Source organism: Amycolatopsis sp. NPDC047767 (genome assembly GCF_040704195.1).
Classification (GTDB): domain Bacteria; phylum Actinomycetota; class Actinomycetes; order Mycobacteriales; family Pseudonocardiaceae; genus Amycolatopsis.
In genome coordinates, this window is the sequence record NZ_JBEYSJ010000033.1 from 1 (window position 1) to 56,981 (window position 56,981).

Consider the following 56,981-nt stretch of genomic DNA (forward strand, 5'->3'; position numbering starts at 1 on the left):
GCTTCCGGATGGGGCGGTCGGATCGGCCGGGGGCCGATCGCACCGCCCCATCCGGAAGCCGGCGCGATCTCGCGGTGGGTCGCCTCGGCAGGGTGGGGTTGGGTGGGAATGTGCAGTTGGTCGTGGGTGGGCAGGGAGTGAGCGGGCAAGAATAAGTGGGCAAGGTTGGGCGGTAAGGGGTAAGCCGGCAAGGGCGGCCGAAGTGGCGGGGTGGTTGGTTATCCACCGCCGCGGTGGGTCCAGGCGGCGATCTCGGTGCGGTTGGCCAGGGCGAGTTTGGCCAGGATGCTGCGGACGTGGCTTTCCACCGTGCGTTCCGACAGCACGAGCTGCTCGGCGATCGCGCGGTTCGCCAGGCCGTCGGCGACGAGGCCGGCGATCTCGCGTTCGCGCGGAGTCAGCGGGCCGGTCGTGCTCAACCGGGCCAGCAGTGCCTGGGCCGTGACCACCGGGCCCGGCATCACGAGCCGGCGCGCTTCGTCGAGGGCCTGGCGCGCCAGGGAGCGAGCCTTGCCGGTCTCGCCGAGGGTGGCGAGCACCGTGGCCAGCCGCAGGCGGTTCTGCGCGACGAAGGGGCGGGCGCCGACCCGGACGTTCGCGGCGATCGTGGTCTCGAACAGCCGCGCGGCTTCCTCGGGCCGGCCGAGCACCACGGCGAGACGGGCCGCCCAGCTCGTGCCGCAGTCGCTGCAGTACACGCCCGCGCCGGATGAGAGCACGTGCTCGTCGGCCCGCAGCACGGGCTCGAGGAAGCGAGCCGTCTCGACGTCGCCGAACGCCTCCACCAGCACCACCAGGTTGGGCCCCACTCCGCTGGACCGCAGGTCGAAGCCGTCCTGGCGCGCGAGGTGGCGCACGGCCTCGTACCCCGCGAGCGCCGCCTCGCGCTCGCCGAGGACGACGTGCACAAGCGGCCGCGACACCACCGCGATGGGCAGGGTCGGCACGGTGGCGAGCACGTCGTCGTAGTGCTCGTCGATCTCGGAGATGTCACCGGTCACGAGCGCGAGCTGCAGGCTGAACGCGGACGACATGCCGAGCGCCGAGCGATCGTCCGCCAGCTCGGCCTGGGCCAGTTCCCTGGCCTGCCGGTTCAGCTCACGCGCCTCGGCGAACGCGCCGCGGAACGCGAGCAGCGACGTGCGCAGCCGCAGGTCGTGCCAGCGGACCAAGGGCAGCCGGGTCGTCGCCGCGAGCGCCGTAACGGCCGTGATCTCGTGGTCGACGACGGCCATCGCCCCGGTCTCGAGCGCGGCGTCGATGCGCCACTTGTGGCCCCACAGCGCGGAAAGCGGCTGCCGGTCCCCGAAGCGCACGGCCAGGGAGCCGAGCCGCAGCCGGGCGTCGAGCGGCAGCTCGATCGGGAGGACCTTGAACCGCGCGCGCACGGCGTCGAGCAGCGCCTCGTCGTCGGTACCGCGTTCGGCGAGCGCGAGCGCTTCGTCGGCCAGCCTGCGGGCCTCGTCGGTGTGCCCGACGTCGGCGGCGACCGACGCGGCTTGCGCGAGCAGCCGGGCGCGAAGGGCGTCGGGCAGTTGTGCGCCGAGGGCCGTGTCGGCGAGTTTTCCCAGCCGCGGCAACAGTTCCGGCGCCGAGAGGTCCCGCACGACGAGGGCCGCGGCGGCGAACGTCTCCGGAGTTTCCGCGCGCTCGGCCGCCTGCTCCGCGTGGTCGAGGGCCGGGCCGAAGCGGCCCGAGCGATACTCCGCAGTGGCGAGGTCGACGAGCAGCTCGGCGAACCCGTCGGTCCGGCCCGCTCGCCGTCGCGCATCCACGGCGAAGGTCAGAAACCTTGCCGCCTCGGCGAAAGCCAGCGCGCGCGTCGCCTCGCGCGCGGCGACCACGGCCCAGTCTGCGGCGCGGCCCAGAGTCACCGGGTCGGCGGCCGACCGCAGCCAGTGCACCGCGACCACCCCGGCGTGGGCGGGATCGGCTTCGGCTCGCGGCGTCAGCGCCCGCGCCGCCTGGGCGTGCAGGGCCTCGCGAACGCCCTGGTCGAGGTCCTCGTAGACGCCGTCGCGCACCACGGCGTGGGCGAACCGGCGCCGCCCGGCCGCGACGGGCACGAGCACCCCGGCGCGCACGACGTCGTCCAGCAGCGGCACGACCTCGGCGACCGGCCGGCCCGCGACGTCGGCGACCACGCCGCAGTCCACCTCCTCCCCCAGCACCGCCGCCACCGCGACCAGCTCCCGGACCTCCGGCGCGAGCCCGGCCACCGACGTCCGCACGAGGTGGCGCAGCTCGGCGCGTCCGCCGCCGGACCCGGCCGACCGCGCGACCGCGCGCAGGTACAGGGGATTGCCGCCGGAGCGGCGCAGCGCGTCGCGCACCTCGGCGTCGCCGACGGCCGCGCCGGCCACCTCGGTGAGGTACCTGCGCACATCCGGCTCGGCCAGCGGCGCGACCGTCACGGCGTGCGTGGCGGGGCCGCCGAGGAGTTCGGGCAACGTCTCGTCGAGCGTGGGGCCGGTGTCGCGGTAGGTCGCGAGCACGACCAGCCGGGAGCGGCGCAGCTCCCCCGCGAGGTGGCGCAGCAGCCGCAACGACGCCTCGTCGGCCCAGTGCAGGTCCTCCAGCACCACCACGAGACCACCGGGCTCGGCCGCGGCGACGAGGGCGTCGGCCGCCGTGGCGACGAGCCGGAACCGCGCCGCGACGAGGTCCGTACCAGCGGGTCCGTCCAGGTCGGCGACGGCGCGGGCGACCTCGGCGCCCGCCGTGGGCAGGGCCGAGAGCACGCGCCGCCACGGCCACAGCGGTGGCGCCCCAGGATCGTCCACGCAGCGGCCCCACACGGTGGCGAGGCCCTCGGTGGCGGCCTCGGCGAGCGTGGTCTTGCCGATGCCGGCGGGCCCGCCGAGCAGCACCAGGGCACCCGTGCCCGCCGCACCGGCCGCGAACCGGCCGCGCAGGTCGGCGAGCACCCCGGCCCGGCCGACGAACGGCACGGAGCCTGTCACGCAGGCCAGTATGCGCCCGGTTTCAGTGGTCCGTCTGCGTACTGGCACTGATGTCCGCAACGCCCGCGCCGCCGAAGGTGGACCTCGTCGAACTTCCCATCCCAGGCCGAAGGAGCAGCATGTACGCCACCGTCCACCAATTCCGGCGCGCCGCCGCCGACGAGAGCGGCGACTGGGGCCGGGCCCTCGCCGCGGACCTGCACCCCGGCCCGGCGCCCCTCGGCGGGTGCGTGCTCGGCCAGGTCGCCGGCGTACTCGGCGCGGCCGTCGCGTTCTGGCCCGACGCCGCGTCGGCGAACGAAGCCGCCGCGCACACCGGCCCCGGCACCACGTGGCTCGACACCGACGTCTACGAAGTCGTCTCCGCCGAGTTCGCCCCCGGCTCGCCGCGCTACGCCCAGGCCAGCCGGTTCGCCGGTCCGCGCGACGAGGCGCAGGTCCGCGCCGAGGACTTCGCGGGCCGCGAGCGCATCTGGCCCGCCGCCCGGCAGGTGCCGGGCATCGGCCCCGTGTTCGTGCTGCGGGCCGAAGACGGCGCGGGGCTCGTGCTCGGGTTCGCCGAATCCGTCGCCGCGATCGAAGCCGTCCAGAAAGCCGTCCTGAACACCGAGCTGCTGCCGGGCGAGGACCCGGCGCTGCTCACCGGTCCCGAGCGGATCGACCTGCACCGCGTTTTCCACCACACCCTGCCCGCATCCGTCACCACCGGAGGTACCCGATGAGCACCCCCACCACCACCCGTCTGCGTCCCGGCACCTGGACCGTCCACACCGGACGGACGTCGGCCACGTTCACCGTGCGCAAGCTCGGTTTCCACCTCGTGCACGGCGCGATCCCCGTGCGGTCCGCGACGGTGCACGTGAACACCGCCGGCACGCCGACCGCCCTGCGCGCGGAGCTCGACCTGTCCGCGATCGACACGGGCAACCGCCGCCGCGACCGCGACCTGCAGAAGGCCCAGTGGCTCGACTGCGCCGCGGAACCGACGATGACCTTCGCGTCCGGCGACATCAGCACCGGCCCGGAAGGCTGGACGGCGCAAGGGTTCCTGAGCCTGCGCGGCACCACGTGCCCGCTCACGCTCACCGTGGAACCGCCCGCCGACACCGGCCGCGGCTCGGTGCGCGTCCAGGCCCGCGCGACGCTCGACCGGGCACCGCTCGGCATGGGCGCGCCGCGCGCGATCGTCGGGCGCTACCTGGAAATCGGCATCGACGCGGTGCTCGTGGCACCGCACTGAGCGCTCAGCCGGTCGCTTCGATCACGCGACCCAACGCGGCGTGGAGGGCCTCCAGCTCGGAGACCTCCATGCCGAGCGTCTCGACCACGCGGTACGGGATCTTCTCGGCCTCGGCCCGCAGCGCGCGGCCCTTCTCCGTGAGCTCGACGGTGAGCTGCCGCTCGTCGGAGGCCTTGCGGCCACGGGTGACGTAACCCATCGCTTCGAGGCGCTTCAGCAGCGGAGACAGCGTCGCGGGTTCGTGGCGCAGCGCGGCCCCGAGGTCCTTCACCGACCTCGGGGCTTTCTCCCACAGCGCGAGCATCACGAGGTACTGCGGGTGTGTCAGCCCGTACGGCTCCAGCAGGGGCCGGTAGACCGCGATGACGCTGCGCGAGGCAACCGACAGCGCGAAGCACACCTGGCGGTCGAGCTTCAGCGGGTCGTCGCCCAAGTCGATCTCTGCCACGGGGTCCTCCTCCTGGTCCGGGCCACCCTAACCGCTCCGGGTGTGTCCTCGGCTACCTCATCGATTAGCGCACTAATGATTAGTGTACTCTACTGGTAGCCGACAAGGAGGCGTGATGAACCGTCCAGGAGTCTTCCGCTGGTTCTGGTACGCAGTGGGCGGGCGGCTGCCCGAACGCTACCGGGACTGGATCCTGCACGACACGACGTCGAAGCACTGGAAGGCGCGGCACGTGCTGCGCAGTTCCGTGGGCCTCATCCCGCTGTGCCTCGTGTGGCTGCTGCTGCCGGGCCCGCTGGCGCTGCGGCTCGCGATCGTGCTCATGGCCGCGCTGGTCGCGTACTTCTACTCGTCGGTGTACATGGAGGAGAGCATCGAGCACCGCCTCACGCGCAACGGCTTCCCTCCCGGCACGGGCAAGCGCATCCGCCGCGAGGCCGCCGAAGCCGCCGACGCCGAGGCGAAGGCGCGCTACATCGCGATCTACCGCCAGAACACGGGCGAGTGACCGCTCCCGGCAGCGGTGCCGCGGGCCCACGACCGGAGCACGACTAGAGTCGGCGTCCGATGAGACGCAAGCTTCGCGGCCCGCTGCCGCCGCGCCACGGGCTCGACCCGGCGCGGCTGAGGATGCCCGACGAAGGCCCGTGGGCCACGTTGCTGGAGCACCTCGTGGAGCGGCTGCCGCGGCTGGACCCGGTGCGGATCGAGCAGATGCTGCGCGAGGAACGCATCTTCGGCCTCGACGGGCCGCTCGGGGTCGACGCGGCGTTCGTGCCCGGCTCGTTCATCTGGTTCCACCGCGACCTGCCCGACGAGGTGCCGGTGCCGTTCGACATCACCGTGGTGTACCGCGACGAACACCTGCTGGTGGTCGACAAACCCCACTTCCTCGCCACGATCCCCCGCGGCAAGCACATCCTCGAAACCGCGCTGGTGCGGCTGCGGCGCGACCTGGATCTGCCGGCGTTGTCGCCCGCGCACCGGCTCGACCGCGTGACCGCGGGGCTGGTGATGTTCGTGATCACACCGGAAGTGCGCGGAAAGTACCAAACGATGTTCCGCGACCGACGCGTGCGGAAAGAATACGAAGCGATCGCACCGTACGATCCCACGCTGGAGCTGCCGCGCACGGTCCGCAGCCACATCGTCAAGGAACGCGGAGTGCTTGCGGCGCAGGAGATCGAGGGGCCGGTGAACGCCGAAACCCGCGTGGAACTTCTCGAACACCGCGACGGGCTCGGCCGCTACCGCCTGCTGCCCGCCACCGGCCGCACGCACCAGCTGCGGGTGCACCTGGCGGGCCTCGGCATCCCGATCCTCGGTGACGACTTCTACCCCGTGCTGACGGAAAAGCCGCTCGACGACTTCACGAAACCGTTGCAGCTGCTGGCCAAAGTGCTCGAGTTCGACGACCCCGTGACCGGCGAGCACCGCCGGTTCACCAGTTCCCTGCGGCTGACGGCGTGGGACTCGCCGGACGAGTGGGCGGCGCCCCCGGCTCGCTGAGGCCGAGGACGCCGCGCCGAACTCACTTCGTCCAGAACTTCACACCGCTCCACTGCACGGTGATCGGTCCCGCACCGCTGCTGGTGCGATACGAACCGAATTTGTCGTAATAACTACCACTCGGGCTGTCGATCGTCTGCTTGAGCGAGCCGTTGATGTACACCTTGTGCGTGCTGCCCACCTGGTTGATGGTGTTGACCCGCACGGACGTGCCCACGGTGGCGCCGCCGGCGAGCGTCTGACCGCCCTCCACCGCGTATATCCGGCCGCCCTTTTCCACCGCCAGCAGGAAGTACGGGCCGGCGTTCGACCCGTCGCGGAAGGTCTGCTTCACGCTGATGCGCGTGCCGCTCATGCTGGTGACCTTGAAGGAACCCTCGAACTGGTGCGTGCCGCCGGTGTAGGTGTCGTAGCGGCGCTCGGCGCGCTGGTCGCCGCTGCCCGTGGAGCAGGTGAGCTGGAACGTGAGCCCGTTGATCTGCCCGCACCCGCGCTCCTACTCGGAGAACCCGGGCGACCACGAGTTCCACGGACCGGTGCCGACCTGCGCACTGGCCACCGGAGCCACCACCGCGAGCCCGCACACGACCCCCGCGAGCACCCCACCGAGGCGTAGTCTTCCTCGCACTTGCCAACCTCCGTACAACTCAGGGCGGCGGTAGTGGGAAAGGTCCAGACCACTGCGTCGAACCTGGGTGATCACTGTACGAGCACGGGCGAAAACAGACAAGAGCCGGATTCGCGACTCTTGACAGCTTTGTTTGTCAATGCTTGGCTCGGCGCATGCAGGACGTCGAGGTGATCGAGGACCCGGCCGCGGCGGCGGCCGCGCTGGACCCGGTCCGCGCACGCCTGCTGGCGGCGCTGGCCGAACCCGCGTCGGCGGCCTCGCTCGCCACGCGCGTCGGGCTCACACGCCAGAAGGTGAACTACCACCTGCGCGCACTGGAGTCCCACGGCCTCATCGAGCCCGCGGGCGAGCGGCAGTGGGGCGGGCTGACCGAACGCCTCTTCGCCGCCACGGCCGCGTCGTACCAGGTCTCCCCCGCCGCGCTCGGCGACGCCGGCACGTCGGCGATGGAACCCGACCGGCTCTCCTCGGCCTACCTGCTGGCCGTCGCGGGCCGGACCGTGCGCGAGGTCGCGGGGCTCGTGCGCCGCGCCGCGCGCGCCGGCAAACCGCTGCCGACTTTGGCGCTGGACACGGAAATCGCGTTCCGCTCGGCGCGCGAGCGGGCGGCGTTCACCGACGAGCTGACCACGCTCGTGGCGGGGCTCGTCTCGCGTTATCACGACGAATCGGCTCCGGGTGCGCGGACGCACCGCCTGGTGGTCACCGCGCACCCGAAGCCGGCCGATCCGCCTACGCCGGCTGGATGATCACCTTCAGCGCCTGGTGGTCGGCGGCGTTGCCGAACACGTCGTAGGCCTGGTCGAGCTGGTCGAAGGTGAACGTGTGCGTGCCCATCTTCTCCGCGGGGATGCGGCCGCTCGCGACCATCTTCAGCAGCGTCGGGATGGACACGGTGTCGACGAGCCCCATGGTGAGCGTGATGTTGCGGATCCACAGGTCCTGCATGGGAAGTTCGACACCCACGCCGTGCACGCCGATGTTCGCGACGTGCCCGCCGGGCCGCACGAGCGCGGCCGCGGTCTGCAGGGTCTCGGGGTAGCCGACGGCTTCGATGGCGACGTCGACTCCGAGCCCGTCGGTGTGCGCGAGGACCTCCGCGACGGTGTCGGGTCCGACGGCGACGGTGTCCGTCGCGCCGAACTCGAGGGCCTTCTCGAGACGGAACTTGTTGGCGTCGATGGCGATCACCTTCGACGCGCCCCACAGGCCCGTGGTCAGGATCGCCGCGAGCCCGACCGCGCCGGAACCGACGACGGCCACCGTGTCACCCGGGCGCACCTCGCCCGCGAGCACGCCGACCTCGTAACCGGTGGGCAGGGAGTCGGCGAGGAAGATGGCCTGCTCGTCCGTGACCTCGGCGGGCACGTGGTAGAGCGAGGTGTCCGCGAAGGGCACGCGGACGTACTCGGCCTGGGTGCCGTCGATGAGGTGCCCGAAGATCCAGCCGACGCCGCCGACCGTGCGGCAGTGCGAGGGCATGCCCCGCTGGCAGTAGTCGCAGCGGCCGCAGCGCGTGACGGCCGGCACGAGCACCCGGTCGCCGACTTTGAAGCTGCCCACCGCGTCGCCGACGGCCGTGACCGTGCCGACGGCTTCGTGGCCGAGGATGCGGCCGTCGGTGACCGCGGCGACGTCGCCGTGGAGGATGTGGAGGTCGGTGCCGCAGATCGTGGTGGTGTCCACCTTCACCACTACGTCGGTCACCTCTTGGATCGTCGCGTCGGGAACGTCTTCCCACGCCTTGTTTCCGGGTCCGTGGTACACCAGTGCCTTCATCGCCACCTCCGGGTCGGGACCGACCTTCGACGCTACGACGGGTCCGCGGCGCCGCCGGTCTCAAATTCAGACACCCGAACAGGTGTTCGATCGTCGTGTACGGTGGGGGCATGAGTCACGCACTTCAGGGATCGCTCTTCGGGTCCGGCTTCGAAGGCGCTGCTTTGGGCCCCCTCACCGGAATCCGGCGCACCGACCTCGGCCGCGGCGCGTGGGTGGACGTGCTGCCGGGCTGGCTGTCGGGGTCCGACGAGATTTTCACGCACCTGGCCGAGGACGTCCCGTGGCACGCGGAACAGCGGCAGATGTACGACCGCGTCGTCGCCGTGCCGCGCCTGCTCTGCTTCTACCGCGAAGGCGAAACACTGCCGCACCCCCTGCTCAGCGCTGCGCGCGACGCGCTCTCCGCGCACTACGCCGCCGAACTCGGCGAACCCTTCCGCACCGCCGGTCTGTGCTACTACCGCGACGGCCGCGACAGCGTCGCCTGGCACGGCGACACCATCGGCCGCGGCAGCTCCGAAGACACCATGGTCGCGATCCTGTCGGTGGGCACCGCCCGCCACCTGGCCCTCCGCCCCCGCGGCGGCGGCGAATCCCACCGCTACCCCCTGGGCCACGGCGACCTCATCGTCATGGGCGGCTCCTGCCAGCGCACCTGGGAACACGCGATCCCGAAGACCGGCAAGGGCGTGGGGCCGCGGATCAGCATCCAGTTCAGGCCGAAGGGGGTGCGTTAGTCGGTTGGCCGGCCGGGTGGGAGAAGTCCCGTGCGCGCCACGGGGTTCCCGGCGAGGGCGACGGCCGCGAACGGTCGGCCGACGGCACCGCCCCTGCCCTACGTGAACGGTCCGCCTACGAGACCGGCCGTCGGCGAACGGACGACCGCGCCACCCGACCTCCCCATAGGCTCGGCGAAGCCGGCCGCGAGAAGCACCGGAGACATCAGTTCTCGCAGGTGTCCCCGTAGCGCTGCTGTAGTCCGACAACCGCGCGCGTGAACCGTTCGCCGGTCAGCCGAAGCGGCGGAAAGCGCCGCCTGAAGCCGTTCTTCGTCGAAGCACACCGAGGGACCGCCCCTCGGCGCGGCCTGGCGTCAGCGGACCAGAACCGGCAGTGAGTCGAGGCCGTAGACGATCGAGACCTTGCGGAAGGCCAGTTCGTCCGGGGAGACGGCGAGGCGCAGGTCCGGGAATCGCTTCACCAGGGCCGGGTAGGCCGTGCGCAGTTCCATGCGGGCGAGTTCCGCGCCGATGCAACGGTGGATGCCGTAGCCGAAGGCCAGGTGGGAGGACGGGTCGCGTTTGGGGTCGAAGCGTTCCATGTCGGTGCCGAGGGTGGCGTCGCGGTTGGCGACGGACAGGGAGACGAGCACGATGTCGCCCTTGCCGATGTGGACGCCCGCGACGTCCATGTCTGCCTTGGCGAAGCGCGGGAAGGCCATCTGCACCACGGTGAGGTAGCGCAGCAGCTCCTCCACGAACCGGTGCACGGAGTCGTCGTCGCCGCGGACGGCGTCGAACGCGGCGGGGTCGCGCAGCAGCACCAGGGCGCCGAGGGCGAGCATGCTGGCGGTGGTTTCGAGGCCGCCCGTCAGCACGCCGTCGGCGAGGCCCGCGAGCTCGAGGTCGTCGATCTCGTCGCCGTGTTCCTTGATGAGCATGCCGAGCAGGCCGTCGCCCGGCTGTTCGCGCTGCTTCTTGACGATGTCGAGCAGGTACGTCAGCGACTCCGAGATCGCGCCGAGCGACGCGCCCGCGCCGCCGAAGAGGTCGAAGCGCGCCGTGCTCAGGCGCTGGAAGTCAGCGCGGTCCTCATAGGACACCCCGAGCAGCTCGCAGATCGTGAGCGAAGGGATCGGGAGAGCGAACGCCTCCCACAGGTCCACGGGCCCCTCGGCGGCGGCCATCGCGTCGAGCTGTTCGTTCACGATCTCGTCGATGCGCGGCGTGAGGCGGTTGAGCCGGCGCATGGTGAACTCCGGCGTCAGCAGCTTGCGCAGCCGCGAGTGCACCGGCGGGTCGGCGAAGCCCAGCCCGCCCGGGTTCTGATCCTCGGTCACGCCCGCGTTACCGACGAGGTTCGTGAAGTCGTTGCTGAACTCCGAGACCTTGCCGAGGACGGCCTTCGACTCCTCGTAGCCGGTCACGAGCCAAGCGTTCATGCCGAACGGCAGGTCGAGCTTGCTGATGGGCGCCTCTTCCCGGCGCTGTCCCAGCGACGGCACGGGGTCGAGCCCGACGCGCCGCAGCGGTTCCAGCGCAGAGTCGGGCAGAAATGCCATCTTCTCGAGGTCGAAACCCTTTTTCTGCTGCCGGGCGATGTACCGGCGACCGGCCCAGGCGAGGACACGCGAGCGGAGACTCCCCATGGCGGCGACACTACCCCACCCGCCGTTCGGGTGATCCGGGCGGAGACAGCTGTCACCTGCGGTTCACCCGGAGATTGTCGGTGCCGCCGTCCAGAATGGGCGCGACGAACGACGCCGGGCCGTGAGAAGCTCGGCTCAAGAACCCGGAGGAAACGGACATGACTGCGGCGCTCATCGGACGGGAGCACCCCGCCTCGGTGTTGCGCGCGGAGCTGGCGCGTGCGACCGCGAGCCACGGCGGCCTGGTGCTGGTCACGGGCGAGGCCGGCATCGGCAAGACCACGCTCGTCACCGGCTTGGCCGACGAGGCCCGCGAACGCGGCGCGCTCGTGCTCGCCGGCACGTGCTGGGAGTCGGGCAGCGCGCCCGGTTACTGGCCGTGGGTGCAGGTCGTGCGCGCGCTGCGCCGGGCCGCGGAGCCGCACGAGTGGGCCGCCGCCGATTCCGCGACGCTCTCGGCGCTGCTCGGCGAATCCCCCGAACCCGGCGACGCGTTCCGGCTGCACGACGCCGTCACGAGCGCGCTCATCACGCTCTCGCACGACCGGCCCGTGGTCGTGGTCCTCGACGACCTGCACTGGGCCGACCCCGCTTCGCTGCGCCTGCTCGACTTCGCCGCGCGCCACACGTGGTTCGAGCGGCTGCTGCTGATCGGCACTTACCGGGACGTCGAGGTCGAGGCGCCCGGCCACCCGTTGCACCAGCTCGTGCTGCCGCTCGTCGCGAAGGCCACCACGGTCACGCTCACCGGCCTCGACCCCGCGCAGGTCGCCGAGCTGATGGGCCGCACCGCGGGCACGGACCCGGGCGCCGAGCTGGCCGCCGACGTGCACCGCCGCACCGGCGGCAACCCGTTTTTCGTCGAGCAGACCGCCCGGCTCTGGCGCAGTGGCAGCCCGGTCTCGGCCGTCGCGCCGGGCGTGGCCGACGCGTTGCAGCGGCGGCTGTCGCTGCTGCCGGCCCAGGTGGCGGACTTGCTGAGCGACGTCGCCGTGCTCGGCCGGGAGTTCTCGCTGCACTTGCTGGCCGCGGTCGCCGGCGCGCCCGCGCCGCAGGTCGACCACCTGCTCGGCCAGGCCGTCGCGGCGCGGCTCGTGGTCGCGCTCGGCGAAGGCCGCTTCGCGTTCGCCCACGACCTCGTCCGCGAATCGCGCTACGCCGGCCTCGGTGCCGAGGGCGCGGCCCGCCGCCACGCGGCCGTCGCCGGCTCCGACCTGGTCGGCCCCGCCGAACGCGCCCGGCACGCCTACCTGGCGGGCGCCCTCGTCGAGCCGGCCCGCACCGTCGAGCTGCTGCTGGCGGCGGCCCGGGACGCGAGCGCGCGCCTCGCCATCGAGGAGTCGATCGGTCACCTGCGGCGCGCGCTGGACCGCGCGCCGACCGTGCGGACGCGCGCGGTCGTGGAGCTGGAACTGGGCACGCTGCTGTGGCGCGTCGACGACAAGGACGAGGCTTGGGAGCACTTCGAAGGCGCCGTCGCGGCCGTCCGCGAACTCGACGACGCCGAGCTGCTCGCGCGCGCAGGCCTCACCCTCGCCCGCGTCGACCCGGGCGGCGCCCGCCACGAGCTCGTGTCGGGTCTGCTGCTGGAAGCCCACCGCCGTCTCTGTGCGGGAACGCCGACCGAACAGCTGTCCCTCGACCGCGTCACACTCGAGCTGACGGCCCGCGCCGCCATGCTCGCCCGCGACGACGAAGACGACCACGCACTCGCGTTCTCCCTGTGGGCCCGCCACGACGCCATCTGGGGCCCCGGCAGCGGCGCCGAACGCGAACGCTTGACCGACGAGCTCGCGGCCGTCGCCCGCCGCACCGGTGACCGCGAAAACGAATACTTCGCGTCGTCGCTGAAATGAGTCGCCCTGCTCGAACAGGGCGACCCGCGTTACCTGGAGCAGTTCCGCTCCTTCCAGGCCCTGACGGAAAACAGCGGCCTGCGCGGCGCCGAACTCGCCGCGAAAATCGACCGCAGCATCATCTGCGCCCTGCACGGCCGCTTCGCCGAGTCGGACGCCGCGCTGCAGCAAGCGCTCGACGCCCACCTCGGCCTGAGCGAACGCGAGTTCGGCTTCATGGGCGACCAGCTGCGCTGGAGCACCTTGCTGCTGCAAGGCCGTTTCGCCGAGCTGGCCGACCTGCCCGCCCGCATGAGCGACGCCGGCCACTCCCACCCCGGCCTCCTGCGCGCCCTCGCCGCCGCCCACGCCGGCGACGAGGCCGCCACGCGCGCGCTACTCGCCGAGGCCACCGCGGAAGCCCCGTACTCCCGCGAGTTCACCCCGCTCTGGCTGCGCTGCCAGGCCCAGGCCGCCGCCGTCCTGGGCGACCGCCCCGCCGCCGAACGCCTGCTGGCCGAGCTCGCCCCGTACTCCGGCGAATGGCTGGTTTCCTTGTACGGCTGCGATCTGAGCGGTCCCGTCGACCTCTGGACCGGCCTCCTCGCCGCCACCCTGGGCGACCACGACCTCGCCGTCGACCTGTTCACGGCCGCCGCCCGCTCCGCCGACCGCCTTCGCGCCCGCCCGTGGTCGATCGAAGCCCGCAGCCACCTCGCCACCGCCTACCAGAACCTCGGCGACCCGACTCGTGCGGCGGAACTCTTCGACACCGTCACCGCCGAGGCGACGTCACTCGGCCTGCACCACATCCCCGCCCGCGTGCGCTCAGCGCGAACGGAACCGTTACCCCCCAACGAGTTCCGCCGCACCGATTCCGTCTGGTGCCTCCGCTACGCCGGCCAAGAAACCCGTGTCCCCGATTCCAAAGGCCTGCGCGACCTTCACTTCCTCCTCGGCCGCCCCGGCACCGACGTCCCCGCCGTCCGCCTCCTCTCCCCCGAGGCTCCGGTCGTTCCCTCCTACACCGGCGACCCCCTCCTCGACGACACCGCCAAAGCCGCCTACCGCCACCGCCTCACCGAACTCGACGCCGCCATCGACCACGCCACCACCCTCGGCGACGACACCCGCGCCGCCACCCTCGACACCGAACGCGCCGCCCTCCTCACGGAACTCCGCACCTCCTCCGGCCTCGCCGGCCGCACCCGCCGCCTGGGCGACGAATCCGAACGCGCGCGCAAAGCCGTCACCGCCCGCATCCGCGACGCCATCCGCAAACTGGCCGACCTCCACCCCACCCTCGCCGACCACCTCCACGCCACGATCACCACCGGCTCGAGCTGCTCCTACCACCCGACGGCCCCGACCCCCTGGCGCCTGTAACCCCGCACAGCGCACCCACACCGCCGGCCGCCCGCACAACCCCCCCCCCGGTGTTCTCTTGCCCCTCACCAACCACCACCCGGCAACGCGGGTGAAACTCCCCCAACCCCTCCCCGCACCCTTCCCCCGGCCGGCCCCCGATTCTTTTGCCCCACACGGTCTGGACCGGTTGTCAAGGTACGCTTTCCCGCCTTGACAACCGGTCCAGACCGTAGTGACACTCGAAAATCGGGGTGCCCCACCACACTTCCTCGAATGCAATGGTGCGCTCCGCGCGCCGAGCACTTCACTTCCGGTTGTACAACCGCATAGTCCACGTCCCGAACACCACCGTCAGGGCCCCGGCCGCGATCAACGTCCACATGATCGCCCCGAAGTCCCACGCCCCGGCCATCATCGACCGGACCCCGCTCACCAGCTGCGTGATGGGATTCAGCTCCACAAAAACCTGCAACCACCCCGGCATGGTCGACGGATCCACATACACGTTGGACAGAAAAGTCAGCGGCATGATCACCATCATGCTCACCCCCATCACCGACTTCTCCGACCTCAGCAACAACCCGAACATCGTCCACACCCACGACAGCCCGAACGAAAACACCAGCAGCAGCACAACCCCGGCGACCACACCCCCGAACCCGCCAGGCGGCCGGAACCCCAGAATCAACCCCACCACCATGATCACCACGGACGCGATCACATACCGCAATGCGTCCCCCAGTAAATACCCCACCATCGCCGACGGTCGCCAAATCGGCAACGTCCGAAACCGGTCGAACACCCCCTTCTCGATATCCGTGTTGACAGCCAACCCGGTATACATCGTGATCATCACAACACTCGACGCCAAAATCCCCGGCAGGAAAAACTGCAGATACTGCGAAGGCGACCCCGCCAACGCCCCACCGAACAAATACGTGAACATCAACGTCATCATGATCGGAAACGCCGTCACGTCGAACAGCTGCTCCGGCACGTGCTTGATCTTCAGCACCGCCCGCCGTCCGAACGTGATGGACGTGGACAACGCGCTGGGCCGCGGCGGCCGCTCCACCGCCACCAGCAACGCCGCCAAATCCTCGACCTTCGGCGCCGCCAACTCGACATCAGCCTCACGTACAGTCGTCACACCGCCACCTCCTCAGCCGGACGATCGGTCAAAGCCAAGAACACCTCGTCAAGACTCGGCTGCCCCAGGGAAAACGTGTCCACCGTGATCCCCGCCCGAGCCAGCTCCGCCAACGCGCGCGACGCCCGGTCCGCCGCACCGAGATGCGCATCGGCCGACAGCCGCGCCGTCAACGCCACCGGATCCGGTTCCAACTGCACAGCCGCGTCGAGCGTGCGCCCCAGTACTTCAGCGGCAGCCGCACGCTGGTCGGAATCACGCAACCGAAGGTGCACAGCCCCCACCCCCACGGAGGCCTTCAGCTCCCCCTTGGTCCCCTCCGCGATCACCTTCCCGTGATCGATCACCGCGATCCGCGACGCCAGCTGATCGGCCTCGTCGAGGTACTGCGTGGTCAGCAGCACCGTCGTCCCCTGCGCGACGATCGCCCGCACGATGTCCCACACCTGGTTGCGGCTACGGGGATCCAGCCCGGTCGTCGGCTCGTCGAGGAACAGCAGATCGGGCGTGTTGAGAATGCTCGCCGCGATGTCCAGCCGGCGCCGCATCCCACCCGAGTAGTTCTTCACCTGACGCGCCGCCGCGTCGGTCAACCCGAACGCCTCCAGCAGCTGCGCCGCCCGCGACCGCGCCGCGGGTTTGCGATGCCCCAGCAACCGAGCCAGCATCACGAGGTTCTCGGTCCCGGTGAGATCCTCGTCGACCGACGCGTACTGCCCCGTGAGGCTCACCCGGCTGCGCACGGCATCGGCGTCCCGCACGACGTCCTTGCCGAACACCCGTGCCTCGCCCCCGTCGGGTCTGGTCAGCGTCGCCAGCATCCGCACGGCCGTCGTCTTGCCCGCGCCGTTGGGGCCGAGGACGCCGTACACGGTGCCGGCGGGCACCACGAGGTCGATGCCGTCGACTGCCCGGGTCTCCCCGAACACCTTCACGAGCCCGGCGGTCTCGATCGCCGGCTCGGCGGTGGCACTGCTCATGTCTGTCCTTTCCCCGTCACAGTCGGTTCACGCGCAATACGGCCGCGCCCGCCGCCCGTCGCGCAGGGCGAGCCCCCACCAGACGAGCTCGTCGAGCAACGTCGTCACGGCGTGCGCGTAGCGCTCCGGATCGGGCCGGAACCCGCCGTCGGCGACGCGACCTTCGAGCAGGTCGAGGCACACCGCGTCGCGCAACGTCGCCGTGTGCAGCTCGGTGAACACCCCGCGAAGCTGCTCCACCGCGTACCGGCCGGCGGCGCGGTAGCCGTAGGAGACGAACCCGACCGGCTTCGCCCGCCACTCGTCGTACGCGCAGTCGATGGCCTGCTTCAGCGACGCCGGGAAGCTGCGGTTGTACTCCGGCGTGACGACCACGTACGCCTCCGCCGCCGCGATCCGCCGCGCGAACCCGGCCATCGCCGGCGTCGGCCGCGCGGGGTAGCACGCCGGGATCGCGAAGTCGGCGAGGTCGACCACGTCGAGGTCCAGCCCGGTGCGCGCACCGGCCCGCTCGACGAACCACCGGCCGACGCCGCCGCCCACCCGGCCCTCCCGGGTGCTGGCGACGACCACGGCCACCCGCAGCTTCTCCTGCACACAGTGAAGGCGCCAGATCCGCGCGAGCCGCCGCCAGATCGAATCTGGCAGACGTCAGGCGAGGAACGGGTGCAGCCCGTAGATCGGGATCACCGACCCCACGAGCCACGCGGCACCCGCGCACCGTTGAAACGTTTCATCATCGTGTTAGGCTGGCCGTCCCAAGGGGCGAGGGAGGGCCGTGGTCGGCATCAAGGACGTCGCGAAGCGCGCGGGCGTTTCGATCGGCACAGTGTCCAATGTGGTCAATCGGCCGCACGTCGTCGCGACGGCCACGCGCAACCGGGTGCTGTCGGTCATCCAGGAGCTGGGGTACGTGCGCGACGAGTCCGCGCGGCAGCTGCGGGCGGGGCGTTCGCGGATCATGGCGCTGCTCGTGCTCGACCTCGGGAACCCGTTTTTCGTCGACGTCGCGCGCGGCGCCGAGGAAGCCGCCCACGCGCAGGGGATCAACATCATCACGTGCAACAGCGGGCAGCGGGTGGAGACCGAGGCGTCGTACCTCGCGATGCTCGCCGAGCAGCGGGTGCGCGGCGTGCTGCTGAGCCCGGTCGACACCGCGGGCGACGCGATGCAGGCGTTCCGGCGCAGCGGGATCCCGTACGTGTTCGTGGACCGCAAAGTGCCCGCCGACGAGGCCAGCTCTGTGTCCGTCGACGACGTCGCCGGTGGCGCGCTGGCCGCGCGGCACCTGCTGGAGACCGGGCACCGGCACATCGGGTTCGTGAACGGTCCCACCATCCTCACGCAGTGCCGTGACCGCGACGCCGGCGTGCGTTCCGTGCTCACCGGCTCGGGCGCGCAGTTGTCGGTGGTCGAAGCGATCGGCCTCGACGTCGCGTCGGGCCGCGACGCGGGCGCGCGCCTGCTCGGCATGAGCCCCCGGCCGACGGCTGTGTTCTGCGCCAACGACCTGCTCGCCCTCGGTGTGCTGCAGGCGATGGTCGGCGCCGGCGTGCGCGTGCCGGACGAGATGGCCATCGTCGGCTACGACGACATCGAGTTCGCGGGCGCGGCGGCCGTCCCGCTCACGTCCGTGCGCCAGCCCGCGTTCCGGCTCGGGCGCACGGCCGCCGAGCAGCTGCTCGCGGAGACGGACGAGAACCCGCCGCCGCACCGCGAAGAGGTCTTCACGCCGGAGCTGGTGGTGCGGGAGTCGACGCGCGTTCGGCGATAACTGTTTACACCGGAGTGTACAGAGAGCTATAAACACTCTCGTGGACACCGGTCGCAAGCTGCTGCCCCGCGCCGAACGCCGCGCGCAGATCCTCGCCGCGGCGCGCACGGCCTTCGCTCGCGACGGCTACGCGGCTACCACGATCGAGCTGGTCGCCCGCGAGTCCGGCGTGACGGCGACGATCATCTACCGCCACTTCGCCGGCAAGCCCGACCTGTACCGCGCCGTCCTCGACGACGTCCGCGACCGCCTGCGCGCGGCCACGTCGGACCGTCCCGACCCGGTGCGCGCGGCGGTCTCCGCGGCGGCCGCCGACCCGGACGGCTTCCGCCTGCTGTTCCGCCACGTCGCACGCGAGCCGGAGTTCAGCGAATGGGCGGCCGACTTCCGCTCGCGCAGCTCCCTGGTCGCGGAATCGGCGCTGCCGGCGGAAATCCCCGACCCGGCACGCCGTGCCTGGGCCGCGACCTTGTTGACCACGCTCTCGGTGGAAACGATCCTCACCTGGCTCGACGCCGGCCGCCCCGCTTCCGGGGAGACGGTCGCCGCCGCCATCGACGCCGCCTCCGCCGCCTTGATCACCACGATCGGAGCACCATGACCTACCACGACGTCGGCCGCTTCGACGCCCGCGCCGACACCTACGACAAGCCGGCCCTGCAGGGCTTCTTCGGCGCCGTCCACCGCGCGACGCTTTCCTTCGCCACCCCTGACGCGCCGGGTTCGGTCCTGGACGTGGGCGCCGGCACCGGCGAACTGCTCGCGCTGGTCCACGCCCGTTTCCCGGACGCCGCTTTGTCCGGTGTGGACCCCGCGGCCCGGATGCTCGCACGGGCACGGGAAAAGCCTTTCCCGGCCGAACTTTCCATCGGCACCGCGGAGGCTCTCCCCTTCCCGGCCGAGCACTTCGACCTGGTGCTGTCGACGATGTCGTTCCACCACTGGGCCGACCCCGCCCGGGGCCTCGCGGAAATCCACCGCGTCCTCACTCCCGGCGGCACGGCGGTCGTGGCGGAACACTTCACGCGAGGCTGGCTACGCGTTGCCGCCCGCCTCCTGCCGCGCCGCAACCGCACGGAAAGTGTCGAGGACGTCGTCTCACTGGCCCACAACGCCGGCCTCGACTTCGCCGGCCAAGCGACCGTCTTCCGCTTGGCGGGACTGCCTTTCGTCACCGCTCTCCGGTTGCGCAAGCCCGGAAACGCCTGAGGGGCGGCACCGAAACGGCACCGCCCCTCCGGACGTGGGTACCCGAAGCTGCGCCGGGTCGGGGCACCGGCACACCTTCGGGCAGCTATCCCCCGGTACTCAGCCGCATGGCCAGAGCCACCGCGCCGAGCAGCGACGCGTCCTGGTCGAACCGCGCCGCCACCAGTTCCGGCGGGAACGGCACCGCCCCAGCCAAGCGGTCACGCAGAGCCGGCAGCAGCACGTCGGCCGAGCGGACCAGCCCGCCGCCCACGGCGATCCGCGAAGGATCGAACGCGATGGCCAGATTGGCGACGTGCATGGACAACTCGTCCAACGCCGAGGTGACCAGTTCCTTCGCCTGCGTGTTCTCCCGAGCCAGCTCGAACAACGAAGCCGCCGTCACCGGACGGCCCAGCAGCTCCGCGGCCCGGCGGCCCAGCCCGCGCCCGCCGACGGCCTCCTCCAGCGGCGCCGAGCCGCTGGCGAAGCCGTCGGTGTCCTGGGGCGCGAGCAGGTTGTAGCCGATCTCGCCCGCGGCCCCGTTGGCGCCGGTCAGCACGACACCGCCGACCAGGACCGCGGCGGCGATGCCGGTGCCCAGCGAGAGGAACACCGCCGGATCGGCGCCCGCGAGGGTGCCGAACTCCCATTCCGCCAGGGCGGCCGCCTTGGCGTCCGTGCCGGTGGCGATGGGGACGCCGCCGAACTCGGCCGCGACCAGCGAACGCAGGTGCAGCTGTTCCCACCCGGGCACGTTGGGCGCGAGCAGGATCCGGTCCTCCAGGACGATCCCGGGGCTGACGACACCGACCGAGTCGACGCACGCGCCCTCGTCGGCCACCAGAGCCCTGGCCCCGGCGAGCGCGCGCGTCACCACCTGCTCGGCCCCCGCCTCGGCGTCGGTGTCCAGCCGGCGCGTCGCCAGCAGGGTTCCGGCGTCGTCAGCAAGCCCCAGCGCCACTTTCGTGCCGCCGAAGTCGATACCCAGGATCACTCGCGAGTCCCCTCGATCGCCGGCGGGCGGACGGCGTAGCCGCCGTGGTGACCGCGCGAAGCGGGCACCACCACGTTGCCGGTGTTGAAACCGTCGACCGTGATCACGGCAGGTGCGCCGTGCAGGTCCGCGGCCTTGTAGGTCACCGTCAGCGTCTGCGACTCGCCGGGCCACAGCGTGATGTCGTTGTCGTCCCACGTCGCCGCGGCGAGCTGGCTGTCGCCGGACGCGACACCACCGGAAGCGGTGCCCCGGCGGACGTCGGCGCGGAGGAAGAACCCGACGGCCGGCGTCTTCGACGTGTTGGTCACCGTCACCGTGGTCGCCGTGTCGGCCCCGTCCGGACCCGCCACGCGCTTGGTCGAGCTCTCGACACCGATCTGCGCCTTCGGCAGCTCACGCAGCGCGGACATGTCGCTGTACTGGCTGAGCGTGGCCTGCGGCTCGCCCAGGGTCTTGTTCCAGTCGACGACGTCCTTCTGCGTGGAGAGCCAGTAGACGTTGCGGTCCACGACCTTCGCGCCCTGCTTCACCTGCAGCTCCACGAAGTCCACCTGCGCCTTGGCCGGCGGCTTCGTCTCGGCCGGCACCTTCGGCTTGAGCAGCCCGGTGACGACACCCTGCGAGTTCAGCGACACGTTCTTCGCCGTCTGGTCGTCGAGCACCTTGCCCGCGGTGTCGTACACCCTGGCCTGCACCGAAACACCGGACTGCGTACCGCCGCCGAGGTTGGCCAGGGTCACGGAACCGTTGTCGTAGCCGTAGATCGCGTGCAGCGGCTCGTTGGCCTTCTTCGCGCCGAAGAACGCGCCCGGCTGGTCACCGTCGTCGTTGTAGAGCGACCACAGCAGCGTCGGCCAGCCCTTGTTCAGCTGCCAGTACACGACCCCGGTCGACGGGTTGTCCTTGTCCGTCGAGTGCGCGATGAACGACTCGAACTGCGACCGGGTGTTCTCGTAGTTCGCGACCTGCGCGGACTCCACATAGGACTCCAGCGAGTTCCACTTGCCGTAGCGCTGGGTGATGGAGTTGTCCAACGTGTACAGCGTGCCGAAGGCGTAACCGCCGTGGTCGGGCTCGAAGTTGGCGTGGTACTGGTTGTACGCCGGGTCCTGCCACAGCTTCGCCTGCTCCTCGGGCGAGAGGAACCGCTTGATGGAGTCCAAAGTGGGCACGGTGTGCCCGGCGCTCTGCTCGCTCGCGAAGCCCCACGAACCACCGGCGTTGGTCCGGCTGGAGTCACCGGAGTCGAAGTGCGACGTGTCGTACCAGTAGGCCGGCGGGACCCAGTCGTACGGGCCTTCCTTCTCACCGGAGACACCGAGCGTCGGGGTGCTCTTGTACTCCGCCGAAGCGATCACCGGCACCTGGAAATCGGCTTCGGAGAACGCGGCGAGCGTCTCGGACTCCTGCCGAGCGACGGGTTCGTTGTCGCTCCAGCCGTAGTTGAAGACGCTCGGGTGGTTGCGCTCGCGCTGCGCGATCGAGTACGCGGAGTCGTGCATGATCCGGTAGTCGCGATCGGTGAGCTTCGAGGCGTCCTCGGGCTGCCAGGCGTCGCAGCACAGGAAGCCGCCGATCACCAGCAGGCCCGCGCGGTCGGCCTGATCGTAGAAGTCCTGCGGCATGTCGTGGCCCTCGAGCCGCACGCCGGACAGGCCCATGTTCTTGATCAGCGCGATCTGGTGCGCGGTGTCGGCCTTGTCGTAGCGCAGGAACAGGTCCGGCGCGAAACCGCCGCCGCGGAACACGAAGTCCTTGCCGTTCACGGCGAACAGCCGCGAGCCCTGCGGCAGCGGCGCCGACTTGCCGACGAGCTTCGAGGTCACCGTGCGGATGCCGAAAGTGTCCGAAGAGGACGTGGACACGACGCCGCCCTGGCTCACCGAGGTGTCCAAAGTGTACAGCGGCTGCGCGCCCATCGAGTACGGCCACCACACCTGCGGCTTGCGGATCTTCAGCGCCGCGAACTTCGCCGGCGTGAACGTCACCGTCTGCTTGGCGTGCGCCGCCACCTTCACGCTCTGCTTCACCACGATGGGCGCGCCCGACGGCGGGTTCACCGTGGCCGTGACGTCACCGGTCTGCGCCGAGCCGGCGTTGTTGGTGACGTCGACCTTCACCGTCAGCGAGGAGGTGGACAGGTCGGGAGCGTTGTCCTGCACCACGTGGGCGTTGTCGCCGGTGAGCGCGTCGGACAGCTGCAGGGTCGGCGGGTACTGGATGCCGGTGTTGTTGTCCGGCGGGATCTGGCCCCAGTCGACCTGGTCGAGCGTGTACATCGTGAGCGGGTTGTTCGGGTAGACCTTGATCGCCAGCGTGTTCTTGCCCGGCTTCAGCAGCTTGGTCACGTCGAAGGTGTGGCCGGCGAACGCGCCGCTCACCACGTCCTTGCCTGCCACCAGCGTGCCGTTGACCCACACGTCGCCCTCGCCGACGATGCCCGGGATCGTGAGCTTGCCGTTCTTGCCCTTGGCGAAACCGGGGTCGAAGTCCGTGCGGTACCACCACGGGTCGGAGAACGGCTTCGTGGTCACGGGGCCGAGCTTGTCGACGTACCCGAAGCACTTGCGCATGTTGTCGGAGTAGAAGACGTCCGGGCACTTGCCGTTCTGCACCAGCGCGTTGATCTCGGTGCCCGGCGCGCCCGCGTCATCGGCCTTGACCGGCAGCCAGCCCTTCGTCGAGTACCCGGGCTGCGAGACGCGGTCACCGCCGTCCTTCACGCTCGCGGTGGTGAGCACCTGCCAGCCCGACGTGCCGATCGTGGACAGCCCCTGCTCACGCGGAGCGTGGTGCTGGGGCGACGCGGCGGGCGCCTGGGCCGACGCCGTCGCGCTCACCACCCCCGGGACCAGGATCAGCGCGGCGGCCGCCGCGATCCCGGCGACGAGCGGTTTCCTCATGCCTCAAGCCCCTCTTCGGTCGGCTGCTGCTGCGCGAGGACGAACTCCTCGCGGATCTCCTTCGGCCCGAACGGCCACGTCTTCTCCGCCGCTGCGTAAATCAGGAACGCGACGACGCCGAGCACGATCCACGCCACGGAAAGGACGATCGAGAGCAACGTGGCGGAGATGTAGATGTACACCCAGCCGGCGAGCGCGATGATCGTCGGGATCGGGTAGAGGAACTGGCGGTACGGCCGCTTCAACGTCGGCTGGCGGCGGCGCAGCACCCAGATCGCGGCGACCTGCGCCAGCGACTGGATGATCACGAGCACGGTCACGGCCGCGTTGATCACGTCGGTCAGGGTGAACAGCGAGCCGATCGCGGTGATCACGCCCATCGTCAGCACGCCGGCGGTGGGCAGGTTCAGCTTCGGGTGCAGCTTGGCGAACACCGGCAGGAACACCTTGTCGCGCGCGGCTTCGAACGGCACGCGCGAGCCGCCGAGCAGGCCGGCGAAGACGGAGCCGATGGCGGCGATGACGATGAAGACGGTGATCACCTTCGCGGTGACCGTGCCCCACGCCTGCTCCAGCACGGTGGAGGCGACCGACGTCGCGTTCTTCAGCTCGTCGAGCGGGATCGAGCCGAGCACGCCGACCTGCAGCAGGAAGTAGAGCGCCATGATGCCGAGGATCGAGAAGATGATCGACCGCGGGATCGTGCGGCCCGGGTTGCGGACCTCACCGCCGAGGTAGGCGCTGGTGTTGTAGCCGAGGTAGTCGTAGATGGCGATGACGAGGCCGGCGCCGAGGCCGCCCCAGAAGGCGCCGCCCGAGCCGAACGCGCCGGGGGTGAAGGCGAACGCCTGGCCGCCGCTGAAGTGCGAGAAGGCCGCGACGATCACGGTCAGCACGGCGAACAGCATGATCACGAACAGGACGGTGGTGAGCTTGCTGATCTGGCCGATGCGCCGGAACAGCGCCAGCACGATCACCACGACGATCGCGATGCCGATGATCTTGCCCAGCGGCGTCACGCCGCCGTCGTCGACCACGCCCGGGATGAGGTAGCCGAGGTACTGGACGAGGCCGATGATGCCCGTGGACATGATCAGCGGGATGAACAGCACGGCGCTCCAGGCGAACAGGAACGGCATCAGCCGCCCGGTGCGGTACTGGAAGGCTTCGCGGAGGTAGATGTAGGTGCCGCCGGCGCCGGGCAGCGCGGCGCCGAGCTCGGCCCAGACCAGGCCGTCGGCCAGGGCGATGATCGCGCCGATGATCCAGCCGAACATCGCCTGCGGGCCGCCCATCGTGGCGACCATCGCCGGGATGGTCACGAACGGGCCGATCCCGCACATCTGCGTCATGTTGATCGCGGTCGCCTGCAGCGGCCCGATCTTGCGTTCGAGACCGGTCCGTGGAAGATCCGCCGTTCCGGAAGCCCCCGAACGGGTGGGTGAGCTCACGTCGCGCCTCCGTCCAATAGTTAGTAAAGCTTCTTAACATAAGATTTGCGGGGTCGGAAGGGCCGCGTTCGTAAAGTTGTGGAAACGGCGAGGGGTGAGCATGGCGGGACCGCGGGTGGGCACACCGGCGAACATGCGCGAGCTGAACCAGCGGCTGGTGCTGGACCGGTTGCGCGCCGGTGGTGCGGCCACGCGGCCCGGGATCGCCGCCGACACCGGGCTTTCGAAGCCGACGGTGGGCCAGGCGCTGCTCGATCTGGAGCAGTGCGGATTGGTCCGGGCCACCGGCCACAGCCCGTCGGGGCCGGGGCGCGCCGCCGTCGTGTACCGGGTGGCGCCCGAGGCCGGGCACGTCGTGGGCGTGGACATCGGCCGGCGTTCGATCCGCGTGGCCGTGGCCGATCTGGACGGGAGCATCGTCGCGCGGCTCGACGAGCCGAACCGGTGCCGGTCGGGCAGCGCGCTGGTCCGGACGGTCGGCGACGCCGTGGGCCGCGCGGTCGCGTCGGCCGGGCTGGCACCGGCCGACGTCGTGGCCACCGTGGTCGGCACGCCGGGCATTCCGGACGCGCGCACCGGAACCGTTCACCGGGCGCCGAACCTGCCGGGGTGGGAGCGCAAGGGGCTGCTGCACTCGCTGGCCGAACGGCTGTGCGCACACGGTTCGGACCTCGTCGTGGAGAACGATGCGAACCTGTGCGCGGTCGGCGAGCACGCGCTGGGCGCGGCACTGGGGGTGGACGTGCTGGTGTGCCTCACGGTGGGCACCGGCATCGGGATGGGCGTGCTGGTCGGCGGGAAGCTGTTCCGGGGCGCGCACGGCGCGGCGGGCGAGATCGCGGACCTGCCGGCGGGCGCCCGTGCCTCCGGGGCGCGCGCTCACCGGCCCGGGCCGATGGAGGACGTCGCTTCGGCGCACGCGATCGTCGCGCGGGCCCGCGCGCTGGGGTCGACCGCGCGGAGTGCTCGGGAGGTATTCCGGTCTGCCGCGGACGGGGATCCGGTGACGCTGCGAGTGGTCGAGGAGGAGGCCGAGCACCTGGCGCACGTGGTGGCCGCGGTGACGGCGGTGCTCGACCCCGGGCTCATCGTGCTGGGCGGTGGCATCGGGAGCAACGCGGCGCTGCTCGCCGGGCCGATGCGGCGTGCCTTGGCCGCGACGACGCCGTTCGCGCCGGAGATCGTCGCCGGGCAGCTGGGGCCGGAGGCTGTGCTGGCGGGCGCGGTGACGACGGCGCTCGGCACGGCGCGGGAGCTGGTCTTCGAACGGCGCGAGCCGCGGCGGACGGCCGCGCAAGCCTGAGCGTCACCGCGCGGCGGCTTCGACGATCGTCAGCAGGTCTTCGAGGTCCTTCACGAACTCGGCGTCGCAGTCGACGCGGTGCGGCAGCGAGCCGAGCCGGTGGTGGGCGGGCAGGTCCGCGGGGCCGAGCTCGACGCGGCGCGAGCGGGCGAGGCGGGTGCTCGCGGCGAAGCGGCCTTCGACCTCCGAGAGGACGTGGCCGAAGACGAACGTGGACAGCAGGCGTTCCAGGCGTGGGACTTCGTTTTCGGGCACGCCCGCGTCCAGCAGCGCCTGGTACACGCGTTCGGCCGGGAGCAGCGACTGCTCGCTCGCCGCCGGACGGGTGAACAGAAGGCCGGCCACGGCGGGGTGCTCGCGCGCGACCGCCCGCGCGCCCGTGGCCAGTTCACGCAGCCGGGTGAAGGGGGCGAGGTCCGCGGCGGGGGTGGGCAGCAGGGTGAGCAGGTGGGCGGCGATGCCGTCGAGGAGGTCGTCCTTGCTGCGGAAGTAGCCGTACAGCGCCATGGGCGTGAGGCCGAGCCGGGCGGCGACGCCGCGCATCGACAGGGCGGGCAGGCCGCGTTCGGCCGCCAGCTCCAGTGCCGCGCCCACGATCTCGGACCGCCGGGCGGTCTTGAGTCTGCGCACCCCGCGCAGTCTGCACCGTGGACCCGCGAGTCTACGGCGTAGATCACGCACCGGAACCCGATCGAGCGACAGTGCGCAGCCAGCACGGGGTCCGCACTGTCCACTGTGGTCACCGGCGCCGGACGATGAACGGGGTTCACCCCGGCGCGCCGCGGAGGCGGTTGCCGATCGCGATCACCGACCCCATATCGTTGCGCGGCAGCCATTCGGAGGTGGAACGCGAACGTGCCCGAAGTCGACTACTACGCGGTGCTCGGCGTGGGGAAGACGGCGTCGCCCACGGAGGTCAAGGCTGCCTACCGCAGGCTGGCGAAGACGCTGCACCCCGACGCGGGCGGCACCGTCGGCACGTTCCAGCTGCTGCGCGAGGCCTACGACACGCTGAGTGATCCCCGCGCTCGCGCTGCGTACGACGCCGGCATCCCGACCGTGCACGCGCGCCCGCCCGCGAAGCCGAAGCGCCGCCGATTCAGCGAAGAGCCCGGGTTCGTGCCCGAGCCGCTGGACCTGGAGCCGGACGAGCTCGAGTGGTGGGAGTTCGCGGCGCAGGACCCGCGCGTGCGCCACGGGCGGCGACGCGGACCCGGGCACACGCCGGTGGTCGCGGCCGTCACCGGAATGGTGCTGGTGCTGGCGCCACTGGTGCTGGGCGTGGACTTCACGCCGCCGGTGCTCATCGTGTGGCTCGCGCTCACGGCCGCCACGGCGCTGCTGGTGCAGCGCCTGGCCCGCGGCTACCTCGCCGCGCGGCGCGCCCGCAGCGAGTTCGCCGCGGAGTTCGGCGGCGGCTCGGTGTTCGGCAGCCCCGGCGTGGAAGCCGACGAGCTCGCCGAACGCCTCACCGCCGACCTCCTCGAGCGCTACCTGACGCGGCTGCCCGCCGCCCGCATCTTCCACGGTCTCGCCTGGCCGGGCTCCGTCTTCGCCGACGTCGACCACGCCGTGCTGTGCGGCAAACGCCTCGTGCTCATCGAGTCGAAACAGTGGCTCCCCGGCCACTACGAAACCGCCGACGACGGCCGCCTCCTGCGCAACGGCCGCCCCTTCCGCGGCGGCGGCTCCCGCCTGGCCGAAAGTCTCGACTCCTACCGCGACCTCCTCCCCGGCATCGCCCTGCGCGGCGCCATGATCGTCTACCCCAGCCGCGCCGGCGCCATCACCACGGCCGACTCCGACCCCGCCCTGGACCCTGCCGCGCCCATGACGCCGGAACAGTTCCTGCACGAAATCGGCGGCTGGCTCTCGGCGGAACCGTCTACTGTGGACCACAACGCACTGCGAACGGTGCGGGGCCAGGTCGTGGGGAGCGGGCGGGCCGCGTAGGCGAGCGAGGACGCCGAGAGATCCTGCCTACGCCTCGCGCCGGCGCGGTGGTTGCACCGCTGCGGCCTCGCCACTCGGCTCGCACGGGCGAAGCGGCAAAGCTCGACCTGACTCCGAGCCGACCGCGGGAGTGAAACCGCGCGGCACCGCCGCTCCTCGCCGGTGCCGGAAGGCACGAGCCGAGCAGCCCACGCGGCACCGTGTTCCCGGCCGTCCCCGCCCGTCGTCCGGCGGCCCGCGCCCACGCGGGAGGATGACCACGTGAACACCGCGGCCACCCTGGGCACCGTCCTGCTCGTCTACGCGCCCGCGGCGGTGACGCCGGGGCCGAACTTCGTGCTCATCGCGCACACCGCCGCGGCCGGGTCGCGCCGGGCGGCGGTGGCCGTGGCGGCCGGGGTCGTGGTGGCGGGTGGGCTGTTGGCGACGGTGGCCGTGTTCGGGTTGGGCGCGCTGCTCGCCGCGACGCCGTGGCTGGCGACCGCGTTGCGGATCGTGTGCGGGCTTTACCTGGCGTGGCTGGGGATCAGGCTGTGGTGGAAAGCGCGGGCACCCGACCAGGAGCCGCTGCCGGAGCGCAAGAACGCGTTCGGGCAGGGGATGCTGAGCAACGTCACCAACCCCAAGGCCGCGGTGTTCTTCGGGAGCGTGCTGACGGCCACGCTGCCGCCGACCGAGCCCACGGCGACGAAGGCGGCGGCGATCGGGCTCATCGTCCTGGCGTCGGCGACGTGGCACCTGTCGGTGGCGCTGCTGTTCTCCTCCCCCGTCACGCAACGCTGGTACGACCGGGCGCGGCCGGTGCTCAACCGGGTCGTCGGGGTGGTGCTCGTGGTGCTCGGGGTCGCGTTGGCCGTCACCGGCTGAGAAAGCCCGTGAAGGGCCCCGAGACGGAGCCCTCCACGGACCGGAAAACTCAGCCGTGCGAGCGGTTCTTCGCCGCGCGCGCCGAGTTGGTGCAGATCTCGCCGACGTCGATGGTCTGGCCGCGGTCGAGGTACACGTCCGCGATGCCCGCCAGCTTGCCCTTCGCATTGGCACAGGTCAGCTGGTAGGCCTCCTTCGGCCCGTACGTCGGCGGCACCGGCGACGCGAACGACACGCCACCGGTCCAGTCGTCCACCTGGGCCGGGTCGGCCTGGGCGTAGTTCACCAGCACCGCGCGGTAGTCACCGGCGGGCGGGTCGAACAGCACGGCGTGCTCCGAGGTGGTGCCGCCGTTGGCCGACGACGTCACGGCGTTGCCGGCGGCGTCGTACACGTACAGGTCCCAGTCGGTGTCCGGGTTCGCCCAGTTCACGTCCACGCTGAACTTCCCGTTGTCCACCTTGGGCAACCCGTCGACGTGGAACGTGAAGCTCTCCGACGCCGGGTTGTCCGGGTACGACTCGTTGATCGGCGGCACGCCCGCCGGGTTCGCCACGGCGTACCCGGCCTGCGCCGGGCCCTGCGGGTCACGCCCGTAGCGGCCCGCGACGTACGGCCGCGTCGACGGGTTCACCGACCACGCGAAGCGGCCGCCGGTCGAGGTGTAGGTGGAGTTGAGGTCGTCGGTCACGTACACGGGCGGCTTGGTGGAGCCGTCCGGCTGCAGCACGGGCGACGTCGGGGTCTGGAACGTCTTGTGCAGCTTGAGCTGGTAGCCCTTCGGCGCCGTGCCGATGAGCGTCGAATGCGCGGCCGGGTCGGCGGTGTTGCGCAGCATTTCCAGCAGCGCACCGCTGTTGCCACCCTTGCCGGCACCGGTCGACGGGGCCAGGCCCGCGTACTCGGCGACGACCCCGACCTCGTACGGCGTGTGGAACCCGGCGCCGCCGATCTCGATCGTGAAGCCCCAGCCGCCGGTGGCCCAGTACGACCAGTCCTCCGTGGTGCCGGTGGTGTCGTACAGCGCCCAGCTCGGTTCGCTCGTGTAACCGTTGTGGGAGGCCAGCTTGTCGCCCAGCGCCTTGTACACCGGGTCCTCGAGCGGCGGCCGCACGTCGGCGACGCCCGGCGGACGCAGCACGAGCGCCGCGTTGGTGTGGAAGGTGATCAGGTTCGTCACCTGCCGCGACGACACGACCGAACGGATGTTGCGCGACTCCGGCTCGCTGAACGGCGCCGAACCGCGGAACGTCTCACTGCTCCACGACAGGCCCGCTCCCCCGCCGCCCCAGAAGCCGGCGTAGTTGCGGTTCGGGTCGGTGCCGCGCTGCGCGCCGCCCGGGTTCGCCTTGCAGACGCCGGTGGCGAACTGCGGCGGCGAATCGGCGGCGTTGCAATTCTTTCGCTTCATCTCGTAGTCGAATCGCGAGAAATCACCACGGGGTTCGGCTTCGCGGGAGATCGAGAAGCCGTCCGGGTTCACGATCGGCACGATGATGTTGCGCGTCTTGCCGACCAGCCCGCGGATCGTGGTGTCGTGGGTGTAGCCGTTGATCAGCTGGTACGCCCACTCCATCGTGGTCTCACCGGCCGGCCATTCGCGCGCGTGGTGGACGCCCATGGTGAAGTCGACGGGCTTGCCGTCGGCGGTGTTCGCGACGTCCGTGGCGATCTCGAGCCCGACGACGTCACGGCCCTCCCACGTCGGCTCCGGCAGCGTGAACGCCTTGACCAGCTTGGGGTTCTTGCGCGCGAGCTCCTTCATCTCGTATTCGTAGTCGTACAGGTGGCGGTAGCTCGTGCGGCCGGACGGCAGCACCGAGGACGCCGTCTTCGCGGCGTACTCGCGGTCGGTTTTCGCGTCGCGGATCGACTTCGCCGACAGGTCCGGCTCGACGACGGTGGACTTCAGCCCGCTCGCGGCGAGCGTGCGGCGGTCGGCGTCGCCGGCGAGCACGACCTCGACGCCCGTGGCGTCACCCTTTTCGGTGACGTCGAGGCCGAGTCCGAGGAGCTTGTTCTTGTCCGCGCGCGAAGGCGTGTGCACGCGGACGAGCTCGGCGCGCTGGGCCGGCGCGGCGGATCCGGTAGGGGTGCCCTGCGGGGTCAGCGCGAGGAAGTCGACGCCGAGTTTCGCCTCCTTGGCGTTGCCCGCGTACCGGCAGCTCTGGATCACGAGCTGCTGGCCCTTCTTCACGAAGCTCTCGGCGAGCTCGTGGCTGCGCAAGGCCGCCGAGGCCGCGACGAGCGCCCCGGTGGCCTTGTCGAATACGGCGAGGTCCCAGTCGCCCTCGGCGCCGGCACCCGGCGCCAGACGGGCCTGGACCAGGCCGTCGACCGTCGAGGCGACCTCGCGGCGGTCGGTGCCGGCCGCGCCGGGCGGCTGGAGCGCGGCGAAACACGACCGCACGACCGAGCGGTCGGCGTGCACCACGTTCTGCGCGGCCGTGGCCGACGTCGGCAGGGCGACGAACGTCCCCGCCAGGACGCCGGCCGTGGCCAGCAGGACCCACGGTCTGGATCTTCTGAGTGAGAGTCTGGATGAAAGCGGTGAATTCCCCACGTTCGCGGACCTCCCAGGGCCGAGCCGGGAGCAGGGACGCTCCGGCAGCGAACGACCATATCGACGCAAAACGCCCCGGGTAACCTTCGGAAGTACGGGATCATCCACTCACAGCGGGCACATACCCGTCCTGGCTAATCTCGAAGGATGACCGCCCTCGCCGAGGACCGCCGCCCCGCTCTGCTGTCGATCGCCGGCATCGCCGCGTTCGCGATCGGCGCCGCGCTGGTCCTGCTCCTGCAACTGGTGCCGCCCACCGACGAGATCAGCGTGACCAGCCGGACCATCAGCGAGTACGGGCTGTCGGACAACAAGTGGGTGTTCGACCTCGCAGTGGTGCTGGTGGCCGTGGGCTCCGCCGTGACGCTCGCCGTGCTGCGGCTGCAACGGCGGTTGCCCGTGGTCTCGGCTGTGTTCGGTGCACTGTGGACGATCGGCTTGCTCGTGATCGTGGCGTTCCCGAAGACCAACTGGGCCACGGCCACCGGCGGCGCCGCGGGCGGCACGCTGCACCGGGTGGCCAGCGTGGTCGCGTTCGTCTGCCTGCCGCTGGCCATCCTCGTGGCCGCGCGCACGACGTTCCCCCATTCGCCACGCCGCCGGTTCGCCGCGCGGCTGCTCGCCGTGCTGTCGCTGGGCTGGCTGGCGATCATCCTCGGCGCCGTGGCGGTCGCCGCGGTCAACGACGAACGCTGGTGGCTGCTCATCCCGCTCGGCCTGGTCGAACGCGGGATGGCGCTCACGGAGCTGGTCGCGCTGGCGGTGCTGGCGGCGCCGGTGCGCGCGAAGAAACCGGCCGGCGTCCCGAGCTGAGGCCCGGGCCGACGATCAGAACTCGTCGCCCTGCCCGAGCTCGTGTTCGAGCTGGTCGGCGCGGGCCACCAGGGCACGCAACGGCCGGTCCAGCTCGTCCTCGATGTCCAGCGAGGCGAGCGGCACGGCGTGCTTGATCAGCGCCACGCCGTCGACCACGGCCGCCCCGCCGACCCCGGACTCGCCGACGAGCTCCAGCAGCCGGCGCAGGTCCACGCGGTCGGCCCAGCCGACGGGCGAGGACAGCTCGGCCCACGCCACCCCACCGTGGTCGGGCAGCAGGTGAACGGTCGCCTGCTGGCTCCGGCCGTCCTCGGTGGGCAGGCGGAAGCGCAGCCAGCCGTCGTGGTCCTCGAGCACCTCGTACCGCAGGCGCACGAAACTGATCACGTCGTTCCAGATCGTCACGGTCGACACCTCTCGCCCCTCGGCCACGGCGCCAGCTTATCGGTCAGCCGCGCCGCCCCGCCCGGCGCACGCTCCGGCGAACCGGACGCGCCGCCGGTTGCCGCGGCCGTCGCCAGGAGAGCTTGATCGGCCGACGCCGCCGCAGCGCACGGCCCCGGGCTGCCACCGGCGGGTCGCGCTTCTTCCCCCGGCGATCGGCCGCGCGCCGATCGGGGCCGCGAAGGTGGCCCGCAGGTAGGAGTGGACCCCGCTTCAACCGGCCGGACGGCCGCCCTCGGTCAGTCGCGCCACCCCGCCGGGCGCACGCTCCGGGCGAACCGGACGCGCCGCCGGGACGGGGTGGCGGCTTCGCGGGGCGGGAGGGTCAGCGGGCGGCGGACACCGCCGTCAGCACTGCGTCCAGGGCGCCCGGGTCTTCCATCGCGCTGGTGTCGCCGCGCGGGGCGCCCTCGACGAGGACGTCGCGCAGGAGGCGGCGCATGGTTTTGCCCGTGCGGGTCTTGGGCAGGGCCGTGACGGGGTAGACCTTGGCCAGCCGCGCGTAGCCGCCGAGTTCGTCGCCGACGCGGCGGATCAGCTCGGCCGACACGGAGTCGGCGTCGGCGCCGGCCAGGAGGGTGACGAAGGCGATGGGGACGGTGCCCTTGGTCGGGTCGGGCACGCCGACCACGGCGGCCTCGGCGACGCGCTCGTGGGCGGTCACGACGCCCTCGATCTCCATCGTGGAGATGCGGTGCGCGGCGACGTTGATGACGTCGTCGGCGCGGCCGAGCACCCACAGGTGGCCGTCGTCGTCGAGGACGGCTTCGTCCTTGGTGTTGTACTTGCCGGGGTACTGGGTGAAGTACGCCGACAGGTACCGCTCGTGGTCGCCCCACACCGTGCGCGCCAGCGTCGGGAACGGGCGGGTGATCACCAGGTTTCCCTTGGTACCGGGGGGAACCGGCTCGCCGTCGTCGTCCACGATCTCGCAGTGGTGGCCGGGCAGCGGCCGCCCGGCGGAGCCCGCCTTCAGCGCGTCGACGCCGGTCACCGGGTAGGTCCAGGTGGAGCCCGTCTCGGTCTGGCCGTAGGCGTTCACGATCGGCACGTCGAGGTGCGCGGTGCCCCAGGTGAACGTCTCGGCGTCGAGCGGCTCGCCCTGCACGGTGATCAGCTTGAGGTGCGGCAACGGGTGCGCGGCGCACAGGTCCTCGCCGAACGAGCGCAGCATCCGCACCACGGTCGGCGCGGCCAGCACCTGCGTGACCTCGTGGCGTTCGCAGAACTCGTAGAACCGTTCCTTCGTCGGGGTGTCGAGCGCGCCTTCGTAACACGCGATCGTGGTCCCGCACGCCAGCCCGCCGATCACGGCCTGGATCGGGAAGGTCAGCCAGCCGACGTCGGCGGCCACCCAGTACACGTCGCCTTGTTCGAGGCCGGCCTGCCAGTAGGCGTTGGCCCACGTGCCGACCAGGAACCCGGCGACCGAGTGCACCACGCCCTTCGGCGTCGACTCCGTGCCGCTGGTGAAGATCAGGAACGCCGGGTCGTTCGCCTCCAGCGGCACGGCCGGCGTGCCTTCGGGGTGCCGGGCGACGAGGTCGGCGTAGGAGACCTCACCGGCTTCGAGCGGCAGGTCGCGGCCGGTGCGGTCGAGCACCACGACGTGGCCGAGGTCGGGCAGGCCCGGCCGGGCCGTGCGCAGGGTCTCCAGCAGCGGCACGAGCTTCCCGCGCCGGTAGGACGCGTCGGCGACCACCACGGCCTTCGCGCCGGAGACCTTGAGCCGCGCGGCCACGGCGTCCTTGCCGAAGCCGGAGAACAGCACCGTGTAGATCGCGCCGATCCGGTTGCACGCGTGGATGGCCGTGAAGGCCTCGACAAGGTTCGGCAGGTAGATCGCGACCACGTCGCCTTTGCCGACGCCCAGCTCCAGCAGCCCCGCCGCCAGCGCCGAGGTCTCGCGGGCGAGCTCGGCGTAGGTCACCGTGCGGGTGTCCCCCGGCTCGCCCTCCCACACCACGGCGGCGCGGTCGGCCGTCGCGGGGTCCTCGGCCCAGCGGTCGACGCAGTTGTCGGCGACGTTGAGCAGCCCGCCCGTGAAATAGCGGAACTCGGGCAGGTCACCGCTGCGGACCTCGTCCCACGGCCGCATCCACCGCTGCTTGCCCGCGGCCCAGGCCCAGTACTCGTCCGGGTCGCGGTCGTGCAGCGCCCGTGCCTGCGCGATCTCCTCGGCCCGGCTCGCCGAGCGCCACCGGTCCGGAAGTTCCTGCAACGGAACGGAGATCAGCTGTTCCACACTGTCGGCCACGGCACACTCCCTTGTGTGTTCGATCGATCGGCACCTGCTCAGACGGCCAGCCCCAGTGAACGCGCGATCAGCATCCGCTGCACTTCGGACGTGCCCTCGCCGATGGTGAGGATGCGGGCGTCCTGGTGGTGGCGGGTCGCGGCCGTCTCTTCGATGAAGCCGTAGCCTCCCTGCAGCTGGGTCGCCAGGTAGGCGGCCTTGTTCGCGGCTTCCGACGCGACCAGCTTCGCCGTGGCGGCGGCCTCCCTGATCGACAAGCCGTGATCGTACTTCCACGCGCCGTCGTACGTGAGGGTGCGGGCGGTGGCGGCGAGCGCGGCGATGTCCGCGGTCTGGAACGCCACGGCCTGGTGGTGGCCCAGCTGCTTGCCGAACGACGTGCGCTCGGTGACGAAGCGCAGGGTGTCGGCCAGGCAGCCGCGGGCGAGCCCGGCGCTCATCGCGGCGATCGGCAGCCGCGCCCAGGTGAGGAACTCCAGCGCGTCGCGGTAACCGCGGCCCGGTTCGGACAGCAGCGCGTCGCCCGGCACGCGGACGTCGTCGAAGAACAGCGGGTGCGTGTCGGAGGAGCGCCAGCCCAGCTTCGGGTACCCCTTGCCGACGGTGACGCCCGGCGCGTCGAGCGGCACGAGGAACGCCGAGACCGGCGGCCGGCCGCGCTCGTCCTCGCCGACCGCGGCGAGCAGGATCACGTAGCGCGAGAACGGGGTGCCGGAGTTCGTGATGAACTGCTTGGCGCCGTTGATGATCCAGCCGTCGCCGTCCTGGCGCGCGACGGTGCTGATGTTGCCGGCGTCCGACCCGCCCGACGGCTCGGTGAGGCCGATGGAGATGAACGTCTCGCCGGTGGCGGCCGAGGGCAAGATCTCGCGGCACAGCTCGGGCCGGTCCTGGGCCAAATGAGCCAGCAGCGCGGCACAGATCGCCTGGACGTGCACGGTGACCGCCAGCGAAGAGTCCACTGTGGCCAGTTCCTCGATCGTCAGGCAGAGCGTGCGCAGGTCGGCGCCGGCGCCGCCGAACTCGGCCGGCACCATCAGGCCGAAGACCCCGAGCCGCCCCGCCGCGCGGACCAGGTCCGCGTCGAACTTCGACTCGATGCTGCGCCGGGAAGCCTCGGGCGCCACCACTTCGGCGGTGAACTCCCGCACGGTGTCGCGCCACTGCAGGTGCTCGGGGGTGAAGGCCCAGGGCAGCTCGTACCCGTGGTCGGCGAGCTGGCCACCCCGCACGGAGTTCGTGGTGGTCGCGGTCATTCGGCATCACCTGTTCTCGGGGGTCCCGCCTCGGGGTGGCGGGAGCACGGGATCGTCGGGCCCAGCCGGGGACTGGGCCATCCGGACCAACGGTAGGTGCGGCGCGGTCGCGCGGATACCCACGAGTGGGGGTGGTCAGCCGCCCGTGCCGAGGAACGGCGCGACGAGCAGTTCGGCCAGCTCGTCCGCCAGCTCCGCGGGACCCACCTCACCGGCCGGGTCGTACCAATCGGGCAGGTAGGCCAGCGTGCCGTACGCGATTTCCAGGCACAGCCGCGCTTTCCGCGGGTCCGTGCCGAGCTCCAGCGCCGTTTCCTCGAACACCGTCGCGTGCTCGCGCCGCAGACTCAGGACGGCTTCCTGAAGCGCGGGGACGCTCACGCGCGCTTTGAAGAACAGCGGGACGTACTCGGGGTAGTCGCGGACCTCGATCAGCACCTGTTCGCGGAACAGCCGCCGCAGCCGTTCCCGCGGCTCGGGTTCGGCCTCGACGATCGCGCGCAGCCGGGCGGACACGTCGGCCGCCGACTGGCGCAGGCAGCGCAGGAAGAGCTCTTCCTTCGACGAGACGTAGTAGTAGAGGCTGGCGCCGCGCAGGTCCAGCTCGGCCGCGATGAGGTCGAAGTTCGCGCCTTCGTAGCCGTGGAGGGCGAACACCCGCGCCGCGGCGCGTTCGAGCCGCGCCACCCGTTCGGCCCGCTTGCGCTCGGCCCGGGTCACCGGTGCTTCTCCGGCCCCGCCGGCCGTCAGGCTCCCCACCGCGGTCACGGTAGCAAGCCGGCCATCCGCGCGCGGTAGACGGCTTCGCCGCGGGTGTGACTGTCCAATTTGGCCATCGCGCTCTTCAGGTACGACTTCACGGTCTGCACGGTGAGGCCGAGCCGCCGGGCGACGTCCACGTTGGCGTGGCCCATCGCGACGGCCGTGAGCACGTCCAGCTCACGCGGCGAGAGCCGGATCGGCAGGTCGTCCTCCGCCGGTTTCCCGGACAGGCTCGCGCCCAGCTCACGGAGCCGCCGACGCACCTCGGGGTCGGTGACGGCGGCCGCGATGTCCTCGAGCTCGGCGGCGATGTCGCCGGCCGAACGCCGCGGCGGGCTCGTCGGTTCTTCCACGGCAGAGCGCTTCACGAGGTCGACCGCCCGGTCGATCAGGCCCTCACCGAACTCCACCGACGTGCGCGCCGCGCCGTACACGACGTCGCGCACCACCCCGTCGGTCTTCACGGGCACGGCGAACATCGCGCTCAGGCCCTCCCCCGCCACAGCGCCGTCGAACCGGTGCGTGATGCCCTTGGCCGCCACGTAGTCCCGGACGAACACCGGCCGCTCCAGCGCGATGCACCGGCCGCCGACCCCCTCGCCCCGGGGAATGACCAGGTTGCGCAGCAAATCGGTGCGCGCCCCGTCGAACCGGTCGAGCACGAACGTGCCCGTGCCCCGGTCCACCCGCGCGGCGAACGCGACGTCCACGGGCTCGAGCGCCCGGACGGCGCGAAGCACCCCGTCGACGCGGGCTCGCGGTGTCGCCGTCGACATCCGCGCCTCCTTCCGCCACGTGCTGAGACCCAGGTCACTTTACGCAGGGGGTCCTGGAATTTCTAGTCGAGCCTTGAAATCCGGAGGCCGGGAACCCCGCCCCGACCGGGCGAAAATGAGGCCGGTCACAGTGGCCTGCCGAAGGGCCCCCGGGTATCTTCGCCTAAGCAATCGCTTAGCCGGGCAGAGTGCGTGCCCGATCGCTGTTTCTCAACGATGAGGAGGGTCCTCGTGACCGATTCCCCCGCCCGGGTTGCCATCGTGACGGGAGCCGGCCGCGGCATCGGTGCCGCCGTCGCTCGGCGCCTCGCCGCCGACGGGTTCGCCGTCGGCCTGCTGGACCTCGACGAGTCCGCGGTGAAGGCCGGGGCCGAGGCGATCGTGGCCGAGGGTGGCCGGGCCGTCGGCGTCTCGCTGGACGTCAGCGACGCCGACCAGGTCGAGGCCGCCGTCACCCGTGTCGCCGAGGAGCTCGGCGCGCCGACCGTGCTGGTCAACAACGCCGGCATCACGCGCGACAACCTGCTGTTCAAGATGACCGAGAACGACTGGGACTCGGTGCTCGGCGTGCACCTCAAGGGCTCGTTCCTCATGACGCGTGCCGTGCAGAAGTACCAGACGCAGGAGAAGTGGGGCCGGATCGTGAACCTGTCCAGCACTTCGGCGCTGGGCAACCGCGGCCAGGTCAACTACTCCGCTGCCAAGGCCGGCATGCAGGGCTTCACGAAGACCCTCGCCATCGAGCTGGGCAAGTTCGGCGTCACCGCGAACGCGATCGCGCCGGGCTTCATCGCCACGGACATGACCGCGGCCACGGCCGAGCGTCTCGGCATGGACTTCGAGGACTTCAAGAAGGCGGCGGCGTCGCAGATCCCCGTGCAGCGCGTGGGCACGCCGGACGACATCGCGAACGTGACCTCGTTCCTGGTGAGCGAGGGCGCGGGCTTCGTCTCGGGCCAGGTCATCTACGTCGCCGGCGGACCGAAGGACTGATGGCCATGCGCGTGTTCACGAACGTCGACGAGTTCGCCGCCGCGGCGGGCGAGCACCTCGGCGAGAGCGAGTGGCTCACCGTCACGCAGGAGCGGGTGCAGCAGTTCGCCGACGCCACCGACGACCACCAGTGGATCCACCTCGACACCGAGAAGGCCGCGGCTGGACCGTTCGGCACCACGATCGCCCACGGGTTCCTCACGCTTTCGCTGCTGCCGCACTTCGGCTCGCAGGTCTACCGCGTCGACGGCCTGAAGATGGGCATCAACTACGGCCTCAACAAGGTGCGGTTCCCGCAGCCGGTGAAGGTCGGGGCGAAGGTGCGGGGCAGCGCGGACCTGCTCGAGGTGACCGACGTGCCCGGTGGCAAGCAGGCTGTGGTGCGGTGGACCGTCGAGATCGACGGCGAGGCCAAGCCGGCCTGCGTCGCCGAGTTCGTCGCCCGCATGATCGCCTGAACCACCCACGACACCGCCCGACAACCCGCCTGACCACGCGAAAGGCACCCGGCCCGGGGACACCCGGGCCGGTGACTGTACGACATACCGACTAGTCGGTAGCGTGGCCCGGTGACCCCCGAGGAGGCCCGATGACCCCGTCCGACCCGCCAGGACTCGACCTGGCCCGCCTGCGCGCCTACCTCGACGAGCAGCGGCCCGGCCTGGTCACCGGCGAGCTGACCGCCGAGGTGGTGCAGGGCGGCCGCTCGAACCTCACCTACATCGTGGGCGACGGCACGCACCGCTGGGTCGTCCGCCGGCCGCCGCTCGGGCACGTGCTGCCGACGGCGCACGACATGGCGCGCGAGTTCAAGGTGATCTCCGGCCTGGCCGGCACGGCGGTCCCGGTGCCGGGCACCGTCGTGCTGTGCCAGGACGCCGACGTGCTCGGCGCGCAGTTCTACGTGATGGAGTTCGTGGCCGGCACGCCGTACCGCACCGATTCCGAGCTCGAGAAGCTGGGCGCCGAGCGCACGCGCGAGATCGGGTTCCGGCTCGTGGACACGCTCGTCGACCTGCACGCCGTGGACCCGCAAGCGGTGGGGCTCGGCGACTTCGGCCGGCCCGACGGCTTCCTCGAACGCCAGCTGCGGCGCTGGAAGAAGCAGCTCGACGGCTCCCGCAGCCGCGAGCTGCCCGGCGCCGACGAGCTGCACGACAGCCTCGCCGCGAAGCTGCCGACGTCGGGCCCGGCCACGATCGTGCACGGCGACTACCGGCTCGACAACGTGCTCGTGGACGGCGACGACCGCATCACCGCGGTGCTCGACTGGGAGATGTCCACCCTCGGCGACCCGCTCACCGACCTCGCGCTGATGGTGGCCTACGCCGAGCGCGACAAGGTGTCGCTGCAGATGGTGTCCAACGCGAGCTCGGCGCCGGGCTACCCGAGCCCCGACGAGGTCGTCGCCCGCTACGCCGAGCGCTCCGGCCGCGACGTGTCGGCGCTCAACTGGTACGTGAGCTTCGCGTTCTTCAAGCTCGCAGTGATCCTGGAAGGCATCTACTTCCGCTACAGCAAGGGCCAGACCGTCGGGTCCGGGTTCGAGGGCATCGGCGACGCCGTGGCCCCGCTCGTCTCGCACGGCTACGAGACGCTCAAAGAGGAGAAGTAGTCATGGATTTCGCGTTCGACGCGCGCACCGAGGAGCTGCGCGGGCAGCTGCTCGAGTTCATGGATTCGCACGTCTACCCCGCTGAACCGGTCTTCGAGGAGCAGCTCGCCGAGCGCGAGAACCCCTGGTCGTCGGTGCCGGTGGTGGAGGAGCTCAAGGCCGAGGCGCGCAAGCGCGGCCTGTGGAACTTCTTCCTGCCCGGTGCGGACGGCGCGGGCCTGACCAACCTGCAGTACGCGCCGCTGGCCGAGATCACCGGCCGCAGCCCCCGGCTCGCGCCGACCGCGGTCAACTGCGCCGCGCCGGACACCGGGAACATGGAAGTGCTGCACATGTTCGGCAGCGAGCAGCAGAAGAAGCAGTGGCTGCAGCCGCTGCTCGACGGCGAGATCCGCTCCGCGTTCGCGATGACCGAGCCCGACGTGGCCTCGTCCGACGCGCGCAACATCGCCACCAGCATCCGCCGCGACGGCGACGAGTACGTGGTCAACGGCCGCAAGTGGTTCATCTCCGGCGCGATGAACCCGAACTGCAAGATCATGATCGTGATGGGCAAGACCGATCCGGACGCCCAGCCGCACCAGCAGCAGAGCATGATCCTGGTGCCGCGCGACGCCGCGGGCGTGACCATCAAGCGCGGCATGCACGTGTTCGGCTACACCGACGGCGACCACGGCGGTCACGCCGAGGTCCTGTTCGAGGACGTGCGCGTGCCGGCCGAGAACCTGATCGCCAACGAGGGCGCCGGGTTCGCGATCGCCCAGGCCCGCCTGGGCCCCGGCCGCATCCACCACTGCATGCGCGCGATCGGCATGGCCGAGCGGGCGCTGGAGCTCATGTGCCGCCGCACGCTTTCGCGCGAGACGTTCGGCAAGCCGATCGCCGAGTCGGGCGTGGTGCAGGACTGGATCGCCGAGTCGCGCGTGCGCATCGAGCAGCAGCGGCTGCTGGTGCTCAAGACCGCGTGGCTGATGGACACCGTGGGCAACCAGGGCGCGCACACCGAGATCCAGGCCATCAAGATCTCCACCCCGATCACGGTGGAGTGGATCCTGGACAAGGCCGTGCAGGCGCACGGTGCCGGTGGCGTGAGCCAGGACTTCCCGCTGGCCGAGCTGTGGGCGGGCGTGCGCACGCTGCGCCTGGCCGACGGCCCGGACGAGGTGCACAAGCGCTCGCTGGCGCGGCGTGAGCTCAAGAAGTACCGGGCGGAGGCCGGCCGATGACCCCCGACGACCTCCAGGCCCAGGTGGCCGGGTTCCTGGCCGCGCACGACCCGAAGACCACCGACCGGCTCGAGTTCCTGCGCGCCCGCTACGACGCGGGCCTGGCGTGGGTGCACTTCCCCGAGGGCCTGGGCGGCCAGGGCGCGCCGCGCGCGCTGCAGCCGGTGGTCGACCGCGCGTTCGCCGCGGCCGGCGCGCCGGACAACGACCCGCGCCGCATCGGCATCGGCCTCGGCATGGCCGCGCCGACGATCCTCGCGTTCGGCACCGACGAGCAGCGCAGCCGCTACCTGCGTCCACTGTGGACGGGCGAGGAGGTGTGGTGCCAGCTGTTCAGCGAACCGGGAGCCGGCTCCGACCTCGCCGCGCTGGCCACGCGCGCGGTGCGCGACGGCGACGACTGGGTCGTGACCGGGCAGAAGGTGTGGACCTCGGGTGCGCACAACTCGCAGTGGGCCATCCTCGTCACGCGCACCGACCCGGACGTGCCGAAGCACCAGGGCATGACGTACTTCCTGTGCGACATGACCGCGCCCGGCGTCGAGGTGCGGCCGCTGCGCCAGATCACCGGCGAGGCCGAGTTCAACGAGGTGTTCCTCACCGGCGTGCGGATCCCGGACACCCAGCGGCTCGGCGCCGTCGGCGAGGGCTGGAAGGTCGCGCAGACCACGCTGATGAACGAGCGCGTGGCCATCGGCGGCAACGCGCTGCCGCGTGAAGGCGGCCTGATCGGCATGGTCGCGAAGACCTGGCGCGAGCGGCCCGAGCTGCGCACGCCGGAGCTGCGCGACCGGCTCGTGCAGCACTGGGTGGAGGCCGAGTCGTTGCGGCTGGCCGCTTCCCGGCTGCGCCAGCAGCTCACGGCCGGTGCGCCGGGGCCGGAGGGCTCCGCGATGAAGGTGGCGTTCTCCGAGCTGAACCAGAAGCTCACCGGGCTGGAGATCGAGCTGCTCGGCGAAGAGGGCCTGCGCTACGACGACTGGACGCTGCGGCGGCCGGAGAAGGTCGACTTCCTCGGGCGCGAGGCGGGTTACCGCTACCTGCGCGCGAAGGGCAACTCGATCGAGGGCGGGACCTCGGAGGTCCTGCGCAACATCATCTCCGAACGCGTGCTGGGGCTGCCGTCCGAGCCGCGGGTGGACAAGGACGTCGCCTGGAAGGACCTGCCGCGATGAGCGAGCTGCCCACCCCGGACCTGCTGTACTCCGACGTCGAGGAGGACCTGCGCGCGTCGGTGCGCGACCTGCTCACCGACCGGGCCTCACCCGCGGCGCTGCTGGCGCGGGTGGAGACCTCGGAGCCCTACGACCTGAAGCTGTGGAAGACGCTCGCCGCCGACCTCGGCGCGGCCGGGCTGATGGTGCCCGAGGAGCTCGGCGGGCACGGCGCTTCGGCGCGGGAGACGGCCGTGGTGCTCGAAGAGCTGGGACGCAGTGTGGCGCCGGTGCCGTTCCTCGGCAGTGCGGTGCTGGCGACGTCGGCGCTGCTGGCCGCGGGCGGTGACGTTGCGGCCGAGCTGCTCCCCCGGCTCGCCGCCGGTGAGCTGACGGGTGCGCTGGCCGTGCCGCTGTCGACCGCGCCGGGTGCGGCGTTCCCGGCGACCGTGTCCGTGAACGGTGACGGGACGCTGAGCGGGCGGGCCGGCACGGTCGTCGACGCGTCCGTGGCCGAGCTGCTCGTGGTGCCCGCGACCGGGCCCGACGGGCCGGGGCTGTACGCGGTGGAGGCCTCGGCGGCCCAGGTGACCGAGCTGGTGTCGCTGGACCTCACGCGGCGCGTGGCCGACGTCGAGCTGACCGACGCCGCGGCGCGGCTGGTCGTGAGCGGCGCGGCCGCGGAGGCGGCGCTGGACACCGCGCTGACCACGGCGGCGGGGCTGCTCGCGTCGGAGCAGACGGGGCTCACGGAGTGGGCGCTGACGACCACCGTCACCTACCTCAAGGGCCGCTACCAGTTCGGGCGCCCGGTCGGCGGGTTCCAGTCGCTCAAGCACCGGCTGGCGAACCTGTACACCGACCTGGTGAACGCGCGCGCGACGGCGCGGTACGCGGCCGACGCGCTCGCCGGCGGCTTCGACGTGCCGATCGCGGTGGCCGTGGCGCAGGCGCGCGTCGCGCCGATCGCGGTGCACGCCGTGGAGGAAGCGATCCAGCTGCACGGCGGGATCGGCATGACGTGGGAGCACCCCGCGCACCTGTTCCTCAAGCGCGCCAAGAGCGACGAGCTCGCGTTCGGCACTCCGGGCCGGCACCGCGCGCGGCTGGCGGATCTCGTGGACCTGCCTGCCTGACGTCGTTTTTCCGGGCCCCGCCCGCCGTTTCGGCTGGCGGGGCCCGCGCCCGTGGTGGACACTGTGGACGGTGGTGCCCGGCACGTACGAACAGGCGGCAAGAGTGCACTTTTTCCTGTGGTGGCCGGAAGCTTCGGCTTCCTAGCCTGGTGATCATGGTCCCGGGCACCGAGCAGCTGACGATCACCGTCGGCACCCACCGGCACAGCGCGCTCGCTGCCGGCCCCGAGTCCGGGGAGCTCGTCCTGTTGCTGCACGGATGGGCGGAGTTCGCCGATTCGTGGACCACGGAACTCGCGGCGCTGGGCGCGGCCGGCTACCGCGCCGTCGCGGTCGACCAGCGCGGCTACGCCTCGGGCGCGCGGCCGCTCGACGTCGACCAGTACTCGGTGCGCCACCTCATCACCGACGTGATCGCCTTCGCCGCGGCGCTGGGGTCCGACCGCTTCCACCTCGTCGCGCACGACTGGGGCGGCATGGTCGGCTGGGCGTTCGCCAGTGCGCACCCCGACCAGCTGCGCTCGCTGACGATCCTGACCACCCCGCACCCCGCCGCGCTGCACCGCGCCGCCACCGACGACACGCGCCAGTTCCGCGACCTCGGCTACGTCCGCTTCTTCCGCCACCTCGACGGCCGCGCCGAGGCCTCCCTCCTCGCCGACGACGCCGCCGAACTACGCGCCGCGTACGGCGACCGTGTGCCCGCCGACCTGGTCGAACGCAACATCACGCGCCTGACCGAGCCGGGCGCCCTGACGGCCACGCTCAACTGGTACCGCGGCCCGGCCGCCAGCGAGTTCGACATCCCCGCCGGGCGCATCTCCGTGCCGACGCTGTACCTGTGGGGCAGCGAAGACCCGTACCTGGGCCGGACGGCCGCCGAGCTGACCCGCTCGTACGTCGACGGCGAGTACGAGTTCGAGGTGGTGGAGGGGGCCAGCCACTGGCTTCCGGAGGAGGCCGGGGAGTTCATCGTGCCGCGGCTGCTGGACCACTTGAAACGGTACTAGCTCACCTCACAACCCGATCGCACCCAGTCACCTTCGGCGAGCCACCGCAGCCGGCTGAGCGGCAGGTCGAAGGCCTGTTGGCCGACGACTGGTGAAGTCGGCCTGCGGGTTTTGCGAACGGTGCACGGACGCCGATCCCGCCAGCGTGGCAGGCCTGGCCGGCCAGTGTCGGCAGGCCCTGGCCGGCCGAGCGGTCAGGGGGCCGGCGATGCCGAAGGTCGCGGGTGGTGGAACGGGTCGTCGCGGGAGCGACCGGGGACACTCAGCGCGGGAGCCCGTTGCCGCCGAAGGCACGGTGTTTGCCCGAGCAGGCCGGACCTCACGGCACCACAGTCCGGTGTGTCTGAACACGAAATGTGCTCGCAATACACGAAAACTCGCCCGCAACCAGGGGGTCCTAGCGTCTCGCCTGCCCTTCCCCACCGGTTCAGAAGCGAGGCAGTACGTGGCACAACCAGGAAGACTCACGCGGAGATCCGTGCTCGGCGGCGCAGGCGCGGCGGTCGCCGGCGGCACCCTTTCCCTCACGCTGGGAGCGGCGCCGGCGAGTGCGGCGCCGGCCGGCGGGCCGGCGTTGCCGTCGGTGAGCCAGATTCCCCACCGTGGCCGGCTCGTGGACTACGAGATCACCGAGCTCGCCGCGCTGCTGCGCGCGGGGCGCACGTCCAGCGTGGAGATCACCCAGGCCTACCTCAGCCGGATCTCGAAGCTCAACGGTCCCTTCGAGGTCTACGGCGACAACGGCGCGTACAACGCGTTCGTGCGCGTCGACACCGCCGGCGCGCTGGCCGCCGCGCGAGCCGCCGACCAGCGGATCTCCACCTGGCGCCGGCACGGTGGCGACCTGTCGCCGCTGTGCGGGATCCCCATGGGCATCAAGGACTCCGTGGGCATCAAAGGCCTGAACGCGCAGGACGGCAGCCCGGCGTTCACCGGCAACAAGGCGCTGCAGGACGCCACGGTCGTCGCGCGCCTGCGGGCGGCCGGCGTGGTGCTGCTGGGCAACACCATCTGCTCGGCCTTCTCCGGTTCGATCACCGGCACGTTCGCGGGCAACGCGTGGAGCCCGTCGCACGTGCCGGGCGGGTCGAGCCAGGGCTCGGGGGTCGCGCCCGTCGCGCGGCTGGCCGCGGCCTGCATCGGCGAGGAGACGGGCGGCAGCATCATCATGCCGTCGGCCGCGAACGGCGCCAGCGGGATCAAGCCGTCGCTGGGCACGGTGTCGATCGCGGGGCTCATGCCGCTTTCGCCGGGCTACGACGTGCTCGGCCCGATCTCCCGCAGCGCCCGCGACTCGGCGCTCATCCTGAGCACGATCCTCGGCCCGGACGCGGTGAACGACCCGCAGACGCTCTCGGCACCCCTGCCGTTCCCGGCGATCCCGTCGTCGCCGCGGCCCGGGCGGACTCCGTTGCGGGGCTTGACGATCGGCATCCCGCAGACGGACTGGATGAACGTGGGCGGCACCATCAAGACCGGCGTCAGCCCGCAGGACACCTACGGCGCGGAGCACCTGAAGGCGTTCAACCGGCTGGTGGGCCAGCTGAAGAGCCTGGGCGCGCAGGTGAAGGAGTTCCCCGGTCTGGACATGACCGACCCCGCGCAGAACCCGTACTTCGCGTCGGCGGACGTGCTGGCGACGGTGGACGGCTCGCCGGTGTCGCCGTCGGCCGCGGTGGTGAACGCGAACCGCTACGAGGTCCGGTTTGTCGCGGCGGTGGCGGACTTCTGCGCGAGCGGCATCCCGACGGCCGACGCCGTCGCCACCCTGACCAGCCAGTACGGCCGGCGCGCCCCCGGCGAGGCGGCGGCGAGCTTCGCCAGCGCCGACCGCTTCAACGGCGGCATCCCCGCCTCCGTCCGCTACGAGGGCGAACAGCGGCGGCGCCGGCTCATCGCCAACTACACCAAGGCTTTGGAGGACGCCGGCGTCGACTTCATGCTCGTCCTGGCCCTGGGCGACGTGATCGGCCAGCGTGCCGGCGGCGGCCCCGGCTTCCCGGTGTACCGCGCGTACTACCAGGTGCCGAACGCGCTGGGCTGGCCCATGGTGAGCTTCCCCGTCGGCTACACCGCGGGCCTGCCGATCTCGGCCCAGTTCTGGGGACCGCGCTTCGCGGAGCCCGCCCTGGTCCAGTCCATGGTCGACTACCAGGCCCACTTCCCCGAGTACCACACCGCGGCCCCGCCGGACCCGGTCTTCGGGACCCTCACCCCGAAGCTCGCGCCGCGCGCACTCGCCCCGGCGGTCGAGGACCCGACCAACGACCCGATCCTGGGTGAGGAAGCGATCCGGAGGGCACTCTCGTGAGCGTCACCGAACCCACCCGGTTCCTGACCGTGGACTTCTCGACCCCGGTGGACATCGGGTTCCTCCCGCAGCACGCGGAGACCCCGGCCGTGCCCCCGCTGACGATCGGCTGGGCGCCCCGGCTGGGCACGACCTACCTGCCCTTCGACCCGGCGGATGAAACAGTGCCGACCGACCGGACGCCACCTCGCCCGTGAAACCCCCGGCGGGCACCGACGGAAACTGTCGGTGCCCGCCGGTAGCGTGCCGGCTGTGAGTGGACCTCCGGCCTGGGCTTACGAGAAACCGCACGTCACCGCACCCGACCCCGCGTGGCCGGCGCGCGGTGCCGAACTGTGCGCGCGGCTGGCTGTGGTGCTGAAGCCGTGGCTGGTCGACGGGGTGGAGCACGTCGGGTCCACGTCGGTGCCCGGGTTGGCGGCCAAACCGGTGGTGGACGTGATGGCTTCGGTTTCGGACATCGACGTGGTGGTCATTTCCGCCGGCGCGGCTCTCGCGGCCGACGGCTGGGCCTACGTCCCGCCTTCGCTGGACGTCGCCTCACCGTGGCGGCGCTTCTTCGTCCTGCCCGACGCCACCGGCGAGCACCGAGTGGCCCACCTCCACGTCCTCCCGGCCGGCCACCCGCGCTGGCACGCCCAACGCACCTTCCGCGACGCCCTGCGCGCCGACCCGGCCCTGGCCGCGGAGTACGCCGCCCTGAAACACCGCCTCACCACCGAAACCACCGACCGCGAGGCCTACACCGCCGGCAAAACGGCCTTCGTCACCCGCGTCCTCACACACCACGGGGTGATTCTGCCGACGGAGTGAAGTGCCCACAGCGCGACGGACGTCGGCAGCAGGCCCGCTGACGTGAACCACCGGGTCGCCGACGATGTCCGTCGCGGACGCCGGCCGCAACCCCGGCGGCACCGGACCCGGCCAGGGCGGCAGCCGGCCCGGCACCAGCGGGTTCGGTTGCGGCGGACTCGGCGGCAACCGCCCAGCCACAGCCAACCCCGCAACAACCAACTCGCCGGCAACCCGCCCGACCGCAGCCAACTCGGTAGCACTCGACGCGACCGCAATGCGGGCCCGACCGCAGCCAACTCACCAGCGACCGGCGCCGCGGCAGTCGGCCTGGCGGCGGGCAGGGCGAAGTCGTCGCCGGCCAAAGGATCCGCAGCGCGCGGGACTCCGGCACAGCACCTTCGTGGTGGACGTGCTCGAACCCGGCACAGCGCGAGATCGCGCCGGTTTCCGAATTCAGTGGTGCGATCGGCCCCCGGCCGATCCGACCGCTGAATTCGGAAGCCGGCTCCAAGGCGATCTCGCACGCCTCGGTGGAGCCGAGGCAGAAACTACGGCCGGAGCATTGACAGCAGCAGGTCCGCGAATTGGTCGCCGACCTCGCGCGCCGACAGGGAGCCGCCGCGGCGGTACCACGTGCCGAGGTGGTGGACCGAGCCGAAGAAGAAGTCCACGACCAGGTCGGCGGGCTTGTCGGCGCGGAACTCGCCGGAGGCCTGGCCTTCTTCGATCAGGCGGCGGAACCGTTCGTGGTACTTGCGGCGTTCGGCGCGCACGGCTTTGCGCTTGTCGGCGCTGAGCTGGTGCATGGACTGCAGGAAGATGGTGTTGTCGTCGAGGTTGTCGATGCTGCTGACGACCACGTCGGACGCGGCGGCGGCCAGCCGTTCGCGCAGGGGCGCCGCGCTGGAGGCGACGCGTTCGAGCTGGGAGGTCTGCTCGCGCAGCACGCGGGCGTAGATCTCGTAGAGCAGGTCGTCCTTGGAGCCGAAGTAGTGGTACATGGCGCCCTTGGTGACGCCCGCGGCCTCGACGATCTCCTGCACCGATGTGCGGTCGAAGCCCTTTTTCGCGAAGAGCTTCGTCGCGTGCTGAAGCAGGCGGCGAGGCACCGCGGGCGACTCGTCGGAGACGACGGCCTTGCGCGTGCCGGCCCGGGTCATCGCCACACCCCCTCCGGGAACTCAGAGAACAGCCAGCCTACCGGCCGTGGCCGGTCAGTACGCGCCGCCGTGGTCGAGCAGGCGGCGCGGGTTGTCGACGAGCATCGTGGTGAGGTCGGCTTCGCTCACGCCGCGTTCGCGCAGGGCGGGCAGCACGTCGTTGGTGATGTGGAGGTAGTGCCAGTTGGGCAGCACGGCCTCACGCACCGGTGCCTCGAGCCAGTCGAAGTAACACGACGCGTCGTGCGAGAGCACCATGCTGCGCGCGTACCCGCGCTCACACATCGCCGCGACCGTCGCCACCCGCTGCTCGAACGGCAGATACACGTCCACGCCGAAGCGGTCCATACCCAGCAGCGAACCGCGGTCGGCCAAGGCCGTGAGGTAGTCCAGGTCGGCCGAGTCGCCACTGTGCCCGATCAGCACCCGGGCCAGGTCCACGCCCTCGGACTCGAACACGTCCTGCTGCTCCAGCCCCCGCCGCGTACCCGCGTGCGTGTGGGTCATGATCGGCACACCCGTGGCCCGGTGCGCCTTCGCGACCGCGCGCAGCACCCGCTCCACACCAGGCGTCACGCCCGGCTCATCGGTGGCGCACTTGAGCACTCCGGCCTTCACACCCGTCCCGGCGATGCCCTCGGTGATGTCGCCGACGAACATCGCGACCAGCGGATCGTCACCACCGAGCATCGTGCCCGGCCCGCGCAGCGAAAGGTAGTGCGGCAACTCGTTGTAGGTGTAGAGCCCGGTCGCCACGACGATCTGCAGCCCCACCTCGGCCGCGACCTTCTGCACCCGCGGCACGTAACGCCCGAGCCCGATCACGGTCGGATCCACGATCGTGTCGATCCCCGCGTCCTTGAGCGCCTGCAGCTTCGCGATCGCCTCCGGGACGTGCACGGACTCGTCGAACCCGTCGTGCTCCGGATAGTTCGCCACGAACTCGGGACTCAGCACGAAAATGTGCTCGTGCATCAGCACCTTGCCCAGCGCCGCCGGCTCCACCGCACCACGGACCGTCTCGACCACCGTCACGTCCTCCCTAACCTCGGGCGCGCAGCTCGCGCCTCAGGATCTTCCCGCTCGTGGTCTTCGGCAGCTCGGCGAGCACCTCGACCGATCGGGGGTACTTGTAGGCGGCCAGCCGCTCCCGGCAGTAGGCCACGAGCTCGTCCGGATCGGGCGCCGCGCCCGGAGCCACGCTCACGTACGCCTTCACCGTCTCGCCGCGGTACTCGTCCGGCACGCCCACCACGGCCGCCTCCCGGACGTCGGGGTGCGTGTACAGCACGTCCTCGACCTCGCGCGGCCACACCTTGAACCCGGAGGCGTTGATCATGTCCTTCTTGCGGTCCACGACGTAGACCCAGCCGCGTTCGTCCATGAACCCGATATCGCCGGTCAGCAGCCGCCCGCCCGGCAGCGCCTCGGCTGTGGCGTCGGGCCGGTTCCAGTAGCCGGGCACGACCATGGGCCCTTCGACGGCGATCTCGCCCGCCTCGCCGAACGGCAGCTCCGTGCCGTCGTCGGCGAGGATCCGCACGATCACGCCCGGCACCGGCAGCCCGATCGACAACGTGCCCGAAGCCGGGTCGACCGGCGCCTCGACACCGCTGGGCACCACGACGCAGCCGGCCGTGGTCTCGGTGAGGCCGTAGCCGTTGTGGATGTACTGGCCGAACCGGTCGCGGAACGCGTTGACCACCGCCGGGGGCAGCGCCGCGCCGCCGGAGTACAGCGCGTCGAACGAGGCGAAGTGCTGCGGGGTGACGTCCGGGTGCGCCATCAGCGCCATGTACGCCGTCGACGGGCCGACCATGTACGCGGGCTTGTGCTCCAGCAGCGCGCCGAGCACCACGCCGGCTTCGAAGCGGTACGCGAGCGCCAGCGTGCCGGCGATCTCGATGGCGTAGGCGACCTCGCACACCATCCCGGTGATGTGGAACAGCGGCGCGAGCGCGAACACCGTCGCCCCCGGCTCGACGCGGCCGGCGCCGGCGAGGATCGCGGCGTTGGTGCCGAGGTTGCCGTGGGTGTTGGTGGCGCCCTTGGGTTTTCCGCTCGTGCCGGAGGTGTAGCTGATCAGCGCGACGTCGTCGAGGCCGAACGCCGGGTCGGGCGGCGGGTCACCGGGCGTCGAGCGCAGGACGCCGAGCAGGTCGGCCGCACCGGGCGTCGCCTCGCGGCGCACCTTGCCGAGCACGCGCTCGTCGTCGCGGGTCTGGAGGTCGAGCTCGCTCGTGGTCACGGCGATCGTCACGGAGCTGTCCGGCACGAGGGCGCCGATGTAGTCGTGCCAAGCGGTTTGCGAGCAGACGAGCGCTTTCACGCCGGCGTCGGTGAGCACGTGGCCCAGCTCGCCCGCGCGGTACATCGGGTTGACCGGCACCACGATCCCGCCGGCCTTCCACGCGCCGAGCAGGGCGATCACGAACTGGGGGATGTTCTGCAGCACCAGCGCGAGCCGCTCACCGCGGCCGAACCCGGACGCGGTGAGGTGGCAGGCGAAGGCGTCGGAGAGCTCGTCGAGTTCGCGGTAGGAGATCCGGGCGTCGAAGTAGGCCAGCGCCGTGGTCTCCGGCGCCTGCGCGACGGTGCGGCGGAACGTGACCAGCGGCGTGGTCGGCGTGAACTCGCTCGCGGCGGCGCGCTGCTCGTCGTAGCTCGCGAGCCAGGGCTTCGCGTCGTACCAGCTCATCCCGCGCCCTCCCTTGGACACCGACCAGTCGGTATGGCGACGCTAGAGACCGCGCGGGCTGCGCGTCAACCCCGCGCACCCGGAACGGGCACACCGGCGGGCACGGCCGGGCAGCCGACGCTCGAAGCACCCCAATGTGGCGTTCGGTGCACTCAACGCACCGAACGCCGCATTGGGTGCGTTGGGCGCAACCAACGCCACATCGGGGTGGTCCGGGCCGGTCAGTCCTCCGGCAGGGCCTCGATCTTGCGCTGCAGCTTGTTCATCCCGCCGAGCCAGCGGTCGGTTTGGGTGGCGCGCAGGGCGTAGTAATCCGCGACCTCCGGGTGCGGCAGCACGAGGAACCGGCCTTCGTCGATGGCGGTGAACAGCGCGTCGGCCACCTGGTCGGGGTCGATCGCCGACGCGCCCATCAGCAGCTGGCCGCGCGGGCCGCTGCTCTCCAGCATCGCGGTGCGCACGCCCTGCGGGCAGATGGCCTGCACCGTGATGCCGCGGTGGCGGTAGGTCGCCGAAAGCCACTCGGCGAAGGCCAGCGCGCCGTGCTTCGTCACGGAGTACGGCGCCGAGCCCAGCGTCGTGAGCAGGCCGGCGGCCGACGCGGTGGCGATGAAGTGCCCCTTGCCGCGGTCGAGCCACGCGGGCAGCAGTTGCTTGGCGGCGCGGACGTGGGCCATCACGTTGACGTCCCAGGTGCGGGCCCAGTCGTCTTCCGTCGACTGCTCGTCGCCGAAGGGGGCGACGCCCGCGTTGGCGCAGAAGACGTCGATCTCGCCCAGCGTCTCGCGGGCGGCCGCGAGGAGCTTCGCGACGCCGTCTTCGCTCGCGACGTCGCCGGCGAAGGAGGTGCCGCCGACCTCGGCGGCGACCTCCGCCGCGGCTTCGCCGTTGAGGTCGGCCACGACCACGCGCGCACCGTCGGCCGCGAAGCGCCGGGCCAGCGCCCGGCCGATCCCGCCGCCGCCACCCGTGATGACGACCCCGGCGCTCACAGGCCACCGCCCAGGGTCACGCCGCCGTCGAGGACCACGGTCTGGCCGGTCATCCAGCCCGCGTCGTCGGAGAGCAGGAACGCCACCGCGCCTGCGATGTCCTCGGGCACACCGAGGCGCTTCATCGGGTAGGCCGCCGCGACCTCCTCTTCCTTGCCCTCGTACAGGGCGGTCGCGAACTTGGTCTTGACCACGGCCGGCGCCACGGCGTTCACGCGGATCTTCGGCCCCAGCTCGGCGCCGAGCTCCTGCGTCAGGCGGATCAGCGCCGCCTTGCTCACGCCGTACATGCCGATGCCGGGCGACGCGCGCAGGCCGGCGATCGAGGCCACGTTGACGACCGAGCCGCCGTGCTCGCCCATCCACGCGTCGCGGGCCCGCCGGGTCCAGGCGATCGGCGCCAGCACGTTCACCGCGAAGATCTTCGCCGCGGCGGCCGGGTCGATGTCGAGCGTGGACCCGTAGACCGGGTTGATGCCGGTGTTGTTCACGAGCATGTCGAGCCTGCCGAACCGCTCGATCACCTTGGCGACCGCCTCGTCCTGGTGCCCCGTGTCGTCGGCCTTGCCGGGCACGGCGATCGCGAAGTCCTCGCCCCCGAGCTCGGCGACGGCCTCGGCCAGCGGCTCGGGCTTCCGCGCGGTGATGCACACCTTCGCGCCCCGCTCGACCAGGCCCTTCGCGATGGCGAGGCCGATCCCGCGGCTGGCGCCGGTCACGATCGCCACGCGGTCCTTGAACGAGTTCACAGCACTGGCCTCCTGTTCTGCCGCGCACCCCGGCGGCTAAGCGGTCGCTAAGTGGAGGCTACCGCCGTCCGGGAATCGGGTCGCCGCGATCACCGCCGGAGGCGCCGGACACGCGTTCACCGGCCGAGCTCCTCCACCAAGGTGGGCGCTGGTCAACCGCGGGTTGACCAGCATCCTTGCCGGCGCCGCAGGGCCGGCAAGGATGCGGCTGTTCAGCGAACGGCGTTCGCCAGCCAGCTTCGCGCCTCGATCCAACTGTGGTGGCTCGGATCGATGAGCTCGAAGTGACCGACGTCAGGCAGCTCGAGGTAGTCGACGGCGTCCCCCGCGTGCCGAGCCGCGGCGACGTAGTCCCGGCTGTGGTCGACCGGGACGCGTTCGTCGGCGTCGCCGTGGACGACGAGGTGCGGCTTGCCGAGCGGCAGGCGGAACCGGGGCGAAGCGGCCCGGTAGGAGCCGGGGTCGGCTTCGGGTGTGGTGCCCATGAAAAGCGGGGCCGCACCCTCTCCGAGGCCCTCTTCCGCGGATCGTGGCAGGTCGGTGACCGGGGCGAGGGCCACGGTCAGGTCCACGGCCGCGGACGCGGCGGCCAGCAGCGCGAGGTGCCCGCCCGCCGAGTGTCCGATCGCGACGACCGGCCCGCCCGGATCCCGGTGCTGCCGCACGGAATCGATCGCCTCGAGCACGTCGGTGAGTGTGCCGGGCCAGCCGCCGGCGTCGCCGTCGGTGCGGCGGTACTCGACGTTCGCCACGGACCAGCCCCGCTCCGTCAGGTCCGCGCACAGGGGATCCATCTGGTCCAGGCCGTGCCGAGCTCGCCAGAACCCGCCGTGCAGCAGCACCGCGAGCCCGCGGCTGCGCGGCGGAACGGGCCAGAGCTCGACGAACTGGCTGCGCGAAGAGCCGTATCCGAGCACGGCCTCGGGCTTCACGACCACGGACCGTGCAGGGCCGCGCGGATCACGTTCTCCGGGCGGTCGGTGTTCACGCGGAACGCCTCCTGCGCCTGCGCCCACCCGAACCGGTGCGTGATCACCGCTTCCGGGTCCAGCACACCTTCCGCCACGAGCCGCACCGACTCGGGGTACTGGCCGGGACCGCCCTTGACACCCACCACGGTGAGCTCTTTGAGCAACACGCTGGCCGGCTCCATCAGCTGCGGCGCACGACCCACCAGCGCGACGACCGAACCCGGCGTCGCCAGGTCGTCGGCCAGCGCGACACCGGCGGCAGCCGCGGAAGTCTCGACGATCAACCGCGAACCCGGACCGACGTCGACGGCCTCCGGTGCGTGCGCCGGCAGCCCGACCGACGCCGCGAGCTCCCGGCGGGCCGCGTGCGGCTCGAACACGTGCGGCGCGTAGCCGTGGTGCTTGAGCACCAGACCCAGCAGGATCCCCAGCGGACCTCCGCCCACCACCGCACACGGCAGTGGTTCCGGCACCACCGGCAGTACCCGCTTCAGCAGGTGCAATGCCACCGCAACCGGCTCCAGCACCGTCGCCGCGAGGTCGGAAACCTGGTCGGGCAACGGAACGACGAGGCGTTCGGGCACGCAGACGTACTCGGCGAGCAGGCCCGGACCGAGCATGCCCAGGTACCCGCCGTCCGGGCACAGCTGGGTACGCCCGGCGACGCAGTGCTCGCACTGTCCACAGTGGGCGACCGGGTCGATCGTCACCCGTTGCCCGACCGACACTCGGGTGACGCCGTCGCCCACCGCCGCCACCTCGGCGGCGCCGTCGTGCCCGACGATGTGCGGGTAGCGCGCCGCACGCCCGCTGTACATGTGCAGGTCCGTGCCGCACAGGCCGAGCGCCCGCATCACCACGACGACCTCACCCGGCTCCGGCTCCGGCACCGGGCGCGGCCGGGTGGCGAACCGCTTCGGTTCGACCAGCTCGATGACGCGACCGCCGGCGCGCACGTTGACCACGGCCATCAGATGACCCGGTACTTCCCAGGCGCGACAACCATGAATGCTCCTCCTGAGGTGTGGTTCCGTCCCTCGGCCACGGTGGCCGGCAGCCGCGAATCTATAGCGTTGTCGTGACGGTCGTCAACTGTTCGCCATATGCAACCTCGGCTTCACGTCACCGCCGACCTGGTCGACCTGGCCCCATATGGCGTACTTGTGACGGTCGACACGAGTGCTATATCCTTCGCGGCGGTCAATGCGGACCAGTTGCCGGGAGGTTGACGTGTACGTAGCACTTTTCTGGGGCAAGGTCTGTCCTGAGTGGCAGAACGACGAGTACGCCACGATCGGGGCGCGGATGTTCGAACGGGCGTCGTCGATGCCTGGTTTCGTTTCCTTGCACAAGTTCGACGTGCCGGACGGCCGGGAACTGGCGATCGCGTACTTCGAGACCGAGGAGCACATGCGGGCCTGGTACAACGATCCCGAGCATCGGGCCGTCGAAGCCTTGGGGCACCGCGAGATCCTCGACGACTACACCATCGAAATCCTGCAGATGACCCGCTCGTACACGAAATCGACGTCGACCTTCGCGGCAACCACAGAGGAAACGTGTGCTGCTGACGCCCTCGTCGTGAGCGCGCGGCAGCCGATCACCTCGTAGCGGCTCAGGCGGCAGCACCCGGCCGCTTCGAGGGAAAACCGTGTGTGCCGGCGGTGATCACAGTGATCAGTACCGGAGCGAGGAGCACGAGGACGGCCCAGGGGAAGGATGCGGGGCCGAAGCCGTCGAGGAGCAGACCGCCGACGACCCCGGCGACCGCGATCGCGGTGTTCCACAGGGTGACGAGCATGGCCTGGGCGATGTCGGCAGCGGCACCGGCCGCGTCGGCCACGGCCGTTTGCAAGAGAGTGGCGACGCCGCCGAATCCCAGTCCCCACAAGGCCCCCGCAGCGTAAACCGCGACAGCGCTGTCGGCGAGCACGGCCAGGACCGTGGCCGCCGCGGCGAACAACACGGTGCTGGCGACGGTGAGAGTGCGCAGGCGACGATCGATGAGCACGCCCACCACCCAGATGCTCAGCACCGACGCCGAGCCGAAGACGAACAGCACCAGGTCGACGGTGCCGCCCATGCCCAGCCCGCCGAGGAAGGTGGCGATGTAGGTGTAGAGGATGTTGTGCGCCAGGACGACGAACAGGACCGGCGCGACGCCGGGGAGCCGGAGCGTCCGGGCCATCGGAGCCCGGCCGCGCCGGGCCTCCCCGGGCAGGTCCGGGACCGAGAGACGGATCCACCCGAGCAGGACGAGCGCGAGCGCGGTCATGGACCAGAAGGTGACCCGCCAGCCGAGTGCTTGGCCGAGAAGGGTTCCCGCGGGAACCCCGAGCGAGAGGGCGAGCGGCGCGCCCGCCATCGCGATAGCCGTCGCCTTCCCCTGGAGCGGGCCGGCCACCATCTGCCGCGCGTATCCGGCCATCATCGCCCACACCAGCCCGGCGGCCACTCCGGCGATGAACCGTCCGGCCATCGTCAGCACGTAGTAGTCGGAGACGGCCGTGACGGTGTTGGCCACGGCGAACCCGGCGACCGTGGCCAGCAGCAACCGTTTGCGCCGCCACCTGGACGTCGCCGC

51 protein-coding genes and 1 pseudogene (1 of these 52 running past the window's edge) are annotated in these 56,981 nt (G+C 71.5%); 26 read left to right on the forward strand and 26 right to left on the reverse strand.

What is annotated here, in order from left to right; translation table 11 throughout:
• Window positions 1-218: 218 nt before the first annotated feature.
• Entirely contained in the window at window positions 219-2,963 is a 2,745-nt protein-coding gene (locus tag AB0878_RS39100) for an AAA family ATPase (RefSeq protein WP_366586122.1), read from the reverse strand.
• A 119-nt stretch (window positions 2,964-3,082) separates the two neighbouring features.
• On the opposite strand from AB0878_RS39100, the gene AB0878_RS39105 reads away from it, so the two are divergent.
• Both AB0878_RS39105 and AB0878_RS39110 read left to right on the forward strand, forming a co-directional pair.
• Window positions 3,083-3,685, forward strand: coding sequence for a hypothetical protein (locus tag AB0878_RS39105; protein ID WP_366586124.1), 603 nt, complete (start codon window positions 3,083-3,085; stop codon window positions 3,683-3,685).
• Window positions 3,682-4,203, forward strand: a complete 522-nt coding sequence (locus AB0878_RS39110) for a YceI family protein (protein ID WP_366586126.1) — start codon at window positions 3,682-3,684, stop codon at window positions 4,201-4,203. Before AB0878_RS39105 ends, AB0878_RS39110 begins: the two co-directional genes overlap by 4 nt.
• Before the next feature lie 4 nt (window positions 4,204-4,207).
• On the opposite strand, the gene AB0878_RS39115 is transcribed toward AB0878_RS39110, so the two are convergent.
• The gene (locus AB0878_RS39115; protein ID WP_366586128.1) at window positions 4,208-4,651 is read right to left on the reverse strand and encodes a MarR family transcriptional regulator; all 444 of its coding nucleotides are present in this window, start codon (window positions 4,649-4,651) and stop codon (window positions 4,208-4,210) included.
• A gap of 115 nt (window positions 4,652-4,766) precedes the next feature.
• Here AB0878_RS39115 and AB0878_RS39120 point away from each other — a divergent pair, with 115 nt between their 5' ends.
• Both AB0878_RS39120 and AB0878_RS39125 read left to right on the forward strand, forming a co-directional pair.
• Window positions 4,767-5,159 carry a DUF5313 domain-containing protein gene (locus AB0878_RS39120; RefSeq protein WP_366586130.1) on the forward strand — a complete coding sequence of 131 codons (393 nt, stop codon included), beginning with the start codon at window positions 4,767-4,769 and terminating at the stop codon, window positions 5,157-5,159.
• Window positions 5,160-5,218: 59 nt separating this feature from the next.
• The gene (locus AB0878_RS39125) at window positions 5,219-6,160 is read left to right on the forward strand and encodes an RluA family pseudouridine synthase (RefSeq protein ID WP_366586132.1); all 942 of its coding nucleotides are present in this window, start codon (window positions 5,219-5,221) and stop codon (window positions 6,158-6,160) included.
• Window positions 6,161-6,182: 22 nt separating this feature from the next.
• On the opposite strand, the pseudogene AB0878_RS39130 reads toward AB0878_RS39125, so the two are convergent.
• Window positions 6,183-6,761 (reverse strand): annotated as a pseudogene (locus AB0878_RS39130) (hypothetical protein).
• Window positions 6,762-6,943: 182 nt separating this feature from the next.
• Between AB0878_RS39130 and AB0878_RS39135 the strand changes: the two are divergent.
• Window positions 6,944-7,540, forward strand: a complete 597-nt coding sequence (locus tag AB0878_RS39135) for a winged helix-turn-helix domain-containing protein (protein ID WP_366586134.1) — start codon at window positions 6,944-6,946, stop codon at window positions 7,538-7,540.
• Here the strand turns inward: AB0878_RS39135 and AB0878_RS39140 are convergent.
• Complete coding sequence (locus AB0878_RS39140; protein ID WP_366586136.1) at window positions 7,524-8,570, reverse strand: alcohol dehydrogenase catalytic domain-containing protein; 1,047 nt, start codon at window positions 8,568-8,570, stop codon at window positions 7,524-7,526. The genes AB0878_RS39135 and AB0878_RS39140 overlap by 17 nt on opposite strands.
• A 110-nt stretch (window positions 8,571-8,680) precedes the next feature.
• On the opposite strand from AB0878_RS39140, the gene AB0878_RS39145 reads away from it, so the two are divergent.
• Window positions 8,681-9,310, forward strand: a complete 630-nt coding sequence (locus AB0878_RS39145) for an alpha-ketoglutarate-dependent dioxygenase AlkB (RefSeq protein ID WP_366586138.1) — start codon at window positions 8,681-8,683, stop codon at window positions 9,308-9,310.
• Between the two features lie 356 nt (window positions 9,311-9,666).
• Here the strand turns inward: AB0878_RS39145 and AB0878_RS39150 are convergent, their stop codons facing one another.
• Window positions 9,667-10,941 carry a cytochrome P450 gene (locus tag AB0878_RS39150; RefSeq protein ID WP_366586140.1) on the reverse strand — a complete coding sequence of 425 codons (1,275 nt, stop codon included), beginning with the start codon at window positions 10,939-10,941 and terminating at the stop codon, window positions 9,667-9,669.
• A gap of 158 nt (window positions 10,942-11,099) precedes the next feature.
• Here AB0878_RS39150 and AB0878_RS39155 point away from each other — a divergent pair, with 158 nt between their 5' ends.
• Both AB0878_RS39155 and AB0878_RS39160 read left to right on the forward strand, forming a co-directional pair.
• The gene (locus AB0878_RS39155) at window positions 11,100-12,797 is read left to right on the forward strand and encodes an AAA family ATPase (RefSeq protein ID WP_366586142.1); all 1,698 of its coding nucleotides are present in this window, start codon (window positions 11,100-11,102) and stop codon (window positions 12,795-12,797) included.
• 216 nt (window positions 12,798-13,013) lie between these two features.
• Window positions 13,014-14,162: a hypothetical protein gene (locus AB0878_RS39160; RefSeq protein ID WP_366586144.1), complete on the forward strand. Its 1,149-nt coding sequence runs from the start codon at window positions 13,014-13,016 to the stop codon at window positions 14,160-14,162.
• A 286-nt stretch (window positions 14,163-14,448) separates the two neighbouring features.
• Here the strand turns inward: AB0878_RS39160 and AB0878_RS39165 are convergent, their stop codons facing one another.
• The 3 genes from AB0878_RS39165 to AB0878_RS39175 are packed head-to-tail and all read right to left on the reverse strand — an operon-like array spanning window position 14,449 to window position 16,871.
• Window positions 14,449-15,294, reverse strand: coding sequence for an ABC transporter permease (locus tag AB0878_RS39165; protein ID WP_366586146.1), 846 nt, complete (start codon window positions 15,292-15,294; stop codon window positions 14,449-14,451).
• Complete coding sequence (locus AB0878_RS39170) at window positions 15,291-16,274, reverse strand: ATP-binding cassette domain-containing protein (RefSeq protein ID WP_366586148.1); 984 nt, start codon at window positions 16,272-16,274, stop codon at window positions 15,291-15,293. Before AB0878_RS39170 ends, AB0878_RS39165 begins: the two co-directional genes overlap by 4 nt.
• 27 nt (window positions 16,275-16,301) lie before the next feature.
• On the reverse strand, window positions 16,302-16,871 hold the full coding sequence (locus tag AB0878_RS39175; protein WP_366586150.1) for an NAD(P)H-dependent oxidoreductase: 570 nt from the start codon (window positions 16,869-16,871) through the stop codon (window positions 16,302-16,304).
• 181 nt (window positions 16,872-17,052) lie between these two features.
• Between AB0878_RS39175 and AB0878_RS39180 the strand changes: the two genes are divergently transcribed.
• The 3 genes from AB0878_RS39180 to AB0878_RS39190 are packed head-to-tail and all read left to right on the forward strand — an operon-like array spanning window position 17,053 to window position 19,257.
• Window positions 17,053-18,048 carry a LacI family DNA-binding transcriptional regulator gene (locus tag AB0878_RS39180; protein ID WP_366586152.1) on the forward strand — a complete coding sequence of 332 codons (996 nt, stop codon included), beginning with the start codon at window positions 17,053-17,055 and terminating at the stop codon, window positions 18,046-18,048.
• 40 nt (window positions 18,049-18,088) lie between these two features.
• A complete protein-coding gene (locus AB0878_RS39185; protein WP_366586154.1) occupies window positions 18,089-18,649 on the forward strand; it encodes a helix-turn-helix domain-containing protein in 561 nt (186 codons plus the stop codon).
• Window positions 18,646-19,257: a class I SAM-dependent methyltransferase gene (locus AB0878_RS39190; RefSeq protein WP_366586156.1), complete on the forward strand. Its 612-nt coding sequence runs from the start codon at window positions 18,646-18,648 to the stop codon at window positions 19,255-19,257. The genes AB0878_RS39185 and AB0878_RS39190 overlap by 4 nt, the downstream gene beginning before the upstream one ends.
• Before the next feature lie 85 nt (window positions 19,258-19,342).
• Here AB0878_RS39190 and AB0878_RS39195 read toward each other — a convergent pair whose 3' ends face one another.
• Genes AB0878_RS39195 through AB0878_RS39205 form a run of 3 tightly spaced genes read right to left on the reverse strand, consistent with a single transcriptional unit; the run spans window position 19,343 to window position 24,590 of the window.
• Window positions 19,343-20,233, reverse strand: a complete 891-nt coding sequence (locus tag AB0878_RS39195; RefSeq protein ID WP_366586158.1) for an ROK family protein — start codon at window positions 20,231-20,233, stop codon at window positions 19,343-19,345.
• Complete coding sequence (locus AB0878_RS39200; RefSeq protein ID WP_366586160.1) at window positions 20,230-23,139, reverse strand: glycoside hydrolase family 2 TIM barrel-domain containing protein; 2,910 nt, start codon at window positions 23,137-23,139, stop codon at window positions 20,230-20,232. The genes AB0878_RS39195 and AB0878_RS39200 overlap by 4 nt, the downstream gene beginning before the upstream one ends.
• Window positions 23,136-24,590, reverse strand: a complete 1,455-nt coding sequence (locus tag AB0878_RS39205) for an APC family permease (protein WP_366586162.1) — start codon at window positions 24,588-24,590, stop codon at window positions 23,136-23,138. The genes AB0878_RS39200 and AB0878_RS39205 overlap by 4 nt, the downstream gene beginning before the upstream one ends.
• Before the next feature lie 100 nt (window positions 24,591-24,690).
• On the opposite strand from AB0878_RS39205, the gene AB0878_RS39210 reads away from it, so the two are divergent.
• Window positions 24,691-25,893 carry an ROK family protein gene (locus tag AB0878_RS39210; protein ID WP_366586164.1) on the forward strand — a complete coding sequence of 401 codons (1,203 nt, stop codon included), beginning with the start codon at window positions 24,691-24,693 and terminating at the stop codon, window positions 25,891-25,893.
• Between the two features lie 3 nt (window positions 25,894-25,896).
• Here AB0878_RS39210 and AB0878_RS39215 read toward each other — a convergent pair whose 3' ends face one another.
• Entirely contained in the window at window positions 25,897-26,523 is a 627-nt protein-coding gene (locus tag AB0878_RS39215; RefSeq protein WP_366586166.1) for a TetR/AcrR family transcriptional regulator, read from the reverse strand.
• 225 nt (window positions 26,524-26,748) lie between these two features.
• Between AB0878_RS39215 and AB0878_RS39220 the strand changes: the two genes are divergently transcribed.
• Together AB0878_RS39220 and AB0878_RS39225 are read left to right on the forward strand one after the other, a co-directional pair.
• Complete coding sequence (locus AB0878_RS39220) at window positions 26,749-27,846, forward strand: DnaJ domain-containing protein (RefSeq protein WP_366586168.1); 1,098 nt, start codon at window positions 26,749-26,751, stop codon at window positions 27,844-27,846.
• Window positions 27,847-28,107: 261 nt separating this feature from the next.
• Window positions 28,108-28,713 carry a LysE family transporter gene (locus AB0878_RS39225; protein WP_366586170.1) on the forward strand — a complete coding sequence of 202 codons (606 nt, stop codon included), beginning with the start codon at window positions 28,108-28,110 and terminating at the stop codon, window positions 28,711-28,713.
• Between the two features lie 49 nt (window positions 28,714-28,762).
• Here AB0878_RS39225 and AB0878_RS39230 read toward each other — a convergent pair whose 3' ends face one another.
• A complete protein-coding gene (locus AB0878_RS39230) occupies window positions 28,763-31,219 on the reverse strand; it encodes a M14 family zinc carboxypeptidase (RefSeq protein ID WP_366586293.1) in 2,457 nt (818 codons plus the stop codon).
• Between the two features lie 204 nt (window positions 31,220-31,423).
• Between AB0878_RS39230 and AB0878_RS39235 the strand changes: the two genes are divergently transcribed.
• Window positions 31,424-32,089: a DUF998 domain-containing protein gene (locus tag AB0878_RS39235; RefSeq protein WP_366586172.1), complete on the forward strand. Its 666-nt coding sequence runs from the start codon at window positions 31,424-31,426 to the stop codon at window positions 32,087-32,089.
• A 15-nt stretch (window positions 32,090-32,104) separates the two neighbouring features.
• Here AB0878_RS39235 and AB0878_RS39240 read toward each other — a convergent pair whose 3' ends face one another.
• The 5 genes from AB0878_RS39240 to AB0878_RS39260 form a co-directional block, all read right to left on the reverse strand.
• Window positions 32,105-32,497, reverse strand: a complete 393-nt coding sequence (locus AB0878_RS39240) for a hypothetical protein (protein ID WP_366586296.1) — start codon at window positions 32,495-32,497, stop codon at window positions 32,105-32,107.
• 364 nt (window positions 32,498-32,861) lie between these two features.
• Window positions 32,862-34,793 (reverse strand): AMP-binding protein, encoded by a 1,932-nt coding sequence (locus AB0878_RS39245; protein WP_366586174.1) that lies wholly within the window; start codon window positions 34,791-34,793, stop codon window positions 32,862-32,864.
• Window positions 34,794-34,831: 38 nt separating this feature from the next.
• The gene (locus AB0878_RS39250; protein ID WP_366586176.1) at window positions 34,832-36,049 is read right to left on the reverse strand and encodes an acyl-CoA dehydrogenase family protein; all 1,218 of its coding nucleotides are present in this window, start codon (window positions 36,047-36,049) and stop codon (window positions 34,832-34,834) included.
• Window positions 36,050-36,184: 135 nt separating this feature from the next.
• Complete coding sequence (locus AB0878_RS39255; RefSeq protein ID WP_366586178.1) at window positions 36,185-36,808, reverse strand: TetR/AcrR family transcriptional regulator; 624 nt, start codon at window positions 36,806-36,808, stop codon at window positions 36,185-36,187.
• A 5-nt stretch (window positions 36,809-36,813) separates the two neighbouring features.
• Window positions 36,814-37,587, reverse strand: coding sequence for a LuxR C-terminal-related transcriptional regulator (locus tag AB0878_RS39260; protein ID WP_366586180.1), 774 nt, complete (start codon window positions 37,585-37,587; stop codon window positions 36,814-36,816).
• A gap of 231 nt (window positions 37,588-37,818) precedes the next feature.
• On the opposite strand from AB0878_RS39260, the gene fabG reads away from it, so the two are divergent.
• From fabG to AB0878_RS39310, 10 genes are all read left to right on the forward strand, one after another.
• Complete coding sequence (fabG, locus tag AB0878_RS39265; RefSeq protein ID WP_366586182.1) at window positions 37,819-38,580, forward strand: 3-oxoacyl-ACP reductase FabG; 762 nt, start codon at window positions 37,819-37,821, stop codon at window positions 38,578-38,580.
• Between the two features lie 5 nt (window positions 38,581-38,585).
• Window positions 38,586-39,038, forward strand: coding sequence for a MaoC family dehydratase (locus AB0878_RS39270; RefSeq protein ID WP_366586184.1), 453 nt, complete (start codon window positions 38,586-38,588; stop codon window positions 39,036-39,038).
• 131 nt (window positions 39,039-39,169) lie between these two features.
• Window positions 39,170-40,195 carry a phosphotransferase family protein gene (locus AB0878_RS39275; protein WP_366586186.1) on the forward strand — a complete coding sequence of 342 codons (1,026 nt, stop codon included), beginning with the start codon at window positions 39,170-39,172 and terminating at the stop codon, window positions 40,193-40,195.
• 2 nt (window positions 40,196-40,197) lie between these two features.
• Window positions 40,198-41,421, forward strand: coding sequence for an acyl-CoA dehydrogenase family protein (locus tag AB0878_RS39280; protein WP_366586188.1), 1,224 nt, complete (start codon window positions 40,198-40,200; stop codon window positions 41,419-41,421).
• Window positions 41,418-42,596: an acyl-CoA dehydrogenase family protein gene (locus tag AB0878_RS39285; protein WP_366586190.1), complete on the forward strand. Its 1,179-nt coding sequence runs from the start codon at window positions 41,418-41,420 to the stop codon at window positions 42,594-42,596. Before AB0878_RS39280 ends, AB0878_RS39285 begins: the two co-directional genes overlap by 4 nt.
• Entirely contained in the window at window positions 42,593-43,711 is a 1,119-nt protein-coding gene (locus AB0878_RS39290) for an acyl-CoA dehydrogenase family protein (protein WP_366586192.1), read from the forward strand. Before AB0878_RS39285 ends, AB0878_RS39290 begins: the two co-directional genes overlap by 4 nt.
• Before the next feature lie 155 nt (window positions 43,712-43,866).
• A complete protein-coding gene (locus AB0878_RS39295; RefSeq protein ID WP_366586194.1) occupies window positions 43,867-44,721 on the forward strand; it encodes an alpha/beta hydrolase in 855 nt (284 codons plus the stop codon).
• A gap of 478 nt (window positions 44,722-45,199) precedes the next feature.
• Entirely contained in the window at window positions 45,200-47,032 is a 1,833-nt protein-coding gene (locus tag AB0878_RS39300; protein WP_366586196.1) for an amidase, read from the forward strand.
• On the forward strand, window positions 47,029-47,229 hold the full coding sequence (locus AB0878_RS39305) for a hypothetical protein (protein ID WP_366586198.1): 201 nt from the start codon (window positions 47,029-47,031) through the stop codon (window positions 47,227-47,229). Before AB0878_RS39300 ends, AB0878_RS39305 begins: the two co-directional genes overlap by 4 nt.
• Before the next feature lie 55 nt (window positions 47,230-47,284).
• Window positions 47,285-47,845, forward strand: coding sequence for a GrpB family protein (locus AB0878_RS39310; protein ID WP_366586200.1), 561 nt, complete (start codon window positions 47,285-47,287; stop codon window positions 47,843-47,845).
• A 530-nt stretch (window positions 47,846-48,375) separates the two neighbouring features.
• Here AB0878_RS39310 and AB0878_RS39315 read toward each other — a convergent pair.
• The 7 genes from AB0878_RS39315 to AB0878_RS39345 all read right to left on the reverse strand — a co-directional run bounded on the left by AB0878_RS39315 (window position 48,376) and on the right by AB0878_RS39345 (window position 55,368).
• Window positions 48,376-48,987, reverse strand: a complete 612-nt coding sequence (locus AB0878_RS39315; RefSeq protein ID WP_366586202.1) for a TetR/AcrR family transcriptional regulator — start codon at window positions 48,985-48,987, stop codon at window positions 48,376-48,378.
• A gap of 54 nt (window positions 48,988-49,041) precedes the next feature.
• Complete coding sequence (locus AB0878_RS39320) at window positions 49,042-50,016, reverse strand: phosphotriesterase-related protein (RefSeq protein WP_366586298.1); 975 nt, start codon at window positions 50,014-50,016, stop codon at window positions 49,042-49,044.
• A gap of 13 nt (window positions 50,017-50,029) precedes the next feature.
• Entirely contained in the window at window positions 50,030-51,685 is a 1,656-nt protein-coding gene (locus AB0878_RS39325) for an AMP-binding protein (RefSeq protein WP_366586204.1), read from the reverse strand.
• A 221-nt stretch (window positions 51,686-51,906) separates the two neighbouring features.
• Window positions 51,907-52,677, reverse strand: a complete 771-nt coding sequence (locus AB0878_RS39330) for an SDR family oxidoreductase (protein ID WP_366586206.1) — start codon at window positions 52,675-52,677, stop codon at window positions 51,907-51,909.
• The gene (locus AB0878_RS39335; RefSeq protein WP_366586208.1) at window positions 52,674-53,426 is read right to left on the reverse strand and encodes an SDR family oxidoreductase; all 753 of its coding nucleotides are present in this window, start codon (window positions 53,424-53,426) and stop codon (window positions 52,674-52,676) included. The genes AB0878_RS39330 and AB0878_RS39335 overlap by 4 nt, the downstream gene beginning before the upstream one ends.
• 212 nt (window positions 53,427-53,638) lie before the next feature.
• Window positions 53,639-54,358 (reverse strand): alpha/beta hydrolase, encoded by a 720-nt coding sequence (locus AB0878_RS39340; protein ID WP_366586210.1) that lies wholly within the window; start codon window positions 54,356-54,358, stop codon window positions 53,639-53,641.
• Complete coding sequence (locus AB0878_RS39345; protein WP_366586212.1) at window positions 54,355-55,368, reverse strand: alcohol dehydrogenase catalytic domain-containing protein; 1,014 nt, start codon at window positions 55,366-55,368, stop codon at window positions 54,355-54,357. Before AB0878_RS39345 ends, AB0878_RS39340 begins: the two co-directional genes overlap by 4 nt.
• Window positions 55,369-55,627: 259 nt before the next feature.
• Here AB0878_RS39345 and AB0878_RS39350 point away from each other — a divergent pair, with 259 nt between their 5' ends.
• Window positions 55,628-56,008: a hypothetical protein gene (locus AB0878_RS39350; protein ID WP_366586214.1), complete on the forward strand. Its 381-nt coding sequence runs from the start codon at window positions 55,628-55,630 to the stop codon at window positions 56,006-56,008.
• 4 nt (window positions 56,009-56,012) lie between these two features.
• Here AB0878_RS39350 and AB0878_RS39355 read toward each other — a convergent pair whose 3' ends face one another.
• On the reverse strand, window positions 56,013-56,981 hold the 3' portion of the coding sequence (locus AB0878_RS39355) for an MFS transporter (RefSeq protein WP_366586216.1). The gene runs 237 nt beyond the window's last position; the window shows 969 of its 1,206 coding nt (coding positions 238-1,206); the start codon falls outside the window, past its right edge; its stop codon occupies window positions 56,013-56,015.

What these genes read in the sequence shown, in the direction of transcription:
- AB0878_RS39295 (WP_366586194.1), top strand. Translation starts at nt 43,867, where the DNA reads ATGGTCCCGGGCACCGAGCAGCTGACGATCACCGTCGGCACCCACCGG.
- AB0878_RS39285 (WP_366586190.1), top strand. Translation starts at nt 41,418, where the DNA reads ATGACCCCCGACGACCTCCAGGCCCAGGTGGCCGGGTTCCTGGCCGCG.
- AB0878_RS39210 (WP_366586164.1), top strand. Translation starts at nt 24,691, where the DNA reads ATGGCGGGACCGCGGGTGGGCACACCGGCGAACATGCGCGAGCTGAAC.
- AB0878_RS39150 (WP_366586140.1), bottom strand. Translation starts at nt 10,941, where the DNA reads ATGGGGAGTCTCCGCTCGCGTGTCCTCGCCTGGGCCGGTCGCCGGTAC.
- AB0878_RS39290 (WP_366586192.1), top strand. Translation starts at nt 42,593, where the DNA reads ATGAGCGAGCTGCCCACCCCGGACCTGCTGTACTCCGACGTCGAGGAG.
- AB0878_RS39315 (WP_366586202.1), bottom strand. Translation starts at nt 48,987, where the DNA reads ATGACCCGGGCCGGCACGCGCAAGGCCGTCGTCTCCGACGAGTCGCCC.
- AB0878_RS39345 (WP_366586212.1), bottom strand. Translation starts at nt 55,368, where the DNA reads ATGGCCGTGGTCAACGTGCGCGCCGGCGGTCGCGTCATCGAGCTGGTC.
- AB0878_RS39235 (WP_366586172.1), top strand. Translation starts at nt 31,424, where the DNA reads ATGACCGCCCTCGCCGAGGACCGCCGCCCCGCTCTGCTGTCGATCGCC.
- AB0878_RS39155 (WP_366586142.1), top strand. Translation starts at nt 11,100, where the DNA reads ATGACTGCGGCGCTCATCGGACGGGAGCACCCCGCCTCGGTGTTGCGC.
- AB0878_RS39170 (WP_366586148.1), bottom strand. Translation starts at nt 16,274, where the DNA reads ATGAGCAGTGCCACCGCCGAGCCGGCGATCGAGACCGCCGGGCTCGTG.
- AB0878_RS39120 (WP_366586130.1), top strand. Translation starts at nt 4,767, where the DNA reads ATGAACCGTCCAGGAGTCTTCCGCTGGTTCTGGTACGCAGTGGGCGGG.
- AB0878_RS39200 (WP_366586160.1), bottom strand. Translation starts at nt 23,139, where the DNA reads ATGAGGAAACCGCTCGTCGCCGGGATCGCGGCGGCCGCCGCGCTGATC.
- AB0878_RS39145 (WP_366586138.1), top strand. Translation starts at nt 8,681, where the DNA reads ATGAGTCACGCACTTCAGGGATCGCTCTTCGGGTCCGGCTTCGAAGGC.
- AB0878_RS39135 (WP_366586134.1), top strand. Translation starts at nt 6,944, where the DNA reads ATGCAGGACGTCGAGGTGATCGAGGACCCGGCCGCGGCGGCGGCCGCG.
- AB0878_RS39275 (WP_366586186.1), top strand. Translation starts at nt 39,170, where the DNA reads ATGACCCCGTCCGACCCGCCAGGACTCGACCTGGCCCGCCTGCGCGCC.
- AB0878_RS39190 (WP_366586156.1), top strand. Translation starts at nt 18,646, where the DNA reads ATGACCTACCACGACGTCGGCCGCTTCGACGCCCGCGCCGACACCTAC.
- AB0878_RS39105 (WP_366586124.1), top strand. Translation starts at nt 3,083, where the DNA reads ATGTACGCCACCGTCCACCAATTCCGGCGCGCCGCCGCCGACGAGAGC.
- AB0878_RS39160 (WP_366586144.1), top strand. Translation starts at nt 13,014, where the DNA reads ATGGGCGACCAGCTGCGCTGGAGCACCTTGCTGCTGCAAGGCCGTTTC.
- AB0878_RS39125 (WP_366586132.1), top strand. Translation starts at nt 5,219, where the DNA reads ATGAGACGCAAGCTTCGCGGCCCGCTGCCGCCGCGCCACGGGCTCGAC.
- AB0878_RS39260 (WP_366586180.1), bottom strand. Translation starts at nt 37,587, where the DNA reads ATGTCGACGGCGACACCGCGAGCCCGCGTCGACGGGGTGCTTCGCGCC.
- AB0878_RS39325 (WP_366586204.1), bottom strand. Translation starts at nt 51,685, where the DNA reads ATGAGCTGGTACGACGCGAAGCCCTGGCTCGCGAGCTACGACGAGCAG.
- AB0878_RS39140 (WP_366586136.1), bottom strand. Translation starts at nt 8,570, where the DNA reads ATGAAGGCACTGGTGTACCACGGACCCGGAAACAAGGCGTGGGAAGAC.
- AB0878_RS39270 (WP_366586184.1), top strand. Translation starts at nt 38,586, where the DNA reads ATGCGCGTGTTCACGAACGTCGACGAGTTCGCCGCCGCGGCGGGCGAG.
- AB0878_RS39110 (WP_366586126.1), top strand. Translation starts at nt 3,682, where the DNA reads ATGAGCACCCCCACCACCACCCGTCTGCGTCCCGGCACCTGGACCGTC.
- AB0878_RS39250 (WP_366586176.1), bottom strand. Translation starts at nt 36,049, where the DNA reads ATGACCGCGACCACCACGAACTCCGTGCGGGGTGGCCAGCTCGCCGAC.
- AB0878_RS39280 (WP_366586188.1), top strand. Translation starts at nt 40,198, where the DNA reads ATGGATTTCGCGTTCGACGCGCGCACCGAGGAGCTGCGCGGGCAGCTG.